The sequence below is a fragment of the Microbacterium sp. NPDC055683 genome (assembly GCF_053617895.1).
This window is the reverse complement of the sequence record NZ_JBSHGQ010000001.1, coordinates 32,257-89,927: the sequence shown is the minus strand read 5'-3', so window position 1 is coordinate 89,927 and position 57,671 is coordinate 32,257. Positions and strand designations below refer to the sequence as shown.

At 71.1% G+C, this 57,671-nt stretch carries 44 protein-coding genes (1 of these 44 running past the window's edge); 11 read left to right on the top strand and 33 right to left on the bottom strand.

Annotated elements, in window-relative coordinates:
- Positions 1-1,158, bottom strand: partial view of an ABC transporter substrate-binding protein gene (locus ACWGPF_RS00370; RefSeq protein WP_452330921.1) — the 5' portion only. It extends 147 nt beyond the left edge of the window; 1,158 of the gene's 1,305 nt are visible here — the first part of the coding sequence; its start codon is at positions 1,156-1,158; its stop codon lies off the left edge, out of view.
- A gap of 222 nt (positions 1,159-1,380) precedes the next feature.
- On the opposite strand from ACWGPF_RS00370, the gene ACWGPF_RS00365 reads away from it, so the two are divergent.
- Positions 1,381-2,706 (top strand): Gfo/Idh/MocA family protein, encoded by a 1,326-nt coding sequence (locus tag ACWGPF_RS00365; protein ID WP_452330920.1) that lies wholly within the window; start codon positions 1,381-1,383, stop codon positions 2,704-2,706.
- A 10-nt stretch (positions 2,707-2,716) separates the two neighbouring features.
- Here the strand turns inward: ACWGPF_RS00365 and ACWGPF_RS00360 are convergent, their stop codons facing one another.
- Positions 2,717-4,522 (bottom strand): substrate-binding domain-containing protein, encoded by a 1,806-nt coding sequence (locus ACWGPF_RS00360; RefSeq protein ID WP_452330919.1) that lies wholly within the window; start codon positions 4,520-4,522, stop codon positions 2,717-2,719.
- Positions 4,523-4,653: 131 nt separating this feature from the next.
- Here ACWGPF_RS00360 and ACWGPF_RS00355 point away from each other — a divergent pair, with 131 nt between their 5' ends.
- Positions 4,654-5,652, top strand: coding sequence for a LacI family DNA-binding transcriptional regulator (locus ACWGPF_RS00355; protein ID WP_452330918.1), 999 nt, complete (start codon positions 4,654-4,656; stop codon positions 5,650-5,652).
- A 53-nt stretch (positions 5,653-5,705) separates the two neighbouring features.
- Here the strand turns inward: ACWGPF_RS00355 and ACWGPF_RS00350 are convergent, their stop codons facing one another.
- From ACWGPF_RS00350 to ACWGPF_RS00340, 3 genes are all read right to left on the bottom strand, one after another.
- Entirely contained in the window at positions 5,706-8,225 is a 2,520-nt protein-coding gene (locus ACWGPF_RS00350) for a rhamnogalacturonan lyase (RefSeq protein ID WP_452331042.1), read from the bottom strand.
- Positions 8,226-8,290: 65 nt separating this feature from the next.
- Positions 8,291-9,439 carry a Gfo/Idh/MocA family protein gene (locus tag ACWGPF_RS00345; protein WP_452330917.1) on the bottom strand — a complete coding sequence of 383 codons (1,149 nt, stop codon included), beginning with the start codon at positions 9,437-9,439 and terminating at the stop codon, positions 8,291-8,293.
- Positions 9,436-13,176, bottom strand: coding sequence for a rhamnogalacturonan lyase family protein (locus ACWGPF_RS00340; protein WP_452330916.1), 3,741 nt, complete (start codon positions 13,174-13,176; stop codon positions 9,436-9,438). Before ACWGPF_RS00340 ends, ACWGPF_RS00345 begins: the two co-directional genes overlap by 4 nt.
- Before the next feature lie 234 nt (positions 13,177-13,410).
- Here ACWGPF_RS00340 and ACWGPF_RS00335 point away from each other — a divergent pair, with 234 nt between their 5' ends.
- Positions 13,411-15,429, top strand: coding sequence for a beta-galactosidase (locus tag ACWGPF_RS00335; RefSeq protein ID WP_452330915.1), 2,019 nt, complete (start codon positions 13,411-13,413; stop codon positions 15,427-15,429).
- Positions 15,430-15,482: 53 nt separating this feature from the next.
- Here ACWGPF_RS00335 and ACWGPF_RS00330 read toward each other — a convergent pair whose 3' ends face one another.
- The 6 genes from ACWGPF_RS00330 to ACWGPF_RS00305 all read right to left on the bottom strand — a co-directional run bounded on the left by ACWGPF_RS00330 (position 15,483) and on the right by ACWGPF_RS00305 (position 25,200).
- Entirely contained in the window at positions 15,483-18,710 is a 3,228-nt protein-coding gene (locus ACWGPF_RS00330) for a polysaccharide lyase family protein (protein ID WP_452330914.1), read from the bottom strand.
- 686 nt (positions 18,711-19,396) lie between these two features.
- Positions 19,397-20,086, bottom strand: coding sequence for a hypothetical protein (locus ACWGPF_RS00325; RefSeq protein ID WP_452331045.1), 690 nt, complete (start codon positions 20,084-20,086; stop codon positions 19,397-19,399).
- 109 nt (positions 20,087-20,195) lie between these two features.
- Entirely contained in the window at positions 20,196-20,633 is a 438-nt protein-coding gene (locus ACWGPF_RS00320) for a cupin domain-containing protein (RefSeq protein WP_452330913.1), read from the bottom strand.
- A gap of 3 nt (positions 20,634-20,636) precedes the next feature.
- A complete protein-coding gene (locus ACWGPF_RS00315; protein WP_452330912.1) occupies positions 20,637-21,023 on the bottom strand; it encodes a carboxymuconolactone decarboxylase family protein in 387 nt (128 codons plus the stop codon).
- A gap of 127 nt (positions 21,024-21,150) precedes the next feature.
- On the bottom strand, positions 21,151-24,240 hold the full coding sequence (locus tag ACWGPF_RS00310) for a prealbumin-like fold domain-containing protein (RefSeq protein WP_452330911.1): 3,090 nt from the start codon (positions 24,238-24,240) through the stop codon (positions 21,151-21,153).
- A 117-nt stretch (positions 24,241-24,357) separates the two neighbouring features.
- Positions 24,358-25,200: an alpha/beta fold hydrolase gene (locus ACWGPF_RS00305; RefSeq protein ID WP_452330910.1), complete on the bottom strand. Its 843-nt coding sequence runs from the start codon at positions 25,198-25,200 to the stop codon at positions 24,358-24,360.
- A 94-nt stretch (positions 25,201-25,294) separates the two neighbouring features.
- Here ACWGPF_RS00305 and ACWGPF_RS00300 point away from each other — a divergent pair, with 94 nt between their 5' ends.
- Positions 25,295-25,861 carry a TetR/AcrR family transcriptional regulator gene (locus ACWGPF_RS00300; protein ID WP_452330909.1) on the top strand — a complete coding sequence of 189 codons (567 nt, stop codon included), beginning with the start codon at positions 25,295-25,297 and terminating at the stop codon, positions 25,859-25,861.
- 3 nt (positions 25,862-25,864) lie between these two features.
- Here ACWGPF_RS00300 and ACWGPF_RS00295 read toward each other — a convergent pair whose 3' ends face one another.
- Positions 25,865-26,356, bottom strand: a complete 492-nt coding sequence (locus ACWGPF_RS00295; protein ID WP_452330908.1) for an FBP domain-containing protein — start codon at positions 26,354-26,356, stop codon at positions 25,865-25,867.
- 81 nt (positions 26,357-26,437) lie between these two features.
- Here ACWGPF_RS00295 and ACWGPF_RS00290 point away from each other — a divergent pair, with 81 nt between their 5' ends.
- Positions 26,438-26,926 (top strand): YajQ family cyclic di-GMP-binding protein, encoded by a 489-nt coding sequence (locus ACWGPF_RS00290; RefSeq protein WP_452330907.1) that lies wholly within the window; start codon positions 26,438-26,440, stop codon positions 26,924-26,926.
- 210 nt (positions 26,927-27,136) lie between these two features.
- A complete protein-coding gene (locus ACWGPF_RS00285) occupies positions 27,137-28,756 on the top strand; it encodes a DEAD/DEAH box helicase (protein ID WP_452330906.1) in 1,620 nt (539 codons plus the stop codon).
- Positions 28,757-29,165: 409 nt separating this feature from the next.
- On the opposite strand, the gene ACWGPF_RS00280 is transcribed toward ACWGPF_RS00285, so the two are convergent.
- The 3 genes from ACWGPF_RS00280 to ACWGPF_RS00270 all read right to left on the bottom strand — a co-directional run bounded on the left by ACWGPF_RS00280 (position 29,166) and on the right by ACWGPF_RS00270 (position 33,021).
- Entirely contained in the window at positions 29,166-30,083 is a 918-nt protein-coding gene (locus tag ACWGPF_RS00280; RefSeq protein WP_345440080.1) for a sugar ABC transporter permease, read from the bottom strand.
- Entirely contained in the window at positions 30,080-31,672 is a 1,593-nt protein-coding gene (locus tag ACWGPF_RS00275; protein ID WP_452330905.1) for an ABC transporter permease subunit, read from the bottom strand. Before ACWGPF_RS00275 ends, ACWGPF_RS00280 begins: the two co-directional genes overlap by 4 nt.
- Positions 31,673-31,776: 104 nt before the next feature.
- The gene (locus ACWGPF_RS00270) at positions 31,777-33,021 is read right to left on the bottom strand and encodes a sugar ABC transporter substrate-binding protein (protein WP_452330904.1); all 1,245 of its coding nucleotides are present in this window, start codon (positions 33,019-33,021) and stop codon (positions 31,777-31,779) included.
- A 177-nt stretch (positions 33,022-33,198) separates the two neighbouring features.
- Here ACWGPF_RS00270 and ACWGPF_RS00265 point away from each other — a divergent pair, with 177 nt between their 5' ends.
- Both ACWGPF_RS00265 and ACWGPF_RS00260 read left to right on the top strand, forming a co-directional pair.
- Entirely contained in the window at positions 33,199-34,836 is a 1,638-nt protein-coding gene (locus tag ACWGPF_RS00265) for a glycoside hydrolase family 13 protein (RefSeq protein WP_452330903.1), read from the top strand.
- A gap of 21 nt (positions 34,837-34,857) precedes the next feature.
- Positions 34,858-35,883, top strand: coding sequence for a LacI family DNA-binding transcriptional regulator (locus tag ACWGPF_RS00260; protein WP_452330902.1), 1,026 nt, complete (start codon positions 34,858-34,860; stop codon positions 35,881-35,883).
- Between the two features lie 45 nt (positions 35,884-35,928).
- Here the strand turns inward: ACWGPF_RS00260 and ACWGPF_RS00255 are convergent, their stop codons facing one another.
- The 3 genes from ACWGPF_RS00255 to ACWGPF_RS00245 form a co-directional block, all read right to left on the bottom strand.
- Entirely contained in the window at positions 35,929-37,299 is a 1,371-nt protein-coding gene (locus tag ACWGPF_RS00255) for an FAD-dependent oxidoreductase (protein WP_452330901.1), read from the bottom strand.
- 88 nt (positions 37,300-37,387) lie between these two features.
- Complete coding sequence (locus ACWGPF_RS00250; RefSeq protein ID WP_452330900.1) at positions 37,388-38,449, bottom strand: polyprenyl synthetase family protein; 1,062 nt, start codon at positions 38,447-38,449, stop codon at positions 37,388-37,390.
- Positions 38,450-38,516: 67 nt separating this feature from the next.
- A complete protein-coding gene (locus ACWGPF_RS00245) occupies positions 38,517-39,245 on the bottom strand; it encodes a demethylmenaquinone methyltransferase (RefSeq protein ID WP_452330899.1) in 729 nt (242 codons plus the stop codon).
- A 111-nt stretch (positions 39,246-39,356) separates the two neighbouring features.
- Here ACWGPF_RS00245 and ACWGPF_RS00240 point away from each other — a divergent pair, with 111 nt between their 5' ends.
- A complete protein-coding gene (locus tag ACWGPF_RS00240) occupies positions 39,357-39,788 on the top strand; it encodes a DUF1761 domain-containing protein (RefSeq protein WP_452330898.1) in 432 nt (143 codons plus the stop codon).
- 20 nt (positions 39,789-39,808) lie between these two features.
- On the opposite strand, the gene ACWGPF_RS00235 is transcribed toward ACWGPF_RS00240, so the two are convergent.
- Positions 39,809-40,351: a DUF402 domain-containing protein gene (locus tag ACWGPF_RS00235; protein WP_452330897.1), complete on the bottom strand. Its 543-nt coding sequence runs from the start codon at positions 40,349-40,351 to the stop codon at positions 39,809-39,811.
- 150 nt (positions 40,352-40,501) lie between these two features.
- Between ACWGPF_RS00235 and ACWGPF_RS00230 the strand changes: the two genes are divergently transcribed.
- Positions 40,502-41,758, top strand: a complete 1,257-nt coding sequence (locus tag ACWGPF_RS00230; protein WP_452330896.1) for an isochorismate synthase — start codon at positions 40,502-40,504, stop codon at positions 41,756-41,758.
- Positions 41,759-41,903: 145 nt separating this feature from the next.
- Here ACWGPF_RS00230 and ACWGPF_RS00225 read toward each other — a convergent pair whose 3' ends face one another.
- From ACWGPF_RS00225 to ACWGPF_RS00175, 11 genes are all read right to left on the bottom strand, one after another.
- Positions 41,904-43,148, bottom strand: a complete 1,245-nt coding sequence (locus tag ACWGPF_RS00225; RefSeq protein WP_452330895.1) for an FAD-binding protein — start codon at positions 43,146-43,148, stop codon at positions 41,904-41,906.
- Between the two features lie 76 nt (positions 43,149-43,224).
- Positions 43,225-44,718 carry an arabinosylfuranosidase ArfA gene (gene arfA, locus ACWGPF_RS00220; protein ID WP_452331041.1) on the bottom strand — a complete coding sequence of 498 codons (1,494 nt, stop codon included), beginning with the start codon at positions 44,716-44,718 and terminating at the stop codon, positions 43,225-43,227.
- Positions 44,719-44,788: 70 nt separating this feature from the next.
- Positions 44,789-45,391: a DUF624 domain-containing protein gene (locus ACWGPF_RS00215; protein ID WP_452330894.1), complete on the bottom strand. Its 603-nt coding sequence runs from the start codon at positions 45,389-45,391 to the stop codon at positions 44,789-44,791.
- Between the two features lie 2 nt (positions 45,392-45,393).
- A complete protein-coding gene (locus tag ACWGPF_RS00210; RefSeq protein WP_452330893.1) occupies positions 45,394-46,317 on the bottom strand; it encodes a carbohydrate ABC transporter permease in 924 nt (307 codons plus the stop codon).
- A gap of 8 nt (positions 46,318-46,325) precedes the next feature.
- On the bottom strand, positions 46,326-47,234 hold the full coding sequence (locus ACWGPF_RS00205) for a carbohydrate ABC transporter permease (protein WP_452330892.1): 909 nt from the start codon (positions 47,232-47,234) through the stop codon (positions 46,326-46,328).
- A gap of 50 nt (positions 47,235-47,284) precedes the next feature.
- Complete coding sequence (locus ACWGPF_RS00200) at positions 47,285-48,643, bottom strand: ABC transporter substrate-binding protein (protein WP_452330891.1); 1,359 nt, start codon at positions 48,641-48,643, stop codon at positions 47,285-47,287.
- A gap of 145 nt (positions 48,644-48,788) precedes the next feature.
- Positions 48,789-49,817: a LacI family DNA-binding transcriptional regulator gene (locus ACWGPF_RS00195; protein WP_452330890.1), complete on the bottom strand. Its 1,029-nt coding sequence runs from the start codon at positions 49,815-49,817 to the stop codon at positions 48,789-48,791.
- A 20-nt stretch (positions 49,818-49,837) separates the two neighbouring features.
- A complete protein-coding gene (locus ACWGPF_RS00190; RefSeq protein ID WP_452330889.1) occupies positions 49,838-50,998 on the bottom strand; it encodes a glycerate kinase in 1,161 nt (386 codons plus the stop codon).
- A 28-nt stretch (positions 50,999-51,026) separates the two neighbouring features.
- A complete protein-coding gene (locus ACWGPF_RS00185; RefSeq protein WP_452330888.1) occupies positions 51,027-51,896 on the bottom strand; it encodes a polyphosphate kinase 2 family protein in 870 nt (289 codons plus the stop codon).
- A 39-nt stretch (positions 51,897-51,935) separates the two neighbouring features.
- A complete protein-coding gene (gene menD, locus ACWGPF_RS00180; protein ID WP_452330887.1) occupies positions 51,936-53,624 on the bottom strand; it encodes a 2-succinyl-5-enolpyruvyl-6-hydroxy-3-cyclohexene-1-carboxylic-acid synthase in 1,689 nt (562 codons plus the stop codon).
- Between the two features lies 1 nt (position 53,625).
- Complete coding sequence (locus tag ACWGPF_RS00175; RefSeq protein ID WP_452330886.1) at positions 53,626-54,012, bottom strand: PLD nuclease N-terminal domain-containing protein; 387 nt, start codon at positions 54,010-54,012, stop codon at positions 53,626-53,628.
- A 78-nt stretch (positions 54,013-54,090) separates the two neighbouring features.
- On the opposite strand from ACWGPF_RS00175, the gene ACWGPF_RS00170 reads away from it, so the two are divergent.
- Positions 54,091-54,366, top strand: coding sequence for a DUF4229 domain-containing protein (locus ACWGPF_RS00170; RefSeq protein ID WP_452330885.1), 276 nt, complete (start codon positions 54,091-54,093; stop codon positions 54,364-54,366).
- Positions 54,367-54,384: 18 nt separating this feature from the next.
- Here ACWGPF_RS00170 and ACWGPF_RS00165 read toward each other — a convergent pair whose 3' ends face one another.
- From ACWGPF_RS00165 to ACWGPF_RS00155, 3 genes are read right to left on the bottom strand one after another with little or no spacing between them, the layout of a single operon-like run.
- Entirely contained in the window at positions 54,385-55,338 is a 954-nt protein-coding gene (locus ACWGPF_RS00165) for a 1,4-dihydroxy-2-naphthoate polyprenyltransferase (protein WP_452330884.1), read from the bottom strand.
- 37 nt (positions 55,339-55,375) lie between these two features.
- Positions 55,376-56,494 carry an AMP-binding protein gene (locus ACWGPF_RS00160; protein WP_452330883.1) on the bottom strand — a complete coding sequence of 373 codons (1,119 nt, stop codon included), beginning with the start codon at positions 56,492-56,494 and terminating at the stop codon, positions 55,376-55,378.
- Between the two features lie 4 nt (positions 56,495-56,498).
- A complete protein-coding gene (locus ACWGPF_RS00155; RefSeq protein WP_452330882.1) occupies positions 56,499-57,410 on the bottom strand; it encodes a 1,4-dihydroxy-2-naphthoyl-CoA synthase in 912 nt (303 codons plus the stop codon).
- Between the last annotated feature and the right edge of the window lie 261 nt (positions 57,411-57,671).

Genomic DNA, 57,671 nt, shown 5'->3' with positions numbered 1-57,671 from the left:
TCCCAGGCGGTCGGCGATCGACTCCTCGTACTCGGCGATCTGCGCGTCCACGCCCTCGAGCGATGCGCCTTCGAGAGCTGTCGACGAGGCAGGCAGACCGCGGTTCGTGCCGAAGATCTCACCCGACTCAGGGCTGTTGATGAGGAAGTCGACGAGCGTCGCGGCCGCCTCCGGGTGCTCGGTGTTCGCCGAGATGGCGTGCAGCATCGAGGGCTTGAGGTAGAGGTCCTTCGCCCCCTCGACGAGCACGGGCGGCTCGGTGAGCCCGAGCTCGGTGTATCCCTCACCCAGATTCGCGAGATAGCCCGTGCCGAAGTTGTCCCAGGACAGCTCGCTCGCCGTCAGCGCCGTGTCGAAGCCTCCCAGGGGGAAGATCTCCTCGAGCTGCTGCGCGCTGATGACGGAGCCCTCCTCGCGGAGCGCGGAGCCCTGCTCCCAGAAGGCGGCGAGGTCCTCCTCCGTGAAGTTCGGCTCACCGTCCTCCGTGAACAGGTCCTCCCCCTGGGCACGCTGCTGCACCTCGAAGTTCTGGATGCGCCCCGTCCAATCGGTTCCGCCGAAGACATCGACGCCGGCGGTCTGGGCCACGTCGGTGACCTCGGCGATCCAGGCGTTGTAGTCCTCCCACGAGCCGCCCGCGAACGCGTCGACGCCGACCTCCTCGAGCAGCGCGGTGTTCGAGTAGAGGCTCCACGAGTTGGTCGACGTCGCGAGGGCGTAGGTGCCGTCGGCGACCTCGCCGATCGACAGGATCTCGTCGGAGAGCGGCTCGTCGTCGATGATCTCGCCCAGGTACGGTGCCAGGTCGAGGAGGAGGCCGTTCTCGGCGTACTGGCGCAGGTACGAGTAGTCGAACTGCATCACGTCGGGCAGGCCGCCCCCCGCCGCTTCGGTCTGGCGCTTCTCCCAGAACGACGGGAAGTCGAGGAACGAGCTCTGGATCGTGATGTTCGGATACTCCTCGTTGAAGGCCGCGAACGCCTCCTCGTAGAGCGCCGCACGCACATCGTTGCCCCAGAACGCGAAGGTCAGCGTGACCTCCTCCTCGGGATCGATCGTCTCGACGGCTTCGGTGGTGCCGCCGGAGCAACCGGCGAGCATCACGCCGCCGATCGCGACAAGGGCTACCGCGGCGGCCCGTCTCTTGCTGCTGAACATCGTTGTCCTCTCAGAACGTCAGCGTCCGCGTCCACACAGGTGGACGGCACTTCGGGTGGAAAGCGCTTGCCCTTCAAGGTACTCCGCCGTCGTATGCAAATCAAGCACGTGATGAAAACGTTGTCCGCGCGCTCCAGTCATATCGTGAAGACGGCGATCTCGCTTGTGCTACCGTGCTCAATCAGATTCAGGGAAGCGCTGTCCCATTACGGAGGAGCCACCATGTCCATCCGCCGCTACGCCATCGTCGGCGCGGGATCGCGATCGCAGATGTACGTCGACGCGATCACGGGCCCTTATCGCGACATCGCGACGCTCGTCGCCGTCTGCGAACCGAATCCGGTGCGCGCCGGTCACGCCGTCGTGCGCGCGACAGAGGCGGGGGCTCCGCCGCCGACGACCTGGCACCCCGACAACCTCGAGACGATGATCGACATCCTCGAGATCGACAGGGTCGTGATCACGGCGCGCGACGACGCCCACGCGCCTCTCATCGTGCGCGCACTCGATGCGGGTGCCGACGTCGTCGTCGAGAAGCCCCTGACCATCGACGCGGCGGGTGCCGCCGCCATCGAGGAGGCGGTCGACCGTACGGGGCGCGAAGTCGTCCTCACGTTCAACTACCGCTACTCGCCTCGCAACAGCGAGCTTCGGCGGGTGATCCAGGAGGGACGCATCGGCTCCGTCACCTCCGTCGATTTCCAATGGATGCTGGACACGAAGCACGGCGCCGACTACTTCCGCCGCTGGCATCGCGAGAAGGCGCACTCGGGCGGGCTCCTCGTCCACAAGTCGTCGCACCACTTCGACCTCGTGAACTGGTGGATCGACGCCGCCCCTCGACGCGTCTTCGCGTCGGGAGGGCTGCGCTTCTACGGACAGCGGGCCGCAGCGGCGCGCGGCATCGGGCCGCGCCCGGCCCGCGGCACGCATGACGGCGCGCACGGCGACTTCGAGCTCGACCTCCGCGAGCACCCCCTGCTCACGAGCCTCTATCTCGATGCAGAGCGGCATGACGGGTACATCCGCGATCTCGACGTCTTCGGCGACGGCATCACGATCGAAGACAATCTCGCGCTCATCGTCGACTACGACTCCGGCGCGACCCTGAGCTACTCGCTCAACGCGCATTCGCCCTGGGAGGGATACCGCGTGGCCGTCAACGGCACAGAAGGTCGCGTCGAGCTCGACGTCGTCGAGCGCGGAGCCGTCCGGCGCGGGTCGGGCCTGCTCGACCCGAGCGCCGTGGCCGAGGCGGGCTCATCCGGGCTCCGGCCGGAGGGAGAGCGTCTCGTGCTGCAACGGCACTGGGAAGCGCCCGAGGAGATCACGATCGTCGGCGGGCGCGGCGGGCACGGCGGCGGCGACAGCATCCTGCTCTCCGACGTCTTCAGCGGGCCGGGGGACGACCCGCTCGGGCGGCCGGCGGACTGGCGCGACGGCGTGCGCTCGATCGCCGTCGGCATCGCGGGCAACCGCTCCCTCGACACCGGTGCGCCCGTCGCAGTGGCCGACCTCGGCGTCCGCGTGCTCGCGTCGCCGCGCTGACGCGCGGAGGTCAGCCGCGGGGAGCGGGTCCGGTCGACTCCCTCACGAGGAGCCGGGCCCTCAGCGACCGCGGCTCGGCATCACCCTCCCCCGCCCGGAGGAGCAGGCGCCAGGCGCTGCGGGCCGCCTCGGCGACATCGATCCGCACGCTCGTGATGGCGGGCGTCGCCACCTCGCCGATCCCGCCGCCCCCGAACCCCGCCACGCTGACGCGACCGGGCACCGGGGTACCCGCGTGCGCGAGGGCGCGTGCGATCTGCGCAGCCACCGCGTCATCGTAGGCGACGACGGCCGTCGCACCGTCGTCGATCACGCGTTCGAGGGGCATCGCAGGCAGGTCGGCCGCGGCGAGCGACCGCACTCTGACCTCACGATGGGTCGCCGCGAACAGCTCGATCCCCGCCGCGCGCTCACGCTCGGCGGGTTCGTCGCGACTACCCGAGAGGTACACGACCGATTCATGCCCGAGGGAGAAGAGGTGCTCGAGGAGCGCCTGCATGCCCTCTGCCACCTCGACGGACAACTCGGGTGCCCCGAGCGCCGTCGGATGGTCGACGACGACGAATGGCAGGCCGCGATCGCGCGCGGTCGCGAGGACGTTCACCGGTGCAGACGTCCAGACCAGGAGCGCATCGTAGTCGGCGACGGACAGCGGCCGGCCGTCGGTCGTCGGCAGCGGGAGGAACGTGCAGCGCACGCCGTCGGCCCGCGCCAGTTCGGCGACGGTGCGCATGATCGCACCGGTCTGCTCGTCGGGGAGCGGGGGCAGCACGACGCCCACCGATGTCGCCGAGGCCCCGCTCGCCTCCACGGCGGGACCCCCGGGCGTCGCGTCGCGCGGCGGCCGTCGCGGGGTGCTCGCACGGACGCGCAGGTTGCACGGGAGCGACAGGTGCGTTGCATCGGTGTCGACGAGCGCGTGTTCGAGCGCCAGCTCGCCTGCGCGCCGCAGCGGGATCATCACGGTCGTCAGGTGCGGGCGCAGGGCGTCGGCGATGCTGTACTGGCCGAAAGCGGTGACCCCGACGTCGATGCCGACGCGGAGCCCGCGTGAGCGGATGTGCCGGTAGATGCCGGGGAGCACCGCGCCTTCGACGCACAGGACCACGTCGGCGTCTCCGAGTTCGACGAGCTCGTCGTCGGAGGCGGCGCCGGAGGATGCCGTCGCGGTCTCGGCGAGGCGTACCACCCCGTCAGGCAGACCCGCCCTTCGGAAGCCGTCGACGAGCGCCTCCGTACGGCCGACGAGATCTCTGCGCTCTGCGGAGCTGTTGAACACGAGCGGGCGACGGTATCCGAGGTCGACGAGCGAACGGCAGAGCGCGTGGGCTGCCGTCTCCTCGTCGAATGCGCAGCTCGCGAACGGGAGGTCGAGTCCGTCGACGATCGAGACCCTGCCGCCGGCCGCCTGGTACGACTCGAGCGCCCGGACGAGGTCGTCGCGGATGGCCGGATCCTGTACCCGCCCCGTGGCGAGCACGATCGCCTCGGGACGCAGCGCCCTGGCGCTGGCGATCATCTCGAGAAGGTCGCCGGGGTGGGTCTCGGCGCCGGTCACGTTGACGACGAGGCCGTGCCGCGACGCCGCGTCGACGACCCCGCGCGTGATCTCCACCCCGAACGAGCTTCGGAGGTAGTCGACGATGAGCGCGACTGTCTTCGTGGCGCCCCGTGCGACGGCTTGCGCGGCCAGATCAGGGCGGTATCCCAGGCGCTCCGCCGCGTCCTCGACCCGCGCCCGCAGATGCGGGCGGACGCTGTGCCCGCTGAGCACCCGCGATGCCGTGGCGAGGCTGACGTCGGCCTCGCGGGCCACGGCCTCGAGGCTCGGCCTCCGCGACTCGGGGGGCGGAGGGAGCGCATCGGCGGACGTCACTCTTGTATCCTGGCACGCGAGCCCATCGGCCGGAGGAGGCCACCCTGAAGGCGCGTGCGCAGAGAGCAACCGTGACCCTGAGCGACGTCGCCGCGGCAGCCGGCGTCTCGCCGTCGACGGCCTCGCGCGTCCTCAACGGCGGCAAGCCCGTCAGCGCCGATCTCGAACACCGTGTCCGCTCCGCCGCCGCGCAGATCGGCTACGTGTCGAACGCCGCGGCGAGCGCGATGCGCGGACGGAGCGGGCTCCTCGCGATCCTCACCGACGAGCTCGGTGCGGAGGCGCTCGCCGAACTGGCGATCGCGGCGGGAGCCGTCGCGACGGCGGCCGGGCTGACGACGAGCGTATCGTCCGCGGGAGCGCGACCGTCGCAGCAGATCCTCGCGATCCGCGTGCTGCGGTCGTTGCGGCCACGGGCGGTCGTCCTGACCGGCGGGTGGATCTCCGACCCGGCGATCCGCCCCGCACTCGAGCAGGAGCTCGCCGAGTACGTCGACCGCGACGAGGGCGTCGTCGTCGTGATGGGGCCCGACGTCCTCCCCTACCCGACGGTCGGCTTCGACGACTTCGGCGACGGAGCCGCCGTCGCGCGGCATCTCGCCGCGGGCGGCGGTCGCCGGGCCCTGGTCCTCGCCGGGCCCCGCACCCACGGCGGCTATCGCGCCCGCGCCGAGGGCATGCTGACGGCCCTCCGCGAGGCCGGGGTCGACGACGTCCGGGTGGTGCACACGGCGAACGAAAGCGATCACGCCGAGGCCGGCGTGCTCGAGCACGCCGTCGATGCGGCACCCGACCTGCTGCTGTGCGTCAGCGATCGGCTCGCGCTTGGCGCGTATGCCGCCCTCGACGGGCTCGGTCTCCGCATCCCCGAGGACGTCGCGATCTGCGGGATCGACGACATCCCCGTCGCCAGCCAGCTGACGCCGGGACTCACGACCGTCGCGCACCCGCTCCTCGAGGCCGGCGAGCTCGTCGTGTCGATGGCGACGTCGGGAGAGGCGGACGCTGCGGAGCGCCGTGTCCTCCCGGGGTCTCTCGTGGTGAGGGAGAGCAGTCGACGCGTGCGGTGAGCGCACGATGACGCGTCCCCGGAATCCTCCGGGGACGCGTCGTCGTCGCCGTATCAGCCGGTGAACGTGTGCGACCAGGTCGCCTCGGCTCCGTCCGCGGTCGATCGGTACGGCAAGGCCACGGCCGTGATCGTCACGTCGCCGTCGAGCCCGCGATGGACGCCCGGGGAGACGAGCTCCCCGTCGAGGTAGTACGCGAAGTCCGTGCTGCGCGGGATCCGAATCTGATCGGCGCGGCTCCCTCGCCGGTCGGAGATGACCGGTGCGGCGGGCGTCGCGGGCGTCGTGAGCACGGGCAGAGTGGACCAGTCCGTGTCGCTCGCGAGATAGAAGCCGGGCTGCGTCGGATAGTTGTAGACCGTGTTCTGCCGCGCGATCTCGGCTCGGTACTGCTTGTCGTGCATGAGCGTCGTCAGCTTGTGGGTCGTGACCTCGGTGCTCAGGTAGACCTGCAGCCTCGTGGAGTCAGCGGACCGGACGACGAGCTCCTCGCGCCAGTCGCCCAGGATGTCGGCGACGAGCGGGGGATTGCCCGCAGTGTCCTCGATGTGGAGCAGAGGCCCCTGTTCCCAGTCCTCGATCGTCTTCGCGCCGTCGCGGTCGCCCGAGACGGTCTGCGTGGTCGGCTCGGCTGCGAAGTGGATGGTCGCGTCGACGAGATCGGGCTTCTCCGCCGAGAGGATGTCGCCCTGCGCGCTGAGGAGACCCGAGGCGGATGTGCCCGCCGGCATCGACGCCCAGACCTCCAGCCCCGGCACGTCGGTGCGCACGTCGCCCACGAGCCCGTTGCCGGTGTCCTTGCCCGAGTATGCACCGAACAGCACCTCCCCCGTCGCGGCATCGCGCATCGCGGTGCCGTATGGGGCGTTCCGCGCACTCTCGTGCACCGTGAAGATCTCGAGCCCGGGGCGTGCGGGATCGATGTCGGTCACGTACATCCCATCGCCGTGCCCGAGCTTCGCCCGTGTGCCGGGCGCCGCACTGCCCTCCGGAAGGGTGCCGTAGGAGCTGTACAGAACGCTCCCGTCGTCGTCGAGCGTCGCCGAGCCGTAGACGATCTCGTGACGGCCGTCGCCATCGACATCGGCCGCGCTCAGCGAGTGGAAGCCCTGGGACGACAGGGTCCCCCACGTGGGATCGCTGCCCTCGCGGCCGTGGGGCGTGTCGTCGAAGGGGTTGGCCAGGGGCACGTGACCGCTGTCGACGAACCAGCGCTCCCGCAGCGCCTCGCCATCCCAGTCGTAGGCGACCATGGTCATCCGCGTGTAGTAGCCGCGTGCGAAGACCGCGGACGGATGCGCGCCGTCGAGGTACGCGACGCCGGCGATGAAGCGGTCGACCCGGTTGCCGGGCTCGATGACGGCGTACGCGTAATCGCCCCACATCAGACCGTCGTCGCCGCGTCCGGGCTTGTAGCGGATCGTCTGAAGCTCCTCACCCGTCGTGCTGTCGAACACCGAGAGGTACTCGGGCCCGTCGAGCACGAACCCCTCGAACCGCCGCAGGTCGTTCCGCGTGCTGCGCGAGGGCGCGTAGACGTCGATGAAGTAGTCCGCGAGTTCGCCCGCGGACTCCTCCGAGAGCGGATACTCTTGCGCGACCGGGATGTCGAGGGCCTCCTCGATCGTCGTCGGCCACGCACCGGAGACGACCTCCGGGTGCTCGCTCCACCCCGCGAACACCTCGGCCAGGTGATCGCGATAGCCCTCGGCACTCAGCCGGTAGTCGTCGGAGTGGGTGTAGCCCGCGTCGACGTCGGCCTGCGGCATCGTCACATACGACTCGCCCACGACCTGCCCGTCTGCTCCGTACGAGATCGATTTCGTGCCGGGCGCGGTCTTGAGCATGGTCTCCGCGCGGCCGTCGCCGTCGAAGTCGTAGACCATGAACTGCGTGTAGTGCTGCCCTGCGCGGATGTTGACGCCCAAGTCGATGCGGTTGAGCAGCGTCCCGTCGAGCTCGTACGTGTCGACGTAGACGGCGCCCGTGTACCCCTTCTGCGAGACATCCTTCTGGTTCGACGGGTTCCAGAGGACGACGAGCTCGTAGGCGCCGTCTCCGTCGACATCGGCGGCCGAGGCGTCGTAGGCGTGGTAGCTGTACGCCTCCCCCGCGGGAGTCACGCCGTCGGAGGGCTTCTGCAAGGGGATGTCCAGGTGCCCGCTCTCCCATGCGGTGACCGGTTCGCTGGCCTCGAGCTCGATGCCGTTCACCACCGGGACGACGACGTAGCTCGATGCGGCGGTGCCGTCGACATCGGCGAAGTTCGTGCTGTCGGTCACTGTCGCGACCCTCTCGCCGTCGCGGTACACCGCGAAATCGGGGCCTGCCAGCCCCGTCTCGGTGGCCCCGGTCGCCTCGGAGGCGAGCAGCCGCCAGCTGAGGAAGACCCCCTCGTCGGTGTCGACCGCCACGAGGCCGCGGTCGAGATCCTCGACCTGGTACGGCGGCGACGGCGGACTCGCCGCCGGGCGCCCCGCTTCCGCCGCGTGCGCGACGGGAGCCGCGACGGCGGCGCCCCCGATCAGACTGCCCGCCGTGACCAGCGCGGCAGCAATGCGATGACGTTTCATCATCGTCTCCTTCTCTCTCGGTCGTGACGCACGGTCCTTTTGTGGGCCGCGCGCCGGGATGGACGTCAGACGACCTGCGGATGCCCCCTCGACGCTCCGCCCGCACCCGGACGGCGGAGGTCGAAGACCGGGCCGGCGAATCGGCGCCGGTGCGTGGGATGCTCGGCGAGGGATCGCGGCGTGATGAGCACGCCGCCTGCGGCCGCGGATGCGTAGATGGCGGCGACGATCTCGAGGGAGCGAGCGGGCTCATCCGCCGTCGACGGCAGGGCCTGCCCTGCGAGCAAGGCATCGAACACGTCGTGCAGGAGCGGCTCGTGATCGCTGCGCACCTCCGTGCCCGTCATCTCCCATCCGGCGACCTCGGCGGGGGCGACGCCCGGCGCCGGGGTCACCCGCCACTCCGCGTGGCCGTGACCGTTCAGGTGTTCCAGCGTGATGGTGGCTTTCTCGGTGTCGATTCGGATCGCGCTGACCTCTCTGGGAGAGACGGCGCTCGTGACGATGGACGCCACGGCGCCGTTCGCGAACGTGACGACGGCCGTCGAGACGTCCTCCGTCTCGATCTCGTGCACGGTGCGCCAGGTCCGCCCCTGCACACCTGTCCAGTCGCCGAGCAGGTACGCGAGCAGGTCGATCTGGTGGATGCCGTGCCCGAGGGTCGTCCCCCCGCCTTCCGTCTCCCAGCGCCCTCGCCACGGCGCCGCGAAGTATGTCTCGTCGCGATACCAGTGCGTCTGGCACACCGCCACAAGCGGGCGCCCCAGGGCGCCGGAGAGCAGCAGTCGGCGGACATGCGCTGCAGCGGTTCCCGTGCGTTGCTGGAACACCACGGCGAGCTCTCTGCCGGATGCGCGAGCCGCCGCACGCATGTCGTCGAGTTCGGCGAGCGACACCGCGGCCGGCTTCTCCACGATCACGTGCGCCCCGGCAGCGAAGGCGGCGAGAGTCTGCTCCCGATGCGCTCCCGGCGGTGTGCACACGATCAGCACATCCAGCGCCTCACCCGCGAGCAGGTCGTCCAGCGAGTCGTGGACGCGAGGTCGCCCCCAGCGGGCGGCGAAGTCCTCGGCACGCTCGCGGCTGAGATCGGCGACCGCGACGAGACGCGAACGCGGGTGGTGCTCGATGGCTCCAGCGTGGAGTGCGGCGACCCCGCCGGTGCCGACGAGTCCGCACCGGAGCACAGGCTCGTCGGCGCGGTCGCCCGTCACGAGCGCACCTCCACCGTCACAGGCGCGCTCGCGGTCTCGCCGAAGGCGTTGAAGAAGATCGCGCGGGCGCTGTGCACCCCGGCGGGGATGCCGGTGAGCGAGACGGACGCGTGCTGCGCGGCGGGCGTCGCCGCCGTGAGCGCGCCGCTCCCCACGATCTGGCCGTCGAGCTCGAAGCGGTACTCCGTCGCGTTGACGCCCCACCACATGTTGGCAGTCAGGGTGAATGCGCCGTCGCGATCGCCGTTGTCGTGGCTGACCACGGGCTTGCCCGGCAGAGCGGACGTCACCTTGACCGTCGTCGATGTCGTCTCCGTGGCGCCCCGCAGGTTGATCAGCTCGGCGGTGTAGACGTAGGTGCCGTTCGGCTTCCCCTCGAATCGGAATCCGGCCGCCTGGGGTGCCTTCTCCGCGAACGGAAGCGCCTTCGTCTCGATCAGCTCGCCGTTCTCGTACAGACGCAGCACGCTTCCGGGAGTTCCCCGCCACAGGTTCATCACCACGTCGTAGTTGCCGTCGTGCAGGCCGTAGGCGCGACCGCTCGTGTGGGACAGGACGCCCCGCCCCGGTGCGGCGGTCGCGCCGTCGTCTCGCACGACGAGGAAGCGGCCTTCCTGGGATGCCGTGAGTCCGGCATGGTTCGTCGCCGTCACGATGATCACGTGCTCGCCGATCCGCTCCTCGAGGTCGAAGAGCGCATCCGGATCGATCTGCTCGCCGTCGACCTCGACGATCAGCGAACGGATCCCGGATTCCTCGTCCACGGCGTACGACGACGGATCGAGCGTCTGCGAGTCGGCGAGCGTGCCGGTCGGGACGGCCGAGATGGCCGGCGGCGTCGTGTCCGCTTCCGGTGCCGCGACGTAGGCGATGCTCGCCGTGGGCGGCTCTGACATGCCCTCGCCGATGAAGAACCCGGGACGAGGAGGCTGGTTGTAGGCGGTGTTCTGCCACGCGACCGACTGGCGGTACTGCGGATCGTGCATGAGAGTGGGGATCCGCAGATCGGTCGCGGCGACGGTCGTCAGCAGGCGCAGCGCCGTGCCGTCCTCGTGCCGGAGGAGGAGCTCCTCATGCCAGTCGCCGAGCAGATCCGCTTGCAGAAGCGGCTGGGCCTGCGTGCCGTTTGTCAGCGTGCCGTCGGCTCGGTAGAGGATGTCCTGGGTGTCCGTCGCCGGATCCCACTTCGACACGAGCGCCGGCCCCGCGCGCCGCACCGGGTCGTACTCATGCGCGACCAGTTCCCGGAGCGGATCGCCGTCCCAGTAGATGGTGTAGGTGGCATCGGGGATGACCGTCGAGACCACGTCGCCGTGTGCCGTCCTCAGCAGGCCCTGGATGGTCTGGATCGCCCCTGTCGAAGGATGCCAGGCCTCTGCCCCGGCATGACGGGGATCGATGTCCGCGACCCCGCCTCGTCCGGTGTCGTAGGGCCCTTCGCTCTTCCAGAGGATGTCGCCGGTCTCGGCATCGCGCATCGCGGCCATGACGCCGCCGTTGTCGGCCTGGTTCTCGAACGTGCTGAAGATCTCGAGCCCGGGCCGGTCGGTCACGTGGTCGCCGACGTTGAGGGTGTCGCCATGGAGCAGCCGTGTGTTGTAGAGCGGCGAGCCGTCGTCGTCGATTGTCATGGCGCCGTACACCACCTCGTCCAGGCCGTCGCGATCGACGTCCGCGGTCGTGAGGTTGTGGTTGCCCTGCTCCTCGTACTGGTCTCCCCACTCGTCCGAATCGAACGTCCACCGCTCGACGAGCTCACCGTCGCGGAAGTCCCACGCGACGAGAACTGCCCGCGTGTAGTACCCGCGGCTGAAGAGGAGGCTGGGGTGCTCGCCGTCGAAGTACCCCACTCCGGCGAGGAACCGGTCGACGCGGTTGCCGTAGGTGTCGCCCCAAGCGGCGACCTCGCCGCGCTCCGGTGCGAACTCGACGGTGTCGAGGGCCGCTCCGGTCTGCCCGTCGAACACCGTGAGGTACTCGGGTCCGCTGAGGATGTATCCGCTCGTGTTCCGGTGATCGGCGGCGGCGTCGCCGATGACGGCGCCCGCGCCGTCCACGGTGCCGTCGGCGGTGCGGAAAGAGACCTCGGCTCGACCGTCGCCGTCGAGGTCGTACACCTGGAATTGCGTGTAGTGCGCCCCGGCGCGGATGTTCACGCCGAGATCCATCCGCCACAGGCGCGTGCCGTCGATCTCGTAGGCGTCCATCAGCACGTTGCCGGTGTACCCGCTCTGGGAGTTGTCCTTCGAGTTGCTCGGGTTCCAGAGGAGGACGATCTCGTACGCGCCGTCGCCGTCGACATCGCCGACGCTCGCGTCGCCCGGATAGTACGTGTAGCTCTCGCCTGCCGGGGTGACCCCGCCCTCGGGCTTCTCGAGCGGGATGTCCGTGTACTGGTCGCCCCACGCGCCGAACGCGTCGGTGACGGACACCTCGCGCCCGTCGACGAGTGCGGTGATCCGGTACTCCGAATCGGGGGCGCCGGCAGGGTCGACGAAGTTGGTCGCGCCGACGAGCGGCGCCTCGTTGATCCGGACGTCGTCGCGATAGACGTTGAAGGGGAGCTCCCGGTCGTCGAGACCGAGCAGGCGCCAGCCGATGTAGACGCCGTCTTCAAGAGCGACGGCGACAGGCGCCCTGTCGAGGTACTCCATGTCGCGGACGAGGGTGGTCGTGATCTCGGTGGCGATCGTCTCCGACGTCTCGGAGGCCCCGCCATCGCCGACAGCAGCGACCCGGTAGAGGTACGGACGGGTCGTGAGAACGTCCGCATCCGTCCACGTCGGGTCGGTCGTCGACCCGACGAGCTCGAACGGGATGTCCTCCCGTGTCGTCCGGTACACCTTCCATCTGCGGACGCCGGCAGCGCCATCCCATGAGAGCGCGACCTCGCGCTCCGCGATGGAGGCGACCGTGAGCCCGGTCGGCGCGACGGGAGCGGCGACGCTCTCGTCGACGACGCGCACCGCCAGCGTCGCACTCGGCTCGGACTCCCGATCCTCGCTGAACGCGCGGATCGAGTAGTCGTACTCGTCGCCGATCAGCACATCGTCGTCGACGAACCGGGGCTCCGAGGTCTCGGCGACGCGTTCGAGCACGCCGCCCTCGCTCGAGCGGCTGATCTCGTACCGCGTAGCCTCCGCCACGGCATCCCACGACACCGACACCGACGGCTCGTCCGACACGTCGACGTCCGCGGCGAGGGCGGCGGGGGCGGCGAGGGGCGATCTGACGAGGACGCCGTTGATGCGCCCGTCTCGGCCGCCGACGATGTTGAGCCGGCCATCCAGGACCTCGACCGTCGAGATCCGCTCGTCGACGGAGCCGGCGGATGTGCGGCTGTTGTACACCGTCCCTTCCACGGTGAGGTCGGTGGTGTTGCCCGCGGTGAGGTCGCCGCTCCAGGTGGTGACCTCGTACGTGCCCGATGGCAGGTCGACGACGAACTCCCACGCTCCGTTGACGAAGTCGCGCAGCATCGGATCGCCGGCAGCGCGGTCGCGGAACGTCGTGCCCCCCGACACGAACCCGTAGCCTGCTGCCGCCGAGTACGTCGTCCCGGCCGCGATCTGGGTCCAGCCATCGGCGACGGGCGATGCGGGCCCCCCGAAGTCGAACCGGAACTCGGCGGTGGTCGCGCTCGCGCCCGTCGCGCTGACGGCCGATGTGACGAGGGCGGCGATGCCGATGACTCCTGTCGCCGTCGTCCTCAGACGCCGCTGTGCTCTGACAGTCATGGGATCTTCCTCGATCTCTGTGGGGCTTCGACGCCGCCGACGATCTTCTCCGAGGGACAACGCTTCACGCAATATGGGATAACGCTTCCCTGGAGTTGACAATGCCCACCTTTTAAACGCCTGTCAATGGGGACATCGCTTCCTCATGGGCTACGCTCATGGTCGTCAGCGGTGACGCCGCCGGTCGGAGCCCGCTGTTCTCCTCACCCCGCGCACCGAAAGCGACCTCGCCTCATGACGTCGACCGTCCCTCTTCCGCCCCCGCCCATCGGCGCGCTCGCCGTGGGAGCGAACTACCACCCGCACGACTCGGATCGCGGCACCTGGATCCGCGATCTCGACCTCATGGCGGAGGCGGGATTCCGCGTGCTCCGCGCAGGCCATCTCGCCTGGGACAGCTACGAGCCCCGAGACGGCGAGTTCGACTTCGCGTGGTTCGACGAGTTCCTCGATCTCGCGCGTGAGCGCGGCAACGCCGTGATCCTCGACATCGCCGCGCGCCCCGCCCCCGCCTGGCTCCATCGCAAGCACCCCTCGATCGACATCGTGAACGTGCACGGCAAGCGCGAGCATGCGAACCACCGCTACATGGAAGACGTCGGCGATCCCGCATACGTCACGCACGCTGTCCGATTCGCCGAGGCGATGACCGCGCACTTCGCCCCGCATCCCGCCGTCGTCGCCTTCGGAATCGACAACGAGCCGGGCTCGGGCCCGTACTCCTACTCCGAGTCCGTGCGTGCGCGCTTCATCACCTGGCTGCAGCACAGGTACACGACCGTCGAGACGCTCGACCGTGCATGGGGCGGTCAGCGGTGGTCGCGTCGGCTGAGCGACTTCGACGAGATCGATCTGCCCCGCTCGGGCTTCCACGAGGGCCCGCTCGAGCGCCTCATCGACTTCCGCACCTTCGTGTCGGACGAGATCGTCGCGAGTCACACCGCTCTCATCGACGCCGTGCAGCGGCACGCCCGCGGCAAGATCCTCACGGGCAACCAGTGGTACTTCGTCGAAGGCGACGACGGACGCTACTTCGACTACGCCCCTATCGCCGCCTCGGGGCGGATCACGCGCGGCGGCGGCGGGCTCTACCCGCACAACTCGCAGGCCGATAAGCGCACGCTCTACCACGCGCTGTCTGTGATCGCCCGCGTCCAGTTCGAGAGCACGACGCCGTACTGGGCGACGGAGTCGACGACCGAGACCGCGGTGACGGGGGCCGTGCGGAAGGCCGCCTACGCGTCGCTGCTCCTGGGAAACCAGCTGATGTGCGCATGGACATGGCAGAGCCACCATGCCGGCGAGGAGCGCTTCTTGCAGGGGCTCGTCGACTGGGACGGGCAGCCGAACGGCAAGTACGAGGAGTACCGCCGGATCGCCGAGGAGTTCCGTGCGATCGAGGCCTTCGGCTTTCCCTACATCCCGCGAGCGGATGTCGCGCTCGGGTTCTCCTTCGCCAGCCAGCTGTCGAGCGCGGCGCTTCCCGAGCTGCACGACCGTCAGCTCGACGCGGCGTTCAACACCGTCCTCGAGCTCAACGTCGATGCGCGGATCGTCGACATCGCGACGAGCGCCCTCGATACGCGGGTGCTCGTCCTGCCCGGCATGGCGACGATCGATGCGCGGACGGCGGAACGCGTGCGCGCGTTCGTCGAAGCCGGCGGCACGGCCGTGATGACCTCCGGCTCCGGGTGGTTCGACGCGAACGGCAAGATCCTGTCGTCGACGCGACCGGGGCTGCTGGACGATGTCTTCGGCATCCGCCTCGGTTCGTACCGCGAGACGCACATCCTCAACGAGGCGACGGAGGGCGCGCGCTCCGGCACCGAGTTGCGGATCGACCTCTGCGGGCGCACCATCGCGACGACCGCCACGCGGTTCGACGACGTTCATCTGCGCGGCGCCGACGTCGCCGCCACGATCGTCGGGCTCGACCGCGAGTATCCCGCCGTCACCGTGAACCGCTTCGGCAGCGGGCGGGCCGTGTATCTGGCGCTGCCCGCCCGCGAGGAGCTGCTCGACGCCGTGCTCGCCCGCGAGCTCGACCTGCAGGGCATCGCACCGGCACTCGCGGTTCCGCGCGGCGTGATCGCCCGGCGCACCGACGATCGTCACGCTCTGCTCGTCAACCTCGCGCCCGAGCCGCGCGACATCGTGCTGCCGTCCCCCGGGACGAGCGTCTTCTCCGGGCGCGCGCTCGGGGACGAGTTCACGTTGTCCCCGCACGACGCCGAGTTCATCACCCTCTCCTGAATGCGCACGGTGCAGGCCCCGGGAGCATCCCGGGGCCTGCACCGTGTCAGGAGTCAGCGGGTCACGCGCACCGTCATCGGCGAGCTCGCCGTCTCCCCGGCGGCGTTGACGAAGACGACGCGCGCCACATGATCGCCCTGCGCGATCCCCTGCAGCGACAGCGACGCCTGCTGCGCACCCGTACCGCGCGCCGTCAGGCCCCCCTGCCCGACGACCACGCCGTCGAGTTCGAAGCGGTAGGAGGTCGCGTTGGTACCCCACCAGAGGTTCGCCGTGAGCGCGAACGAGCCGTCGCCATCCCAGTTGTCGTGGCTGAGAACGGGCTGAGCGGGCTTCGCCGCGTTCACCGTGACGGTGGTCGAGCTCGTCGATGTCGCCCCCTGCAGATTGATGAGCTCGGCGGTGTAGACGTAGGTGCCGTCGACCCGCCCCGAGATCGGGATGCGGGAGGTCTGCGACGACCCGGTCGTCGCCGCCAGCGCCTGCGTCGCGATCGGGACACCGTTCTCGAGCACCCGCAGGACGCTGCCGGGCGTCCCCCACCAGAGATTCATCACGACGTCGAAGGTGCCGTCGTGCAGCCCCGACGCGTATCCGCTCGTGTTCGAGAGGACGGCCGCCCCCGGGGCCCGCGTCGCACCGTCGTCGCGGACGACGAGGAACACGCTCTCGGCCGATTCAGACAGCCCCGCGTTGTTCACGGCGACCACCGAGATGCGATGCTCTCCGATCCGACCCGCCAGATCGATCGCCGCACCCGGCTCCACGGGCTCGCCGTCGAGCTCGACGGCGACGCTGGCCACGCCCGACTCGGCGTCTGACGCGAGAGCCGCCGTGTCGATGACGGAGGTGTCGGCGATCGTCCCGCTGGGCAGGCCGGAGACGACCGGCACAGTGGTGTCCGGCGGCGTATCCCAGGCGAGCTGGACGAAGTCGTACATGACGTTCGCGTAGACGGAGGTCCATGTCCCCGATGCCGGCCCCGCCATGGGCGTGAGGGTGATGGTGTTCGAACCGGATCGGAGTGCCGCGGCGGGAATGTCGACGTCGAGCTCGCGGGCCTGGCCGCGATCGGAGTGGCGATAGAGCGCGTTGTCTCCCGACGGCCCAGGGATCGTCGCCCACTCGGCGAGGCGCTCGCCGTTGACCTCGACGGCGAGGTTGGCGAAGACCGCGCTGGCGATGCCGAGCGTGAGCGTCGCATCGCGCGGCGCGCCATCGACGTCGAAGACGATGTCGCGCTCGGTCAGCGACGAGTCGTACGGGACGAGCAGCTCATCGGGATTGCCCGGTGTCTTGATCATCGGCTGGAAGTATGCCCAGTCGACGGCGGGATCGTCGACGCCCACCTCGAACTCCACATCGTGGGGGAAGTCCACGGCGTACTGCAGCCAGGTGCCGTACTCGCGCCAGGGCTCCAGCCCCTGCACAGGCGAATCGACACCCTCGGGCACGGCGAACTCGGCGGCCGACCGGTCGGGGACGCCGATCCGCCACGCGAGCAGCTCGGTCGGCGCTGTCTCCCAGACGACGGTTCCGAGCGCTGTCGTCTGCGCGGCCGCGACATCGACGCCCTCGTGCGTCAACTCGCCCGGCACACCGTCGACGAACGCATGGAGGGTGTAGCTGCCAGGACGTACCGCGGGCACGGTGAACGTACCGTCCGCCGCGGCCTGTGCCGTGTACACGTACGAGCCATTGCCGCTCTGCCAGTCCGCACCGGGGTCGGCGAGGATGACCCACGCGTCCTCCGCGCTCGCGTCGCCCGTGATCTGCAACCGGCCCGTCACATCGGAGCGCGTCTCGGCCGCATACAGCGGATCGGAAACCCAGGAATACGGCCAGGCGTCAACCTCCTGCGACAGCCGGGCCTGCGCATCGGCCCACATGCTGTCCAACGAGTCGCCCTCCTGGACGTAGAGGAAGAACGGCCCGAAGACCTTCTCCCATCCGACCTCGGGAACGAGGTCGGTGGCGCCGTAGTGGCGGGAGTTCTCGTGCCAGAGCAAGATCTGACCGCCGGCGACCGTGTGCGTCGTGAGCTCCTGCCGTGTAGGGCCGCCGGGCATCCAGTCCTTGTTGGGCTGGATCAGCGAGAGGCCGACGCCGTCGCCGTAGACGCCGAAGACGCTCTGCGATCCCTCGTCGTCGCTGATCTGCTGATACTTGGAGTAGATCGACCCGTCCGGCATCCGGTACGTCGCATCCTGCACCTCCTCGTCGGCGAAGTCAGATTCCCGCGGCGCCGTGCCCTGTCGCTCGTCATCGATGGCGTACTCGGTGAAGAGCGTGCCGTCTGTCTTGAAGGCGTAACGGAGTTGCTGGATCGTCAGCCCGGACGGCATGCCCTCGGGGTACCGGTACACCGTGTAGTAGTAGAGCCCTTGCGAGTCTGCGTCGAGTGCGATGTGCACCTCGACCTCGAAGGGCAGCACCGCAGGATCGCTCTGCGTCAACACGATCTCGACTCGCTCGTCGTCGTCCTGCACGACCTCGTACGTCGCCGATTTGATCGTCTGCTGCTTCGCGACGCCGTCGATGCTCCAGTTCGCGAGGTACGACCCGCTGCCGTTGCGAAGGTAGTTGAGGATGGGGTTGGAGCCGTTGAGACGAAGGGTCGTGATCTCGGCGGTGCTCTTCGTGACGCGCAGTGAGACGTGGTCGTTCTGGAGGACCACGGATCCGCTGCCGTCGTCGACGATGCTCAGCCCCGGCTCCCAGACGAACGGCGTGACGATGATCGCGTTGACGCGCGCCGGCGACGCCGTGAACCGCAGGTTGAGCTGCCCGTCTGCGACGTGGGTGTCGAAGGAGCGGTCGACGTACGAGCCGGCGGCGGCTCCGATGCCGGCGACGACCGTCTCGCCCTCGGAGGTGACGGTCATGCGCCCCTGGGTCGCCGAGGCGTCGCCCGAGACCACTCGGACGGAGTAGTCGCCGTCCGGCAGATCGACGGCGAAGTCGAGAGCGCTGCCGAAGCAGAAATCTGCGAGAAGGGGGTCGCCGCTGGCGCGGTTCTTGCCGTCGACCCCCGTCGTCGTGGTGAACCCGTATCCGGTGCTCGGCGAGTAGGCCGTCGAGCAGGCGACGCCGGTGTACCCGTCTGCCACCGCTCCCGGGCCGAAGTCGAATGAGAAGCTCGGCGCACCCGCGGCCTCGGCGGCGGGCGCGGGTGCGGTCGCAGAGAGGAGCCCGATCAGGACGGCGAGAACGGCGAGGAGCCCCGCACCTGCTCTCCTTCTCGATCCGCGTGGTGCGGACGGCGGGACCAGGACGTTCATCGTGCCTCCTTTGGCGCGATCGCGACGCCGTCCACGCGTGACGAGACCATCCTCGTCGGCCGGGTCGTCCGATCTGCAGAACAGGCCGCCCGCATCCGTGCGAGGTCGGCATCTGCCGCGATCGTACACGCGCGGAGGATCCCCCCGCAAGCAGGTCCTGAAAGCGTGATCCTCACCGACAGGTACGCTAATCAGACTTTCCTCATCTGCACCTGCGCATCTAGAGACACGTTCCTCGAAGCCTTGTCCAGCGCGCCTCATGCAGCGTCGACGAGATCGCCGATGAGGTCGTCTCGATCGACTCGACTCACGCTGATCCTGCTCGGATCAGACTCGATCCGCACGACCCGGGGAGGATTATCGGCGCACCGCCAGAGGATCAGCCCGCTGAGGACGACTCCTGCACCCCGGAATCATCCGCCAGGGCGAGATATCCGAACACCCCACCCAGGGTTGTCCAAGGTTCTCCCTCAAGGAGTCCAGGAAACCGACCCACAAACGAAACCCCCAGGGAGACCTGGGGGTTTCGTCGTCTCGTGGAGCGCCGCTGGCGGGCGGGCGAGGTGCGCATACCGCTGGCCTGGAGACCGGCGAGTCGCGTGGGCGCTTGGTGTCCATGCCGAGTAGCCCTCCGTCCAGAGGACGAGGGCTGCTGCGGGGTGTTCAGTTCGGGAGCGGAACGCGAGCTACGTCCGTAGCGGGCTCCGACTTTGCGCGCGGTTCATGCGCTGGCCCTTCCGGGCGCGGTAGACGAGGTTCTGACTTGCGGGGCCCTTGCGATGCCGGCGCGTCCCTGCGGTCGGTGCGGTGATGCCTTCCGCGGCGTCGAGTTCCTCGACCGCGCGTTCCGCGAGGAACTCGCGGACCTTGCGGATGTTGGCGGCGGCGACGGTGATGACGACGAGAATCGACTGGGCGGTGAAGCCACGCATGCGACGGCGCCCGGGGGACGCGAGGTCGAACGTTGCTGCGTCCTTGATGTACGCATTGAAGCTTTCTACGTTGTTTCGGCCGTAGTGGTAGTGCGACTCCCACTCCTTGCTGCCGAACTCGTAGGACTGGCCGTAGCTGCCGCCATCGGTCAAGTTGAAGGTCGTGGACGTCTTGTTGGTGCAGACGACTCCCGGCGACTTCATGGCACTCGTGGGAATGACGGGCATAAGGGTCGGTGCGCTGACACGGGTGTCGATGAGCTCTTTGAGTGGGCAGGTCAACAGCGGATTGGGTCCCGCGGCGGGGCACACCATCGGAACCCGACCCTTCGCGTCCGGCTTCTCCTTCTCGCGAAGACGGTACTGGCTGCGCTGCCCTAGGAGGCGCCGCCAGGTCTTCTCGTGCGCTATGGCACGCTCGCGACGAGCGGTCTGCAGCGCCACCTCGTTGCCGGGCCCGCGCCCGCTGAGGTTGCGCCCGCCGAGGCCGGCGTACTCGCCCTCGCTGTTCTCGCGGGGCCTGGACGTGGCTGCCGGGGCGGCGGTGGATCGCTTACGCTGTCGTCGTGCCCGCCCCCGGCAGCGCGCCGTACGCCTCGTCGGCGACGGGCTCGAGCCATTCGTTCCGCACGCCCTCGCCCGGGGTGATGAAGGCGACGTGGCTGAACCACGAGTCGGCCTTCGCCCCGTGCCAGTGCTTCGTCCCGGCGGGCACACGGACGATCGTGCCCGGCTCGAGGCTGATCGGCGCCTCGCCCTCCGCCTGGTACCAGCCCGAGCCGGCGGTGCAGAGCAGGATCTGATCGCCGCCGCCCGCCGCCCCGTGATGGATGTGCCAGTTGTTGCGGCACCCCGGCTCGAACGACACGTTGCTCACCGGCACGCTCCCGCCGGCGAGCGGGGCGAGGTAGCTCTGCCCCGTGAAGTACTCGGCGTAGGCGTCGTTCGGCGCACCGAGCGGGAACATCTGATCGAAATCGGCCGTGGTCACGGGTCACTCCTCGTCAGCGGGTCGCGAAGGCTCGACGACGTCCTTCAGCACGGTCATCGCGCTCATCGCATTCGGCCATCCGGCATAGAACGCGAGATGCAGGATCGCCTCCTTCAGCTCCTCGTCGGAGACCCCGTTCCGCCGCGCGAAGCCGAGGTGGAATCCGAGCTGCTCGGTCTTGCCCATCGCAGTGAGCGCCGCGACGGTGATGAGCGAGCGGTCGCGAGGGGAGAGATCGGCGCGCTCCCAGACCTCGTCGAAGAGGACGCGATCCGTGTAGTGCACGAGCCCCGGAGCGAAGTCCCCGAAAGCCCGCTGTCCGCCGGTCCACCCGGTTGGCGCGTCCTCTCCCCCTGCCGAGCCGTCTTCTCCGTGAGTGCGAGTGGTCATGCTCCGACGCTATGCGGCGGCTCGGATGGCAGGGAGGCCCCGTCAGGACACCCCTCGACCGCGTCCGTCGCGGCCCACGACGCGAGCAGGCGGGGACGGCGCTGTCGGCCATCCCCACCCGGCGAGGTCAGCGCGCGGTGCGGCCGCGGAGCCGCGCGAGCACGAACCCTCCGCCGGCCAGCGCGAGGAGTGCTCCGAGGAGGAGCACGACGGTCAGCGAACCTCCCGTGGGTGCGAGGGGTCCTGGCTCCCCACCACCCGGCGCGCCGGGGGTGGGTCCGGAGCCCCCTGGAACGTCCGGCGCGGGAGCGGGGGACGCCGTCTCGCCCGGAACGGGCGGCACACCGGGAGTCTCCGTCGGGGCAGGCGTCACCGTGGGGGCAGGCGTCGGGCCCGGCGTCACCGTGGGCTCGGGCGTGACCGTCGGACCGGGCGTCACCGTGGGCCCGGGCGTCACCGTGGGCCCCGGCGTCGCCGTGGGCTCGGGCGTCACCGTGGGACCGGGCGTCACCGTGGGACCGGGCGTGGTCGTCGGACCGGGCGTCTCGATCGGGTCGGCCTCGTTCACGAAGGTGCAGCGGATGTCGCTGCCGGGAGCGATATCCGCGAGCACGACGGGGGCGATCCCCGTCGTCTCCACATCGTCGCCGTCGACCGTGCACGAGACGCTCCGCAGCGTCCATCCGTCTTCCTGCCGCTCGCCGATCTCGAGGTCGAACGGGGCGTCGGCCGTGGTGATCGTCGTCGAGGCCGTGCCGTCGTCGTCCGTCGTGAGCGGCGAGATCGGCGCGAACACCGCGTCGTCTGCGCTGTCGGCGAGGTCGAACACCCATCCCGCGCCGGGGCGCTCGCCGTCGGCCGTGTCCTCGATCTTCTCGATCGCGAGCGTCGACTCGACGGGGTCGGCGACGTTGACGAACACGCACGACACATCAGAGCCCGGCGCGATGTCGACCACGGTCGTCGCGTCTCCCTGCGCGACGTCCACCGGCTGGCCGTCGACCGCGCACGACACCTCGGAGAACGACCAGCCCTCCTGGGCCACCTCCGCCACGTCGAGATCGAACGGCGCGTTCGGCGTCGTCACCGTCGTCGCGAAGGTCCCGTCCTCCCCCGTCGCGAACGGGCCGGATGGCGAGAACACGGCGTCGTCGGCGGAGGCGCCGAGCGTGAACTCCCATCCCTCCCCGGGCGTGCGCACGCCGGCGAGCGACTCGATCTTCTCGATCTCGATCGTGGTCGCGACCGGATCCTCGCTGTTGACGAAGGTGCAGTCCACGGCCGACCCGGCGGCGACGCCCGTCACCTCGATCGCCTCGTCCTGCACGACGTCCACAGGGATGCCGTCGACCGTGCAGTTCGCCGACGCGAACGACCATCCCTCGCGGGGCCATTCGGCGAGGGAGACGTCGAACTCGCCGCTCCCCGTCGTGACGGTCGTCGTCGCGACGCCGTCCGCATCGGTGGCCAGAGGCCCTTCGGTGGTGAACGTCGGGGAGTCGGCCGTCACGCCCGCGTCGAAGAGCCATCCCCACCCCGGCCGCTGTCCGCCTGCGGCGTCCTCGATCTTGCGGACCGTGATCGTCGAGTCGACCGGGTCGTCGCGGTTCACGAAGAAGCACTCGACCGTCGACCCCGGCGCGACACCCTCGACGGCCACCTCCGTGGACGCGGCCACCTCGACCGGCGCGCCGTCGACCGTGCAGGAGACGTCGTCGAGCTGCCAGCCGTCCCGCTGCGCCTCCGAGATCGAGACGTCGATGGGCGACGGTCCGTTCGTCGTGATCTCCGCCGTCGCCGTCCCGGTCTCGTCGGTGACGATGGTCGGATCGGGGCTGATCGCGCCGTCGGCCGACGCGCCGATCTCGAACGGCCATCCCTCACCGGGCGAACTCTCGCCGGTGTGGGCGATCTCCTCCTTGTGGACGATCACCTCGGTGCGGCAGATCATGGCGTCGACGAGCTCGGAGGTGAGCGACACGAGATTGTCCCAATCGGCGCTCGCGTAGTCGGCCTCCTCCGCGGCGACCTCCGGGTACTCGCTCAGCCCGCTGATGGCCTGGATGGACGACTCCGGCTGGGCGGGCACGGAGGTCGCCCCGTCGAGGTTGATGCCGATCCCGAAGACGCGGGTGCCCTCGGCCTTCAGCTGGTTCGCCGAATAGCGCCCCTGGTCGAGCTCGGCGAAGCGCTGCGGGAACGTCGACGACGCCGGCATGTAGGGGAAGCCGGACTTGTCGGGAAGGCCGTCGGTGAGCACGAAGGCGATGTCGTAGTCGACGTCGTCCTCGGCGACGGCCGCGAGGCCCCTGTCCCAGTTCGTCCCGCTCGAGGTGACGTACGAGTCGATGTCCGCGACGAGCTCGTCGCGACCGCCGTCGACGGGGGTGAGCGGATGGTGCGACGTGTTGCTCGACGGCGCGTAGCGCGAGAAGGTGAACAGCCCCACCGACGAGCCGGAGCCCACGAGCCCGTCGACGAGCACCCGTCCGGCCTCTTTCACGAGCGGCAGGTTCGCCTCGCCGATCGACGAGGACAGGTCGAACACGATGGCCACGTTGAGCGCGCGGCACTCCTGCGTGAGCGCGGGGTTCGCGACCGAGAGTCCGAGCGTTCCGAAGGTGTCGCGCTGCGTGAGCCCCGTGTCGCCCGCGGGGTCGACCGCCGCCGGTAGCTGCACGAGCGCGCCGCCGACGATCTGCTCGGACGGGAGCTGCACGCTGTAGGGGATCTGCCCGCGCTGTCCCGCGCGGTTGGAGGTGTAGAACGAGTCGACGACGTACGTGTTCTCCGCGGCAGGGCTGCCGGCGACGGGCTCTCCGAAGACGACCCAGTAGTCCGCTCCGGAGTTCGCTCCGCCCGGCTGGGTGTCGGGGATGACGAACTCGCACTGGCCGGCGTCGTCGGCACCGACCGTGCAGGTCGCCCAGTCGGCGGCGACGGGCTGGGCTCCCTCCGCGTCCTCCGCGAGGCGCATCGTCTGCCCCTCGGCGTAGCGGTGGTCGACGTCGGCCGGCTCGAGGCCCGCGGCGAGCCGGACGTCGGCCAGCTGCACGCGCACGACGGCGGTCGACGCCGTCGGCTCCGTGAGCGCGACCGCGGGGCCCGCCGCGATCGGGACGAGGCCCATCCCCGCGAGTGCCGTGACGAGGAGGGCCGCGATGCGCGACCTGCGCGACCTCCGTCGGCCGTTCGAGTCCGATCGCGCAGGTGTCATGGCATCTCCCCCGAGGATGGTCCCTTGCAGACTACGCAGGTGGAACGCCTGGATGGAAGTACGGAATACCGGCAGACGGGCTCCGGCGCCTCGCGCCGGAGCCCGTCTGCCCTGCGTTCAGCGCGCGAGGAAGCCCTTCAGGGCGGCGTTCACTTCGTCGGCGTGCGTCCACAGCAGGCCGTGCGGCGCGCCGTCGACCTCGACGTACTCCGCCTCGGGCACGGCCTGGTGGAAGCGTCGCGCGGTCGCGTCGATCGGGAGGATGTTGTCCTTCGTGCCGTGCAGGATGAGCGTGGGCTTGCCCGCGGCGCGGACCGCCTCGACGTCGGCGCGGAAGTCCTCGATCCAGGCGGGCACGACGGCGTAGGCGGCGACGGGCGCGCTGCCGACGGCGACGTTCCAGCTGCCCGTGACGGCCTCCTGGCTGATGCGGGAGCCCAGGTTCTCGTCGAGGTTGTAGAAGTCGTTGTAGAACTGCGTGAACCACGCGAACCGGTCGCCCCTGGCCGCCTCGGCGATGCCGTCGAAGACGCTCTGCGGAACGCCGTCGGGGTTGTCGTCGCGCTGCACGAGGAAGGGCTCGAGCGAGGCGAGGAAGGCGAGCTTCGCGACTCGCTCGTGGCCGTAGCGCGAGACGTAGCGCGCGAGCTCGCCCGTGCCCATCGAGAAGCCGACGAGCACGACGTCACGCAGGTCGAGGGTCTCGAGCACGGTGTTCAGGTCGGCGGCGAAGGTGTCGTAGTCGTAGCCTGAGCCGACCTTGGACGACTGCCCGAATCCGCGGCGGTCGTAGGTGATCACGCGGTAGCCCTGCGCGAGCAGCTCACGCGTCTGGCGCTCCCAGCTGTGGCCGTCGAGCGGATAGCCGTGGATGAGCACGACCGGCTGGCCCGCACCCTGGTCTTCGTAGTACAGCTCGATGTCGGTGCTGTTCTCCTGGCCGACGGTGATGAAGCCCATGATCTCTTCCCTTCCGATGAGGTGAGAACGATCGTTCTCGCCGATGGACACCACGATAGAGAACGCTCGTTCTCATGTCAAGTAGGATGATTGCATGAGCGAGGACGAGGCCAGGGAGCGCATCCTCCGCGCGGCGGAGGGCCTCTATTACGAGAAGGGGTACGCGGCCGTCGGGATGGACGAGCTGCGGACGGCGGCCGGCGTGTCGCTGCGACGGCTCTACGCGCTGTTCCCCGCCAAGAGCGACATCGTCGCTGCCGTGCTGGCCCGCAAGCACGACGAGTGGGAGCGTGCGCTGACGGGAGCCGTCGCGCTCGCCGGATCGCCGCGCGAGCGGCTGCTCGCCGTCTACGGCTATCTCGAGGACTGGTTCTGCACCGACGGCTTCCGCGGCTGCGCCTTCATCAACGCCTTCGGCGAGCTCGGCGGCACCAACCCCGAGGTCGCGCGCATCGTGCGCGCGCACAAGGCCTCGTTCCAGGCGTACATGGCCGAGCTCGTCACCGGCATCGGCGCCCCCGCGTCGCTCGGCGCGCAGCTCGCCATCCTCGCCGAGGGCGCGCAGAGCACGGCCGCCATCTCGGCCGACCCGGAGGCGGCCATCCAGGCGCGCGGTGCCGCCGAGGTGCTGATCGACGCGGCCATGAGCCGGGCCGCGTAGCCGTCAGGCGGCGTCTTCGATGACGCGCTCGACGAACGCGCGCGATCGCCGCGCGGTGCCGTCGATCTTCATGTCGACGTTCGCGCGGTACTCGCTCGGAGCGAGCGGGAGGGCGAGGCGCACGTTCTCGTGGCACGACAGGTCGGCGCAGATGTAGGTGCCGACGCTGTCGCCCTTCTCTCCGGCCGGGCCCGCCTTGCGCGCCGTGAACATCGTCACCTGGTTGCCCGGCTGCATCGTGCGGCAGATGTTGCAGATGCTCTGTCGCGCACTCGACGATCCCGACGCGGCGCGCAGCACGATGCCGGTGGGCTCGCCCTCGATCTCGGCGACGATGTAGCCGCGGCTGCGCGTGTGCGGGTCGCGCCAGGCGAGGAAGTCGAGGTGGTCCCACTCCGTGAGGGGGAAGTCGTGCGGGAGCTCGACGAGCTCGAGTTCGCGGTCGTCCGCGTTCACGAACGATCCGAGGACATCCTGTTCGGTCAGCGGTCGCATGCGGTCCTCCTCCGTCAGCCGGCTCGCGGGACATTCTACGAACCGACGGCGCCCTCAGGGGCCGCTCGGTAGGCTTCTCCCATGGCAGACTCCAGCTTCGACATCGTCTCCAAGATCGACCGCCAGGAGGCGGACAACGCGCTCAACCAGGCGCGCAAGGAGGTCGAGCAGCGCTACGACTTCAAGGGCACCGGCGCCTCCATCGAGTGGAGCGGCGAGGCCGTGCTCATCAAGGCGAGCAGCGAGGACCGCGCGAACGCCGTGCTCGACGTCTTCCAGTCCAAGCTCATCAAGCGCGGCATCTCGCTCAAGAGCCTGGAGTCGGGCGAGCCCGTCGCCTCCGGCAAGGAGTACCGCATCACCTCCACGCTCAAGGAGGGGATCACGCAGGAGAACGCGAAGAAGATCGGCAAGATCATCCGCGACGAGGCGCCCAAGGGCGTGAAGTCGCAGATCCAGGGCGACGAACTGCGCGTGTCGTCGAAGAGCCGCGACGACCTGCAGGAGGTCATCCGCCTGCTCAAGGCCGCCGACCTCGACATCGACCTGCAGTTCATCAACTACCGCTGAGGCGGAGTCCCTCACAGGCCCGGATGCTACGCTCGAGGTCTGCGCGACCCGTGTCGCGCGTCGTCGTGTCCTGATCGCGCGGACTCCCATCCCGATCGCGAACATCCTGCCGCGGCGAACGGATCCGGCACCCGCCGAGTTCGCCATCCTCCGCCGCGCTGCGCGACCCGCGCCATCCTGCACGGCGGACCCCCTTCGAAAGAAGTCTCCGTGACCTCTGCTCCCACGTTCGCCGATCTCGGCGTCCCCGCCCACCTCGTCGACGTCCTCGTCGCCGAGGAGCGCCCCACCCCGTTCCCCATCCAGCGCGAGACGCTGCCGTCGACCCTCGCCGGGCGCGACGTGCTCGGCCGCGGCAAGACCGGCTCGGGCAAGACCCTGGCCTTCTCCATCCCGCTCGTCGCGCGCCTCGCGCAGGCGAAGCCGACGCGCACGGCGGGACGGCCATCCGCCCTCGTGCTCGCCCCCACGCGCGAGCTCGCGACGCAGATCGCCCGCGTCGTGACCCCCCTCGCCGAGGCCTCCGGCCTCAAGGTGACGACCGTCTTCGGCGGTGTCTCGCAGAAGCCCCAGGAGACGGCGTTCCGCAGCGGCGTCGACATCGTCGTGGCCTGCCCCGGCCGCCTCGAGGACCTCATGAGCCAGGGCGTCGTGAACCTCGACCGCATCGCCGTGACCGTGCTCGACGAGGCCGACCACATGGCCGACCTCGGCTTCCTCCCCGGCGTGACGCGCATCCTTGCGAAGACCCCGGCGAACGGCCAGCGGATGTTCTTCTCCGCGACGCTCGACAACGGCGTCGACAAGCTCGTGTCGCGCTTCCTCAAGGACCCGGTGCGCCACTCCATCGACCCGGCGGAGTCGCCCGTCCCGGCCATGACGCACCACGTGTTCGAGGTCGACGACGAGGAGAAGAACGACCTCGTGCGCACGCTCGCGTCCGGCGTCGCGCGCCGCATCCTCTTCACCCGTACGAAGCACCAGGCGAAGAAGCTCGCCAAGCAGCTGACGGCGCGCGGCATCCCCGCCGTCGACCTGCACGGCAACCTGTCGCAGAACGCCCGCGACCGCAACCTCGCCGACTTCTCGTCGGGGCGCGTGCGCGTGCTCGTCGCGACGGACGTCGCCGCCCGCGGCGTGCACGTCGACGGCGTCGACCTCGTCGTCCACGTCGACCCGCCCGCCGAGCACAAGGCGTACGTCCACCGCTCCGGCCGCACGGCCCGTGCGGGCTCGGCCGGCGACGTCGTGACCGTCATGCTCGCCTCGCAGCGGCAGGACACGAAGCTGCTGCTGCGCAAGGCCGGCATCGCGGCGCAGCCGCAGCGCGTCACCCCGACGAGCGCCGCCGTCACGGCACTCGTCGGCGAGGTCGCCGAGCGCGTCGCCCCCGTTCCCGGCGGCCCCGGCTCGGGCAACGCCCCCGCCCCCGCCGCTGCGGGCACGTCGCAGGGCGCCAACGCGCGCCGCAAGCGCGCCGCACGCGAGGGCGCCGCGACGGCGACCGCAGGGTCGGCCGCAGGGTCGAGCCGTGGCGGTCGTGGCGGACGCGGCGGGCAGGCCTCCGGGGCGTCCCGCGATGGCCAGGTGCGCGACGGCGCCCGCGACGGCCAGGCCCGCGACGGCCAGGGTTCGCGGCGTTCGCGCGGCGGCAACGGCGGCGGTCGAGGCGGACAGGGCGGTCGCGGCGGCAACGGCGGTCGCGCCCAGTCCGCGCCGCGCGTGTACTCGACGTCGACGGGCGACCCGGCTCCCCGCACGGACGCGGCGGCTCCGCGTCGCCGCGAGCCGCGCCGCGTCTCGGCTCCCGGCCAGACGACCCAGCGCTGATCCGCGTCGAAGCGCCCCGTCCATCCGAGTGATGGCCGGGGCGCTTCGCGTTGGAGGCGGGGCGGTTCGCGGTGTGCGGGCGGGGTCGGTGGTCAGTGCGGACACAACGCAGGAGATCGGCTGCTCCCGTCCGCCGCTCAGCGCGGCTTCACGCGGCGCGGGCGCCCCTCGCGGCGCGGATCTCCTGCGTTGTGTCCGGCTCCGCCAGCGATCGACTGCCCAGGTCGCAGTTCCCGGCCCCAACCGGCCCCGGAAGGACGGAAACTGCAACCCCGGCGAGGGGTCGGCGACCAGCCACCGGCCAGCCGGCGGTCACCCCTCTCGCCCAGGTCGCAGTTCCCGGCCCCAACCGGCCCCGGAACGACGGAAACTGCAACCCCGGCGAGGGGTCGGCGACCTCCGGCGCGGCTTACTTCACGGCGCCGGCGGTGAGACCGCCGACGATGTACTTCTGCAGGAAAAGGAACAGTGCGACGACGGGCAGCGCCGCGATGACGGCGCCGGCCGAGAACGCACTCCAGTCGGCGTAGCGGGGGTTAGACACGAGCTTCGTCAGCCCCACCGCGAGCGTCTGCACGTCGGTGTCGATGAGCAGCACCGACGCCACGACGTATTCGTTCACCGAGGAGATGAACGACAGCAGCGCGACGACCGCGAGGATGGGCGCGACGAGCGGCAGCACGATCGTGAAGAACACGCGCGCGTGACCCGCGCCATCGATCTTCGCCGCCTCGTCGATCGACTGCGGGATCGTGTTGAAGAACCCGTACATGAGGTACGTGTTCACGCCCAGCGCGCCGCCGAGGTACACGAGGATGAGGCCGATGCGGGTGTTGAGCCCCAGCGCGGGGAACCACTCCCCGATCGCGCTCATGAGCAGGAAGATCGCCACGACGGCGAGCAGCTGCGGGAACATCTGCACGACGACGATGCCGATGAGGCCGAACCGCCGCCCCGCGAACCGCATGCGCGAGAACGCGTAGGCCGCCAGCCCGCCGAGGAACACCGTCGCGATCGCCGTGATGCCGGCGATGATGAGCGTGTTCGCGAACCACGCGAGGAACGGCGTCTTCGGGTCGTTCAGGATGCGCGCGTAGCTGTCGAAGCCGATCTGCGAGAACAGCGCGTTCGATCCGGTCAGCGTGCCGTTCGGGTTGAGCGAGCTCGAGATGACGAACACGATCGGCAGCAGCGAGAACGCGACCATGACGACGCCCACGAGGTGGCGCCATCCGGTGTCGGCGAACCAGCGGCCAGCCGAACGGCGGCGCGGGGCGGGGCCGCGGCGCCCGCCCGTGATGGCGACGGTGTCGAGCGAGGCGGTCATCCGTTCAGCTCCTCGAGGGACTTGGTGCGGCGGAACGCGATGATCGAGATGACCGCCACGACGATGAAGATGATGATCGAGTACGCGCTCGCGAGGCCGTAGTCGCGGGTCTGCCCGGTGAACGCGACCTTGTAGACGAGCGAGATGAGCAGATCGGTATGGCCCACGGGGATGGGCGCATCCCCGTCGCGCGGCCCGCCGTTCGTGAGCATGTAAACGATGTTGAAGTTGTTGAAGTTGAACGCGAACGACGCGATGAGCAGCGGCGCGACGCTCACGAGCAGCAGCGGCAGCTTGATGAGGCGGAAGATCGCCCACGGCCTCGCGCCGTCGACGGTCGCCGCTTCCTGCAGCTCGTCGGGGATGGCCTGGAGCGCGCCCGTGCAGACGAGGAACATGTACGGGAACCCGAGCCACAGGTTCACGATGAGCACGGACACCTTCGCGAGCACGGGGTCGGTGAGCCACGGGATGTCGGCGCCGCCGAAGATCACCTGGTTCAGGAATCCGAAGCTCTGGTTCATCATGCCCGCCCACACGAGCGCCGACAGGAACGACGGCACGGCGTACGGGAGGATCATGAGCACGCGGTAGGTCCGCCGGAACCGCATGCGGGCGTGGTTGAACGCGATCGCGAGGAACAGGCCGAGGAAGAACGTCGACGCCACCGAGATCAGGGCGAAGGCGAAGGTCCACAGCGTGACGTAGAGCAGCGGGCCGGCGAGCCGCGCGTCCGTGACGGCGCGCACGAAGTTGTCGAACCCGACCGTGACCTGCCATCCCGGCAGGATCTCCGCCCCGTCGGGCGCCGTGAAGGCCCCGGTTCCGAGGTCCGAGTACACCGTGCCCGTGTCGAGGTCGGTGAGCGTGCCGGCGGCCTCGTCGTACTCGAGCGACGACGTGTACAGGTAGCCGCTCGAGCCGTCGGGCGTGCGGATGGCCCCGTCGTTGGGGTCGTCGGAGAACGCCACCGACAGCTCGGTGATCTGGTCGGTGCGGGCGAGCACGTCGGCGAACCGGAGGGTCGTCCATCCGTCGACCTCGACCGCCTTGCCGCCGTCGAACGACGCGTCGGCGGGCGCGAGCGGCTCGTCGGCCGTGCCGATGAGCGCCTCTCCGTCCGGCGTCGTCACGAGCAGGCCGATCGTGCCGCCCTGCTCGACGACGGTCACGGGATAGCTCGGCGAATCGGGCACGCGCTCGAGCGCCGACGCCATGAGCGCCGACACGGCCTGCTCCTTGGTGCCGTTGTGTCCTGTCCCGTAGTTCGTGAAGGCGACGTAGCCCGTGTAGACGAGCACGAACACCTGGAACAGGCACAGGAAGATGACGCCGGGCGTGAGGTACTTCGACGCGAGAGCGCGCCGCGAGAAGTACACCCAGTTGACGATCGCCGTCACGATGACGACGGCGCCGATGACGAGCCACTGCCCGTACCCGAGCAGCACGAGCACGGCGTAGACCGCGATGGCGTCGACGATGGCGAGGGCCGCGATCTTGATGACGACGGAGCGCAGCCCGCCTCCCGCCTGGTCGGCGATCGATCGCGCGCGGCGCTGACGCGCCGTGGGCGTGGTGGTGTCGGTCATGGCTTCCTGTCGCTGTGTCGGGGCTCGGATGCAGGGCGTTCGCCAGTGCGGATGTCGCCGTCCCGCACGCGGGAGGCGGACATCCGCACTGGCGAGGCGGGTTGTCAGCCGATCGCGGCCTGCACGTCGGACGCGAGCTTCTGCCACGTCGCGACGGGGTCGGCGCCGTTCACGATCTCGGCCTCGGCGATGCCCCAGTACTGCCACACGGCGCCCATCGCGGGGATGGCCGGCATGGGCACGGCCTGCTCGCCGACGGCGGCGAAGCCCGCGATGATGGGGTCGCTCGAGGCCGTCTCCGCGGCGGCGGAGAGGGCCGGCAGGATGTTGCCCGCCTCGAAGAGCGCGAGCTGCGCCTCCTCGCTGCCGAGGTAGTTCACCAGGAAGTCGTTCGCGGCCACCTGGTTGGCCGACTCCGACGACACGAAGAAGCCCTTCACACCGGCGAACGGCGCGGCCTCCTGGTCGGTCGGGCTCGGCACGGGGTCGATCGCGACGTCGATGCCGGCGTCGACCGCCGTGCCGACGTTCCACGGACCCGTGAGCCAGAACGCCGCCGTGCCGTCGAGGAACGCCTGCTTGGCGATCTCGCCGTCGATGTCGGTGTTGAACACGCCCGTGCCGTTCTTGCCCTGCGCCGAGAGCCACGCGGCGAACTCCTCGCCGCCCGCGTTGCCGAGCTGCAGGTCGGTCGGGTCGTAGCCGGCGTCGTTCGTGCCGAAGACGGGGGCTCCGAACGCGGTCTGGAACGGGTAGAGGTGGTACGGGTTGCCCTCCGCACCCTGCTCGACGACGAACGGCTGGTCGAGGCCGGCGGCCTGGCCCTTCGCGATCATGTCGTCGAAGCTCGTCGCCGCTTCCGGGACGAGCGCGGCGTTGCGGAGCACCGCGATGTTCTCCACCGCGTAGGGGAGCATGTACACGGTGCCCTCGTAGGTCGAGGCCTCGACGGCGACGTCGAGGTAGCCCTCCGCCGAGTCGCCGAGCTCCAGCGGGGCGACGACGCCGTTCGTGGCGAGCTCGCCGAGCCAGTCGTGCGCGCCCATCGTGATGTCGGGGCCCTCGCCCGTCGGCACCTGCTGGATGAAGTCGTCCTTGATGTCGTCGACGCTCTTGCCCACGAGCTCGATCTCGACGCCCGTCTTCTCCGTGTAGGCGTCGGCGACGGCCTGCAGCGCGTCGACGCGCTCGGCGTCGACCCACACCGTGAGCGTCGAGGTCGCGGTGTCGCCGCCGTCGGCCGTGTCATCCTCAGCCGCGGTCCCGCCGGCGCATCCTGCGAGACCGATCGCGGTCGCGGCCGACACCGCGACGAGCGCCGCGAGACGTCCCCTGCTGTTCACCTTCATTGGTGTGTCCTCCTGGTTGTCGTGCTCGCCGCTGTGCAAGCGCTTACAGGTATACACGCTCTGCGTTAAGAATGGAAACCGCACCAGCACCGCCGTGACGGAATCGAGACCATCCTGAACGGCAGGTGAAGTGCAAACGCTTACAGGATGCGTCGAGATCCTCTAGAGTTCTGATCCATGACAGCTGAATGGTGGCGCACCGCCGCGATCTACCAGATCTACCCGCGCTCGTTCGCGGACGCGTCGGGCGACGGGGTCGGCGACCTCCGCGGCGTGACCGCCCGCATCGACGCCCTCTCGGATCTCGGCGTCGACGCCATCTGGCTGTCGCCGTTCATGACGTCGCCGCAGAAGGACGCCGGCTACGACGTCGCCGACTACCGCGACGTCGATCCGCTCTTCGGCTCGCTCGCCGACTTCGACGACATGCTCGCGGCGGCGCACGGGCGCGGCATCCGCGTCATCGTCGACCTCGTGCCCAACCACTCCTCCGACCAGCACGTGTGGTTCCAGGCCGCTCTCGCCGCGGCCCCCGGGAGCCCGGAGCGCGCCCGCTACCTCTTCCGCGACGGCAAGGGACCCGACGGCTCGGAGCCGCCCAACAACTGGCAGTCGGTGTTCGGCGGGCCGGCGTGGACGCGCGTGGTCGAGGCCGACGGCACCCCCGGGCAGTGGTACCTGCATCTCTTCGACTCGAGCCAGCCCGACTTCGACTGGTCGCAGCGCGAGGTGCGCGACGAGTTCCTCGACATCCTGCGGTTCTGGCTCGACCGCGGCGTCGACGGCTTCCGCGTCGACGTCGCCCATGGGCTCGTGAAGCAGGATGGCCTCCCCGACTTCGTGCCGCCGGCCGACGCCGATTCGATGGGCGGCGACTCCGAGGACGTCCCCTACTGGGGGCGCCCCGGCGTGCACGAGATCTACCGCGAGTGGCACGACCTCCTCGCCGGATACGACGGCGACCGGGCGCTCTGCGCCGAGGCGTGGCGTCCGACCGCGCAGGAGACGGCACTCTGGGTGCGCCCCGACGAGATGCACCAGGCCTTCAACTTCCCGTACATGATGACCGACTGGGCGGCCGCGCCGCTGCGCGAGGTCATCGCCGAGTCGCTCGAGGTCTTCCCCGCCGTCGGCGCACCCGCGACGTGGGTGCTGTCGAACCACGACGTCATCCGCCATGCCTCGCGTCTCGCCCTCGGCGACGACAGCCCGCAGGGCCACGGCATCGGCCCCCTCTCCCCCGGGAAGCCCGACCCCGTCGTGGGTCTGCGCCGCGCACGCGCCGCGACGACGGTCATGCTCGCGCTGCCGGGCAGCGCCTACCTCTACCAGGGCGAGGAGCTCGGCCTCCCGGAGGCGATCGAGCTCCCCGACGAGGCCCGCCAGGATCCGACCTGGTTCCGCACGAACGGCGAGCGCTACGGGCGCGACGGCTGCCGCGTGCCCATCCCGTGGGAGGCCGACGCCCCCGCGTTCGGCTTCAGCGCGACGGGGGCGTCGTGGCTGCCGCAGCCGGCGGAGTGGGATGTGCTCGCGCGCGATCGGCAGGACGGCGTCGCCGGCTCCACGCTCGAGCTCTATAAGGAGCTGCTGCGCCGCCGCCGCGAGCTCGCGCTGCCGTCGGGCGACCTGGAGTGGCTCGAGGGATGGCCGGAGGCGGCACTCGCGTTCCGCAACGGACCCGTCACGGTCGTGGCGAACACGGGCGCCGGAGACGTGCCCGTGCCCGACGGGCTGCGCGTGCTGCTCGCGAGCGGTCCGCTCGGCGACGGCGTGCTGCCCGCCGACACCGCCGCCTGGTTCGTCGCCGCCTGACGGCCGCCCTACGATGAACCCGTGCAGACCGTGAGCATCGCCGAGGTCGCCCAGCGTGCGGGCGTCTCGACGGCCACGGTCTCACGGGCCCTCTCGGGCCGCGGGCACGTGTCGGCCGCGGCGAAGGACGCCGTGCTCCGCGCGGCCCACGACCTCGGCTACGTCGTCTCGTCGAACGCGTCGAGCCTCGCGAGCGGCCGCACCCGCAACGTCGGGGTCGTCCTGCCGTTCCTCGACCGGTGGTACTTCACGTCGGTGCTCGAGGGCGCGCAGCAGGCGCTCATGCGCGCGGGCTACGACGTCACGCTCTACAACGTGTCGGGCGGCCCCGAGCTGCGCCACCGCGTGTTCGAGGAGTTCCTCCTCCGTCAGCGCGTCGACGCCGTGATCGCCGTCTCGCTCGAGCTGACGCCGCACGAGGTGTCGCGGCTGCTCGCCCTCGGCAAGCCCCTCGTGGGGGTGGGCGGGCCCATCCCCGACGTGCGCACGCTCGCGATCGACGATGTCGCCGTCGCCCATCTCGCCACGGAGCACCTCATCGGCCTCGGGCACACGCGCATCGGGCATCTCGGCGGGCGCCCCGAGTTCGACTCCGACTTCCACCTCCCCGTCCAGCGCCGGCAGGGGTACGAGGCGGCGCTCGCCGAGGCCGGCATCCCCCTCGATCCCGACCTCGTCGCGAACGCCGACTTCACGGTGCAGGGCGGCTACCACGCCGCGAAGCAGCTGCTCGGCGCCCACCCTCGGTCGCGCCCGACGGCGATCTTCGCGGCGTCCGACGAGATGGCGATGGGCGCCATCCTCGCCGCCCGCGACCTGGGCCTCTCGGTGCCGCACGACGTCTCCGTGGCGGGCATCGACGACCACGACCAGGCCGACTTCTTCGGTCTCACGACGGTCGCGCAGTTCCCCCGCGAGCAGGGCGCGCGCGCCGTCGACATCCTGCTCGAGCAGCTGGAGCCGCAGCTCGACCACGCCGTCGCCGCCGACATCCCGCTGCCGTTCGCGCTCGTCGTGCGGTCGTCGACGGCGCGCCCGCGCGACTGACGGAGCGGATGGCCGTGCCCGGCCATCCGCTCCCTCGCGAGACGCTCAGTCGCGCGAGATGCGCACCATCTCGTCGCGCGGCACGACCTTGACGCGGGCGCGCCCCTGCGGCGCGCCGAGCTCGATCTCGTGCGCGTCGAGCCGGTGCCAGCCCTCGAGGTCGGTCCACGCGACTCCACGTGCGGCGAGGAGGGCGGGGATGGCGTCCTCCGACGGGTCCTCCGGCTGCCACCACGACCCCTGGTCGTTGACGAGGTGCTGGATGGTCTCCATGGCGTCCGACTTCGTGTGGCCGATGAGCCCCACGGGTCCGCGCTTGATCCATCCCGTCGCGTAGACGCCGGGCATCCGCTCGTTCGAGTCGGCGCGCAGCACCTGCCCCTCGTGATTGGGGATGACGCCGTGCCGGTCGTCGAAAGGCACGCCGGGAAGCGGCGATCCGAAGTAGCCGACGGCACGGTACAGCTGCCCCATGGGCACCTCGCGCAGCTCGCCCGTGCCCACGACGCCGCCCGAGCCGTCAGGCCGTGTGCGCTCGTACACGAGCGCCGCGACGCGGCCGTCCGCATCGGCGCGCACCTCGACGGGGCGCGCCCAGAAGTGCAGGTGCAGTCGACGCGACGCCGATCCCCCCGACCCGTTCGCGCCCGGGCGCGTGCGCCACTCCTGCAGCACGCGGTCGATGACCTTCACCTGCTTGTTCGATGCGACGGCGGCCCTCGACGCCTCGTCGTAGTCGAAGTCCTCGTCGTACACGACCATGTCGACGTCGCGCAGCTCGCCGAGCTCGCGCAGCTCGAGCGGCGTGAACTTCACCTGCGCGGGGCCGCGACGGCCGAACACGTGCACGTCCGTCACGGGCGACGACGCAAGCACGTCGTAGACGTTGTCGGGCACCTCGGTGGGGAGCAGGTCGACGGTGTGCTTGGCGAGGATGCGCGCGATGTCGAGCGCGACGTTGCCGTTGCCGATGACGCCGACCGACGCGCTGTCGAGCGTCCACGAGCGGGGCACGTCGGGGTGCCCGTCGAACCAGCTCACGAAGTCGGCGGCGCCGAACGACCCCGCCGCCTCGATGCCGGGGATGTCGAGGTCGGCGTCGCGCACCGCGCCCGTCGCGAAGATCACGGCGTTGTAGTGGCGTTTGAGGTCGTCGAGCGTGATGTGCTCACCGAAGCGCACGTTCCCGAACAGCCGGATGTCGCCGCGATCGAGCACCTCGCGCAGGGCCCCGATGACGCCCTTGATGCGCGGATGGTCGGGGGCGACCCCGTAGCGCACGAGCCCGTAGGGTGCCGGCAGGTGCTCGAAGAGGTCGATCGACACCTCGAACGAGCGCTCGACCTTGAGGAGGATGTCGGCGGCGTAGATGCCGGCGGGGCCGGCGCCGACGATGGCGAGACGCAGCTTCGTCATGCCGGCAACCCTACCGGCGGCGGCCGGTCGTCGGTGCGCCGCCGCGGTGCGCCCGCTGGGGTCAGCGGGAGCGGTGCGCCCGCCGGGGTCAGCTGGAGCGGATGGCGAGGCTCTCGGCGAACCGCGTCAGCGCCTCGCGCACCGTGCCGCGCGGGAGCGCGTCGAGCGCTGCGATGGCGTCGCGCGTCCAGTCGAGCGACAGCTGCCGCGTCGCCTCCGTGACGTCGTGGTCGCGCAGCTCGGCGAGCGGCCCGTCGAGGATGGCCGGGTCGGCCCCGTCGGCGATCCGCGCGACGCCCTCGTCGATGCGCGCGAGCAGGTCGCGGGAGGCGTCGTCGTCGCGCCGTCCCAGCAGGAGGTACGGCATGGTCGGGACGCCGGCGCGCAGGTCGGTTCCTGGCACCTTGCCGGTGTCCTCGGGGCTCGCGGACAGGTCGATGACGTCGTCGGCCAGCTGGAAGGCGACGCCGACCTTCTCTCCGTACACGCGCAGCGGCTCGCCGTAGCGCTCGTCGGCGCCCGAGAAGAACGCCCCCGCGCGCGCCGCGGCGGCGATGAGCGACCCCGTCTTGTCGGCGAGCACCTGGATGTAGAAGTCGATCGGGTCGTCGCCCGGCTGCGCCCCCACGGTCTCGTGCATCTGGCCGAGCACCAGGCGCTCGAACGTCTCGGACTGCAGGCGCATGGCCTCCTCGCCGTTGCGCGACATGATGACGCTCGCGCGCGACAGGAGCAGATCCCCCGTGAGGATGGCGATGCTGTTGCCCCACACCTGGTGGGCCGCCTCCACGCCGCGGCGGCGGTCGGCGCCGTCCATGACGTCGTCGTGGTACAGCGAGCCGAGGTGCATGAGCTCGAGCGCCTTGGCCGCGTCGACCACCGCCTGCGTCGCACCGGCGCCGAGCTGGGCGGTGAGGAGCACGAGCATGGGGCGCACGCGCTTGCCGCCGGCCTCGTAGAGGTAGCGGCTCGTCGCGTCCACGAGCGGGTCTGCGGCCTTCAGCTCCTCGGCGAGCTCGCTCTCGACGCGCTCGAGGCCCTCCTCGATCTTCGCCGCGAGGCGCCGTGCGACGGGTCCGACGAACACGCGGTCGCTCAGACCGAATCGGCTCGCCAGCTGCGAACCCGGCGCGGAGGGGCTCGGAGTCACGCCCCCAGCCTACCGTCCGCCGCGGGGGCGCCGTCCGCGGTCTCTTCAGCCCGAGACAACGGCGGTCTCAGAGCCCGGGCTTCACCGCGCGATGGAGCGCGACGATGCCGAAGCTGAGGTTTCGCCACGCGACGTCCTGCCATCCGGCCTCGCGGATCCATCCCGCGAGCGTGGCCTGGTCGGGCCAGTCGCGGATCGACTCGTTGAGATAGTCGTAGGCCTCGCCGTTCGAGCCGAACACGCGGGCGACCCGCGGCAGCACCGTGCCGTTGTAGAAGCGGTAGAAGCCGCGGAAGAGGGGGCTCGGCGGCGTCGAGAACTCGTTGATGACGAGACGCCCTCCGGGCTTCGTCACGCGGAGGAGCTCGCGCAGCGCCTTCTTCGGATCGTTGACGTTGCGCAGCCCGTACGACATCGTCACGGCGTCGAAGGAGTCGTCCTCGAACGGCAGCTCGGTGGCATCCGCCTCCACGAAGCGGAGGTTGCGGAGGGCTCCGTGGCGACGGCGGCCCTCGGCCAGCATGCCCGGCGAGAAGTCGGCGGCGACGACCTCCGCTCCGCTGCGAGCGAGCGAGGCCGACGAGGCGGCCGTGCCCGCGGCGAGGTCGAGGATGCGCTCACCCGGCCGGGGCGCCACGGCCCGCGTCGTCGCGGCGCGCCACAGGGCGTCGTTGCCGACCGTCATGGCGACGTTCGTGAGGTCGTAGCGGGCGGCGACCTGGTCGAACATCCCCGAGACCCTGGCGGGGTCCTTCCCCAGGTCGGCGCGGTTCGGCTCGTTGTTCTCGGCGCTCATCACGTCGAGTGTAGATCGCCCGGATCCGCGCCCGCACAGGGGGCGGTCGGCGATATGCTCGCGGCACATGGCGACCCGCGCGACGGCCGCCCCGTCGCCGAGGAGGCGCTGATGGTCCCCGAGATCAACTACTGGGCGGTCGTGCTGGCGACGCTGTCGAGCATGGTCGTCGGCTCGGTCTGGTACACGCCGAAGGTCTTCGGAACGCGCTGGGCGCAGCTCGCGAAGGTCGACATGGACCGGCCGGGTGCGACCGCGATCGTCCCCATCGCGGTGACGCTCGTCGTGAGCTTCGTCACGGCGTGGGTGCTCGCTGGCGCGGCATCGATCGCCTGGCACTTCTACGCCGGTTCGTACCTCGTCTCCGCCGTCGGCACGGCGGTCGTGCTCTGGGCGGGGCTCACGGCGGCCCGGTTCATCACCCATGACGCGTTCGAGGGCCGCCCGTCGGCGCTCACGACGATGAACATCGCGCATGAGCTCGTCACGGTCGTCGTGATGGCTCTGATCATCGGCGTGTGGCCGCCCGCGGGAACCGTCTGACTCCGTCCGTGGCGAGCCGGTCAGTCGAGGCCGAGCCCTCGCAGTACGGCGAACCAGTGGTCGGCGGTCGCATCGTCGAACGGGGCGACGTCCGCGCGGACGGCGCGCTCCAGCGCGGCGGTGCGCGCCTCGAGGCGCTCCTGGACGCCGGCCGGATAGCCGAATGCCGCGCGATGCTCGTCCCACTCGTCGCGGTCGTCGACGTACACGCCCCGCTCGTCGAGCGCGTGCACGACGTCGAGGTCCATGTCGATCGCGGTGGGCTCGCCGCCCTCCCACCGCGCGTCCCAGGCGAGGTCGATGTAGACGCGCGTGGTCGACGGCGGGGCGTTGCGCGTGAGCACCCACTCCCCCGACCCGGCGGGGAGCAGTTCGACGCAGGCAGCGCGGAGCACCATGTCGCGCCCGGGGCGCGAGCTGCGCCATCCCGGGAGCTGTCCGAACCAGTCTCCCCACTCGTCCGATCCGAGGTACACGCACTCGTGGACCCAGTGCGGCGAGCCGTCCCATTTGCTCCAGCGGAACAGCAGGCGGGTCCCCACGGCGGGTCGTTCGACGGTCACCCGCCGAGTCTAGGGGCGCGGGGCGGGTCTGGGCTGGCCGGGACGGGGCGGGGGCGCTCCCCGGGCCGGGCGCGGCGGGTGCTCCCCGGGACGGCGGCGCGGGCGGGCGCGCTCGCCGGGCGCCCAGCGTCGCGGCCTAGGCTGAAGGCCGTGTCCGACCCGCTCTCCCTGCCCCGCCTGCGCGCGGTCACGCGCCCTATCGACGCCGTGGAGGACCTCCTCCTCCTCGCCGCGCCCGACGACCCGCTCGTCTGGCTGCGCCGCGGCGACGGGTTCGTCGGCATCGGGCCGGAGGTGCTGCGCATCGACGTGGGCGAGCACGACCGGCTCGAGGCGATCGCGGATGTCTGGCGCGGGATCTCGGCGGCCACAGACGTGCTCGACGGCGTGCGGCTGCCGGGCACGGGGCTCATCGGCTTCGGCGCCTTCGCCTTCGACGACGCCTCCGCCGCGCCCAGCACGCTCGTCGTGCCGAGCGTCGTCGTGGGACGCCGCGGAGGGCGCGGATGGATCACCGTCATCGGCCCCGTCGACGCCCCCGATCCGGCCGAGCCGACGGCCATCCCGTACGGAACGCACTGGTCGGCGACGCTCGGCCCCGGGCTCCTCGACCCCGCGGCGCACACCGATGCCGTGACCGCCGCGCTCGCACTCATCGCCGACGGCGAGCTCGAGAAGGTCGTCGTCGCGCGCGACGTCGTCGGGACGCTGCCCGCCCACGCCGACCTGCGCCGCCTCGTGCGCGCCCTCGCGGAGGGCTACCCCGACACGTGGACCTATTCCGTCGACGGCATCATCGGCGCGAGCCCCGAGACCCTCGTGACGGTGTCGGGCGGGACCGTGACGGCGAGGGTGCTCGCGGGAACCCGACCGCGCGGCGCCACCGCCGACGAGGACACGGCGCTCACGGCCGAGCTCGCGACGACCGCGAAGGACCTCGACGAGCACCGCTACGCCGTCGAGAGCGTTCTCGCCGCCCTGCGACCCCACACCTCGGAGCTCGTCGCGGCCGAGCAGCCGTTCACCCTCAAGCTGCCGAACGTCTGGCACCTCGCGACGGATGTCGAGGGCACGCTCGAGAACGGTGGCTCGGCACTCGACATGGTGCGCGCGCTCCATCCCACGGCGGCAGTGGCCGGAACCCCGACGGCGCCTGCCGTCGAAGCCATCCGCCGCCTCGAGCCCTTCGACCGAGGCCGCTACGCGGGCCCGGTCGGGTGGGTGGACGGCACCGGCGACGGCGAGTGGGCGATCGCGCTGCGCTGCGCGCAGATCGGCGCGGCCGACGGCGACGTGCGCCCCGTCACGGCGCATGCCGGAGGCGGCATCGTCGCGGGGAGCCGCCCGGAGGCGGAGCTCCTCGAGACGCGCGTGAAGTTCCGCCCCATCATCGACGCCCTCGCGTAGCCCGCACATCCCCCTCGCCCAACGGATATCCCTTTGACGAGAGCCCACGCGATAAGCCGGAATCAGGTGTGCTTACGGCAAACGGATATCCGTTGGGCGAGAGAGGGGGAAGAGGGGGAAGGGGAAGAGGAAGGCGAGGTAGGGGTCAGGGTGTGCCGAGCACGCGATCGAGGAAGGGGTTGCGCAGCTTCCCCTCGGGGTCGTAGCGCTCCGCGAGGGCGGCGAAGTCGTCGAAGCGCGGCCACGCGGCGGCGATCGCGTCGCGGTCGAGCCGCGTGAGCTTGCCCCAGTGCGGGCGGGCGCCGAGAGGCGCGAGCGCCTCCTCGAGCGTCGCGACGACGGCCTCGACCTCGGGCTGGCGCTGCTGCCACGTGAAGTGGATGCCCACCGCGTCCGTCCCGTACGCGGGGCTCAGCCAGAGATCGTCGGCCTTCATCGAGCGCACCTCGGTGACCTGGATGAGCGGGGCGATCACCTCGGCGTATCCGCGCAGGATGCGCAGCGCCTCGACGGCGTGCGCGCGCGGCACCAACAGCTCGGACTGCAGCTCGGCACCGTTCGACGGCGTGTGGCTGAGCCGGAAGTGGGCGAGACGGTCGAGCCACGGACCCGGCACGCCGCGCTGCGCCGTCGTCGCCGCCGGCGAGACGCCCGCGAGCATGTGCACCTGCTCGGCCGCCTCGGCGACCCCGCCGGGCAGCCGGGGCGAGGCGTCGCCGCGCGCCTTCGTCCACACCTGGTCGACGACGTCGGGCTCGGTCCAGCGCAGGAACATGCTCACGCTGTAGGCCGCGCCCATGACGGCATCGAACTCGGCGAGCGCCACGTCGAGCGGCAGCCGCTCGTACACGCGCTGGCTGACGGCGAAGGTCGGCTCGATGTCGAGGACGACCTCGGTCACGATGCCGAGCGCGCCGAGCGAGACGACGGCGCCGGCGAAGTCGGCGTCGCCGCGCGAGAGCCGCACGACGTCGCCCGCCGGCGTGACGATCTCGAGTGCGGCGACCGCCGACGAGAGCGTGCCCACGCCATCCCCCGACCCGTGCGTACCGGTCGCGACCGCCCCCGCGATCGAGATGTGCGGAAGCGACGCGAGGTTGGCGAGCGCCCATCCCTCGGCCTCGAGCAGAGGCGCGAGATCGCCGTAGCGCGTTCCCGCGCCGACCGAGACCGTGCGGGCGTCGGCGTCGATGCGCGGCGGTGCGGCGAGCCGCGCCGTGGAGAGCAGCGTGCCGTCGGTGTCGGCGATGAGGTTGAAGGAGTGGCCCGACCCGAGTGCGCGGACCCGCCGCGACGCGGCGAGCACGGCGCGCACCTCGTCGACGGTCGCAGGGGTCTCGACGCGCTCCGCGCCGAAGCGCACATTGCCCGCCCAGTTCGTCAGCGTCATCCGCGTCTCCTTCGTCACCCGCATTTGTTGTGAGTATAGCGTTATCGACCGCTCACCCGACCGCACCTCCCGACGCTCAGCCCAGCGCGACCGCCGACCACGACACGGGCTCGAGGCGCACCGTGAGCACGCCGTCGGAGAGCGACGCCGCAAGCGGCTTCAACCCGACGCGCTCCTGGTCGTCGATCGTGTTCTTCGCGTACACGTCGTCGTCCCACAGCGTCACGGCCTCGGTCACCGCGCCGCGGCCGAGGCCCGACACGTCGATCGTCACGTCGACGGCCTCGCGCGAGCGGTTCACGAGGAACACCGCGGAGCCCTCGTCGCCGTGGGTCGCGACGGCCTCGACCGCGGGCGCCTCGCCGAACTTCCGCGACGACACGGTGTGCGTCTCGACGCGCGGCCGCAGCACGGCGCCCTGGGCGAGCCGCGACGTCACCGAGAACGGGAAGAACGTCGTCTGCCGCCATGCGTCGCCGCCGGGCTCGGTCATGATCGGCGCGATGACGTTGACGAGCTGCGCGAGCGATGCCGAGCGGACCCGGTCGTGGTGCGCGAGCAGCGTCATGAGAAGGCTGCCGAAGACGACGGCGTCGGCGACGGAGTACACGTCCTCGAGCTGGCGCGGTGCGATCGGCCACGTCTCGTTCACCTCGTCGGACTCCTGGTGCTCCGTGAGGTACCAGATGTTCCACTCGTCGAACGACAGCATGATCTTCTTGTCGGTCTTGCGGCGGTGGCCCACGGCGTCGGCGGTCGTCACAACGGTCTCGATGAAGTAGGTCATGTCGAGCGACGACGCGAGGAAGGAGTCGAGGTCGCCGTCGTGCTCCTGGTAGTACGCGTGGCACGACACGTAGTCGACGTGGTCGTACGCGTGCTCGAGCACGGTCCGCTCCCAGTCGCCGAACGTGGGCATCGACGAGCTGGACGAGCCGCACACGACGAGCTCGAGGTCCTTCTGCGCCGCCTTCATCGCCTGAGCCGTGCGGGCGGCGAGCTTTCCGTAGTCGTCGGCGGTCATGTAGCCCGTCTGCCAGGGCCCGTCCATCTCGTTCCCGAGGCACCACATCCGGATGCCCCACGGTTCGGGGTAGCCGTGCTGCGCGCGGAGGTCGCTCAGCGCCGTGCCGGAGGGATGGTTGGCGTACTCGAGCAGATCGAGCGCCTCGAGGATGCCGCGCGTGCCGAGGTTGACGGCGAGCATGAGCTCGCTGCCCGTCTCCTTCAGCCAGCCCGCGAACTCGTTGAGGCCGATCTGGTTCGTCTCGAGAGCGTGCCACGCGAGGTCGCGACGCACCGGACGCTCGTCGCGAGGCCCGACACCGTCCTCCCAGCGGTACCCGGAGACGAAGTTGCCGCCGGGGTATCGGATGGTCGTGGATCCGAGCTCCTTGACGAGCGCCGTCACGTCGGTGCGGAAGCCGTTCGCGTCGGCCTTGGGATGGCCGGGCTCGTAGATGCCGTCGTACACGCAGCGGCCCAGGTGCTCGACGAAGGAGCCGAAGATCCTGCGGTCGATGGGCGCGACCACGGCGTCGGGGTCGATGCGGATGCGGGCGGAGGTCATGGTGTCCCTTCGGGTCATTTCAACGATGTAAAGAGTGGCAGGACGCCGCCGCCGCGTCAAGCCGGACGGCTCAGCAGGCGGCGCGCGCGACGACGGGGTCGATGAACGCCGATGCGACGAGCAGCGGCGCCGACGCGCCGAACAGCAGTGCGACGGCCGGTGCCGTCGCGACCGCGAGCGCGAGCGCGGCGAGCACGGAGAGCACGCCGACGGCGCGCCACGGAGACGTCCACGGCGCGAGGAGCGCGAAGCGCAGGATGGCACGGGCTGTCGCCGCCGGCACGCGCGCCTGCGCGACGACGGCGTAGCCGGCGGCCACGAGGGCGCCGGCGCCCGCGACCGTCACGGCCGCGAGCACGACGGCGGGCATCGGCACGAGGAGCACCTCGAGCATGACGAGCGCCGTCGCGAGGGTGAACCACGCGCCGACGAGGTTCGCGCGGACGAGGGCACCGCGGTACGCCGTCCAGAACGCGCGGAGCAGGCCCGACGGCGCCTCGAGCGCGCGGACGGCGGCGACGGAGGCGGGGTGCACGCCCAGCACGACGAGCCCCGCGAGCGCCCCGAGCGCCCACAGCCCCTGCACGGCGAGCAGCCTCGACACGTGCGCGAGCACCTGCATGACGCGCCCGGTCCATCCGAGCGCCTCGCCCCCGCCATCCGCCATCACCATGATCAGCCCTTCGAGCCCGTGAGCGCGATGGACTCGATGATCTGCTTCTGGAAGATCACGAAGACCGCGAGCACGGGGACGAGCGCGATGCACGACGCCGCCATGATGAGCGGGTAGTCGGTCTGGCTCGCGTAGGTCGCGTTGAAGCGCGCGATGACCAGCTGCAGCGTCTGCACTTCGGGCGAGTTCAGGTAGATGATGGGCGCGAGGTAGTCGTTCCACACTCCCATGAACCACAGGATGAACTGGGCCGCGATCGCGGGGCGGATGATCGGGAAGATGAGCCGCCAGAAGATCGAGAAGTGGCCAGCGCCGTCGATCGTGGCGGCCTCGATGATCGAGTCGGGCACAGTGTCGAGGTACTGGCGCAGGAAGAACACCATGACGATGTTCCCGAAGACGCCCGGCAGGATGAGCGGCCACAGGGTGTCGACGAGGCCCGCACGGGCGAACATCTGGAACTGCGGGATCATGAGCGTGGGGAACGGGATCATGATCGCCGCGAGCAGCGAGAGGAAGAGCGCGCCCTTGCCGGGCAGCCGCATCTTCGCGAAGGCGTACGCGGCGAGCGCCGACGCCGCTCCACCGACGAGCGTGACGCTCACGGCGACGATCGCGCTGTTGAGGATGCCCGTGAGGAGCGGTCCCGAGGTCCATACGCGCACGTACGTGTCCCACTGCACGGGATCGGGGATCCACTGCGGAGGGAGGGAGAACACCGCCTCGCGCGTCTTGAGTGAGGTGGCGAGCATCCACAGCAGCGGGGCGACCATCGTCACGCCGCCGAGCGACAGCACGATCGTCACGAGCACGTTGCCGAGCCGGTAGCGGCGCGACAGGCGCGGTCGCCGTCTCGTGCGCGAAGGCTGCACGATGGCGGCCGTCGCGACCGGCGACGTGGTGGGCGGAGTCTGGAGAGCGGTCATCGTCGGCCTCACTCGATCGAGAACTGGTTGCGCCGGTTGAGCGCGAACTGGATGGCCGTGACGGCGAACACGAGCAGGCCCAGGACGATCGACATCGCCGTGGCGTAGCCCATGTTGAGGTACTCGAACGCCTGGCGCCAGATGTACCAGACGATCGTCGCGGTGGAGAACTCCGGGCCGCCCGTCGGCGTCATGATGTTGATCTCGACGAAGATCTGGGCGCCGCCGATGATGTTCGTCACGACGAGGAAGAACGTCACGGGCCGCAGCATCGGCACCGTCACGGAGCGGAACTGCTGGAGGGCCGACGCGCCGTCGAGGCTCGCCGCCTCGTAGAGCTGCCGGGGCACCGACTGCAGGGCGGCGAGATAGAGCAGCATCGAGTAGCCGAGCCCCTTCCACACGGCCATGATGATGATCGCGGGCTTCGCCGTGGCGGCGTTCTGCAGCCAGTTCGGGCCGTCGATCCCGACGTATGCGAGCGCCTGGTTGACGAGCCCGAAGTCGCCGTTGTAGGCCCACTGCCACAGGATGGCGATGGCCGCGATCGACGAGATCACCGGGATGTAGTAGATCGTGCGGAAGAACGTCGTCCCGCGCATCCGGCGGTTCATGGCGAGCGCGAGGAGCAGCGCGAGAACGAGGCCGATCGGGATGCCGATCATGAGGAAGACGGTGTTGCCGAGCGACTTCCAGAAGTACTCGTCGCCGAGCATGCGCGCGTAGTTCGCGACGCCGTTCGCGCGCGGCGCGGTGATGCCGTTCCAGTTCGTGAACGAGGTGACGAGCGCGAACACGAGCGGATAGGCGACGAAGGCGAGGAAGCCGATCACGGGCAGCGCGACGAACAGCGCGGCCTGCCGGTGCTCGCCGCGATGCAGCCGGCTCTTCCTGCGGACGGGTTCGGCCGTGGTCATGGTCGATCTCCTTCGTTCGACGCGGGGACGGGGCGGGACGGTCGTCGCGGTCATCCGCCCGTCCTCGACATCTCGGACTGGTCGTTGGCCATGTCGAGGAAGTCCTGCATGCGCGGCTGCGCCTGTGCGAGGTACTCCTCGGCCGAGACGGCGCCGTCGAGCACGGGCTGGATGTTCGTGAACAGCTCGTCGTACCACTGCGCGTTGTAGGTGTAGGTCGCCGGGAGCGCGCGGCCGTCCTCTTGCAGCACGTCGAGGAACTCGTGCTTGTTGGCGGGCATCGTGGAGTCGTCGGCGGCGTACTCCTCCGCCATGTCGATGAGATTGGGGATCTGCACGCCCGCATCGACGAGTGCCTGCTGCGTGTCGCGGTCGGCGGAGAGGTACGCGGCGAGGTCGACGGCGGCCGAGGTGTTCGCGGTCGAGGCCGACACGGCGATGCCGAGAGTGCCGATCCACGATGCGCTCTCGCCCGTGGCGCCCACGGGCCACGGGATGAGGTCCCACTCGAAGTCGAGCTGACTGTATGTGGGAACGTCCCACGGCCCGACGGGGAAGAACCCGATCTGGCCCTGCATCCAGCGCTGGTAGGTGTCGAGCGTCTGCGCCTCGGCGACCGACGGCGTCACCTGGTAGACGTTCTGGATGTCGGCGAAGAACTGCAGCGCCTCGGCGAACTCGGGGGTGTCGACTGTGACGGTCTCGGCATCCGCGTCGATCCAGTCGGCGCCGTTCGACCAGGCGAACGACTGCAGGTTCCACACGACGTTGAGCCCCGTGCCCCACTGGTCGAGCTCGCCGTCGCCGTCGACGTCCTTCGTGACGGCCTGCATGACCTCGATCCACTCGTCCCAGGTGTACGGCTCGTCGGGGTCCGGCCGCTCGATGCCCGCCTCGTCGAGCATGGTGGCGTTGTAGCCGAACGAGAACGGGCCGACGTCCTTCGGGAGCGCGTAGAGCGGCCCCTGCCCGAGCGAGTCGCCGTCGTATCGGTAGGAGTCGATGCCGTACGCCCACATGTTGTCGAGATCGACGACGTCGGACGCCTCGACCTCGTCGGTGATGTCCTGGATGACGCCCGCGTTGACGTAGGCCTCGACGCTGCCGGGGTCGACGTAGAACACGTCGGGCACCTGGCCGCCGACGATCGCGGCGCGCAGCTTCGTGGCGTACTCGTCGGCGGTCGTCATGATGATCTCGACGTCGACGCCCGTGTCGGCCTCGAACTGCTCGATGGCGGCCGTGTAGGCGGCTTCCTCCGCGGGGCCGCCGCGGAACATGAACGTCAGCGCGTCCGGGTCCTTCGTCGCGGCGCACGCGCCCAGGGCGGACGCTGCCGCCGTGAGCACGGCGATCACGGCGAGCGCCCGCGGCGCCCTCCTCCTGATCGCGATCGACGTCGTCGACATCGCGACCTCCTTCGTCTCTGGCGGCTGCCTCGCCGCTCCGTGCTCGACTGCGAGCATTTCCAACGTTGTAAATGTAGAGCCGTACTCGCCGTCCGTCAAGGGCGGCGGAACTGCCGATAGAGGGAAGGGTCGCGCGGTGGAGGGATCAGCGCGCGCGGGTGGACTCGCGCTCGACGATGCGGAAGCCCGTCGTGTACCGCTGCGGCGCCGAGGGCTCCCCGCCTGCCGCACGCTCCGCGATCCGCTCGAGGAGGACGCGGACGGCCGTGCGCGCGATCTCGAGGCGCCCGGGATCGACGGTCGACAGCGACGGGGCCGTGTAGCGGGTCTCGTCGAGGTCGTCGAAGCCGATCACGCGGACGTCCTCCGGCACGCGGCGCCCGGCGTCCTGCAGGGCACGCAGCGCGCCGAACGCGAGCGTGTCGTTCATGCCGAACACGCCGTCGATCTCGATGCCGCGCGCGAGCAGCGCCCGCATGGCCTCCGCGCCGTCGACACGGTGCCACATGCCCACGTAGCCGACGAGGTCCTCGTCGTCGGGCAGGCCGGCCTCCTCGAGCGCATCGCGGTAGCCGCGCAGTCGCAGCGCCGCCGACCCCTGCTCCTCGCCGACGTGCGCGCCGACGGCGGCGATCCGACGGCAGCCGGCCGCGACGAGGTGGGCCACGGCCGCCCGCGCGCCCTCCACGTTGTCCATGACGACGTGGTCGCAGGCGGGGTCGAAGATGCGCTCGCCGAGGATGACGAGCGGGTAGTCGACGTCGAGCCGGTCGGCGTCGTCCTGCCCCATCGCGAGCGGGCTGAAGACGAGCCCGTCGGTGAGCTGGCGGGTCGGGCTGCGCAGCACGCCGTGCTCCGCGTCGAGCTCGGCCCCCGTCTGCTCCACGAGCACCGTGACCCCGGCCGCCTTCGCCTCGTCGATGATGGCGCCCGCGAGCTCGGCGAAGTACGGCAGCGCGAGCTCGGGCAGCGCCAGTCCGATGACCCCGCTGCGGCCGATCCGCAGGCTGCGAGCCGACAGGTTCGGCTGGTATCCGGTCTCGGCGATCGCGGCCAGCACGGTCGCCCGCGTCGACTCGCGCACGTGCTGGTACCCGCGCACGACGTTCGACACGGTCTTGATCGAGACGCCGGCGAGCTCGGCGACGTCGCGCAGGGTGGCGGCCACGGGCATCCTCCTCGACGCGGCGGAGCTCAGCGCGCCTCGGGGAGGAGCGCGCCCGCGAGCGCGGCGCCCGCAGCGCGCAGGTGCACGGCGGGCTCGGCGATCGCCGCCTGCGACGACCCGGCGAGCTCCGTGAGCGAGACCGCGTGCGCGAGATCCGACGTGTCGGCCGCGATGCGCCCCGCGACGACCGCGACACGCGCGCCGGCGGCATCGGCGAGCTGCGCCACATGGGCGGGGGCCTTGCCCGCCGCCGACTGCCCGTCGTACGACCCCTCGCCCGTGATGACGACATCGGCGCCCGCGATCGCGTCCTGGAGCCCCGTCAGGTCGGCCACGCGCACGGCGCCGGGCACGATCTCCGCTCCCCACGCGAGCAGGCCGTAGCCCGCCCCGCCGGCCGCTCCGGCACCCGGCGAGTCCGGGTCGGCCATCCGCGCCATCTCGACGGGGAGGCTGTCGCCCTCGAGCCCCTTCAGCACCTCCACGAGCCGAGCGAGACCCGCGTCGGCGCGCACCACGCCGTCGGGGTCGAGGCCCTTCTGGGGGCCGAAGACGGCCGCGGCCCCGCTCCCGCCGAGGAGCGGGTTGGTCACGTCGCACAGCACCTGCACGCCGTTCACGGGCAATGCCTTCAGCGCCGAGAGGTCGACGCGCGCGACGTCGTCGAGGCCCGAGGCGCCCGGGGCGATCGAGGTCTCGAAGGCGTCGACGAAGCGGGCGCCGAGCGCCGTCAGGATCCCCGTCCCGCCGTCCGTCGACGCGCTCGACCCGATGCCGAGGACGAGCTGGGAGACGCCTGCCGCGAGCGCGGCCGCGATCGCCTGGCCGAAGCCGATCGTGGACGCCTCCCAGGGCCGGCGGGCGTCGCCCAGGAGCTCGATGCCGGAGGTGGACGCGAGCTCGACGACGCCGACGCCTCCCGGCGCCTCGTCCGTCGGCGGCAGCCGCAGCCAGGCCGCGTCGACCGCGAAGCCCGTCGGCCCCGTGACGCGCACGGGCACGCGCACGGCGTCGGGGAAGGCGCCGGCGAACGCCTCCAGCGTGCCCTCGCCGCCGTCGGCCATGGGCCGCAGCACGATCTCGTCGTCGGGGCGCACCGACGCCCATCCCTCGGCGATCGCGGCGGCGACGTCGGCCGCCGCGATCGTGCCCTTGAAGCTGTCCGGTGCGATGACGATGCGAGCCATGCCCCCATCCTCGCGCATCCGGGAGGCCTCAGCGGATCGTCGCCCGCAGCCGGGCCTTCTCGGCCTCGACGTCGAAATCGGCGGCCGGCCACTGCGGGTCGATGTCCTCGAGCGTCTCGAGCAGGAGCGCCTGCACCGCGAGGCGCGCGTACCACTTGCGGTTCGCCGGCACGACGTGCCACGGCGCGACGTCGGTCGACGTGCGCTCGATGACCGTCTGGTAGGCCTCCTGGTAGGCGGGCCAGAGCGCGCGCTCGTCGACGTCGCCGGGGTTGTACTTCCAGTGCTTGTCCGCGCGGTCGAGCCGCTCCATGAGGCGCTCGCCCTGTTCGTCGTACGAGATGTGCAGCATCACCTTGACGATGCGGGTGCCGCCCTCGACGAGCCTCCGCTCGAAGTCGACGATGGCGCCGTAGCGCCGTTCGATCTCCTCCGGCGGGGCGAGCTCGCGCACGCGGCCGATGAGCACGTCCTCGTAGTGCGAGCGGTCGAAGACCCCGATGTACCCGGGACGGGGGATGCGCTGCTCGATGCGCCAGAGGAAGTCGTGCGCGCGCTCCTCCTCGGTCGGCGCCTTGAACGCGGCGAGCTCGACGCCCTGCGGGTCCACGCCGCCGACGACGTGGCGCACGATGCCGCCCTTGCCCGCGGAGTCCATCGCCTGCAGCACGAGGAGCACGGCGTCGCGCCCCGGACCGGCGTGGCTCGCGGCGAACAGCCGCTCCTGGAGGTCGGCGAGCTGGGCGAGCCCTGCCGCGAGATCGACGGCGCCGTCCTTCTTGTCGCCCGCGTAGCCGGGCGTCGACTCCGGGTCGAGGTCGGCGAGCCGGAAGCCCTCCCCCGCGCGGAGCGCCGTGCGCGCGTCGTCGGTCCACTTCACCTGGCTCTTCGCGGTCATGCCGTCCATCCTGCCCTCCGGCGGACGCCGCGGTCCAGGTCAGCGGGCGAGCGGCACCTCGATGAGGGTGCGGCGTCCTGCCGTCGAGGTGAGCGCCTGGTCGAGGGCCCCGCGCGTCGTCACCCTGCGGTGCTCCCACCCGTAGGCGGTGGCGAGCTGCTCCAGGCGCACGGCGTGCGGCGTGTACTGCACGCGCGTCATGTCCTCCTCCGACGCCGTCGCGGCGACCTCGAGCCCGTCGAAGATCGTGCCGCCGCGGTCGTTGCCGACGACGATCTGCATGCGCGGCTCGTCCTCGCCGTCGGGCAGCAGCAGGGCTCCCGCGTCGTGCAGCAGGGCGAGGTCGCCCAGCAGCACGCGCGTGACACCGGGCGTCCCTGGCAGCTGGCTCGCGAGCGCGACGCCCGTCGCCGTGGCGACCGTGCCGTCGATGCCCGCGAGGCCGCGGTTGGCGTGCACGCGCACCTTCTTGCCCGGGAGCACCTCGTCCGCGACCCGCACGAGGCGCGACGAGCCGAACACGAGCCGGTCGTGCGGCCACGTCGCCGCCCACACCGCGGCCACGAGCTGGGCGCGGTCGAGCGGCCGCCGCACGGCGTCCAACTCCGTGCGCACGGCGTCTGCGCGCACGTGCGGATCGGTCGACGAGAGGCCGTCGAGGTCGGGCGCCGACGCGTCGAGATCGGGCGCATGCGCGTGCGAGAACCGCATCCAGGCGCCGAGCCAGGCGCGGTCGGCGTCTCCCTCGCCGACCGCCACGGCGTCGACGGCGCGGGTGCGGCCGTTGAGGTCGAGCTCCTCGCCGCGGCCGCGCACGGCGATCACCTCGACATCGGCGCGCGACAGCAGGCGCGTCGCCTCGCGGCTGAGCGTCGGATGGCCGACCACGACGACGCGCTCCACGCGCCCTCCGAGGTCGGGGGCGGCGAGCGCCGCGCGGTAGCCGTGCACGACGTGGCGCCCGAAGCGGGCACCGCTCACGATCTCCGCGACGAGCGGCCATCCGCCGTCGTGGGCGAGCTGCTCGGCGGAGGGCCCCGCGCCCGCCCCCGCGAGCACGAGCGTGCGCGGTGCGCGGGCGAGCATCGTGACGGCGCGCTCGACGACCGGACGGTAGCGGCCGTCGTCGATGTGCGGATCGACGTCGCCTCGGGCCGCGCCGGGCAGGTCGCCCGCGAGCGGCTCGCGATACGGGAGATTGAGGTGGACGGGGCCGGGGGCGCCCTGGTCAGCGCCGGCCGCCGCATCGAACGCGCGCGTGGCGAGATCGCGCGCGGACCGGTCATCGCCATCCGCCCCCGTCGGCGTCTCGGCGTCGACGGACAGCCGCACGGCATCGCCGAAGATGCCGGGCTGCGTCGTGGTCTGGTTGGCGCCGATGCCGCGCAGCTCGGGCGGGCGGTCGGCCGTCAGGAGGAGGAGGGGCACGCCGGAGTGGTGGGCCTCGAGCACGGCGGGCAGCAGGTTTGCGACCGCCGTCCCCGACGTGCAGACGACGGCGGCGGGGGTGCCGGTCTCGCGTCCGATCCCGAGCGCCGTGAATCCGGCGACCCGCTCGTCGATGCGCACGTGCAGGCGGATGCGCCCCTGGCGCTCCAGCCGGGCGGCCGCGAGCGCGAGCGCCTGCGAGCGCGATCCTGGGCTCACGACGAGGTGGCGCACGCCCAGGCCGACGAGCTCCGACAGCAGCGCCCACGCGGAGCGCGACGCCGGCGAGTCGATGCCCATGTCAGCCGCGCCGGGAGTCGCGCGCGTCGCCGTCGTCCTTCTTCTCCTCGTCGCCCGTCGTGTCGGAGGGCTCCTCGGCGTCGAGCTTCGCGAGCTCCTCCTCGAGCTGGCGGATGCGCTCGTCCTGGTCGGAGATGCGCCCGATGCTGCCGAGGAACGTCGGGTCGTCGTCTGGCGCGACGGGGCCGGCGGATGCGCCGCCCGGCCGGCTGCGGCCGACGATGAACCACAGGACGCCGCCGAGCACGGGGATGAGGACGACGATGAGGATCCACGTGCTCTTCGCCACGCCGCGGTGGCGGGCGGCGGGCTGGACGGCGCAGTCGACGATGCTGAAGACCCAGAAGACGACGGCGGCGACCGCGAGGACGATGAGCAGGCGGGCCATCGCCCCAGTCTAGGCAACGCGCCTGCGGGGAGTCTGCGCGTGGCGGGGACGCACAGGGGCGGTTCGTAGGATGGCCCCGTGAAGATCCGGTCGGTCGTCGTCTACTCCGTGCTGCGCCTGCTGGCGTTCCTCGTGCCCTTCGGCATCATGATGATCTTCCCGGTGTTCCAGGACCTGTGGTGGCTCGCGGCGGTGTTCGCGGCCCTCATCGGCCTGAGCCTGTCGATCCTGCTGCTGCGTCGTCCGCTCGAGGACGTCTCGACCAGACTGTACGAGCGCGGCCAGCAGAAGCAGGCGAAGTCCCCGCGCGAGCTCGACGCCGACGCGGAGGACGCCGAGGCCGAGGGCCGCTGACCCTCCGGCTGCTCTCGATCAGCCGACGAACGCCCAGGCGAGGACGGCGCCGTAGGCGACCGACGTGAGCGAGGTCAGCTGCAGCACGAGGATGAGCTCGCGGGCCGTCTGGTACGTCCACACGATCACGATCGCGGGGCCGGCGGCGAGCAGCACGAGCAGCGTGAGCCACGCGATCGGGTAGAAGAACGCGAGGTACACCGCAACGGCCACGGCGAGCACGACGAACGCCGTGTAGAGGATCTGCGTCCCGCGCCGGCCGATGAGCACCGTGAGCGTGCGCTTGCCCGCGACGCGGTCCTGATCGATGTCGCGGAGGTTGTTCGCGAGCAGCACGGCGCATGCGAGGAGCCCCGCCCCCACCGCGCCGAACCACGCCTCCTGCGGAAGCGCGGTCGCCTGCACCCACGTCGTTCCGAGCGTCGCCACGAGCCCGAAGAAGACGAAGACGAAGACCTCCCCGAGCGCGTTGTACCCGTATGGCCGCCTGCCCCCGGTGTAGAACCACGCCGCGACGATGCACACGGCGCCGACGGCGATCATCCACCACTGCTGCGTGCGGATGACGATGGCGAGGCCCGCGAGGGCCGCGACGCCGAAGAAGGCGAGGGCGACGATGAGCACGGATCGCGGCGGCACCCGCCGCGAGGCGGTCAGGCGGGCGGGGCCGACGCGGTGGTCGTCGGTGCCGCGCACGCCGTCGGAGTAGTCGTTGGCGAAGTTCACGCCGATCTGCAGCGCGACCGCGACGACGAGGCAGGCGAGCGCGATGACCCAGTGGAAGAGGTCGCCGACGAGCACGGCCGCACCCGTGCCGATGAGCACGGGCGTGATCGCGAGCGGCAGGGTGCGCAGCCGTGCCGCGCCGATCCAGTCGCCGAGCGTGACGGGCTTCGGCGGCGGGGCGACGGTCGTGCCGCGCTTCGCCGGGTTGCCGCTGGTTCTCGCCGTGCGCTTTTTCGCCTGTGCCACGGCTCTCGATCCTAGAGCCGGGCGGCTATGGATCGGCTCAGCGTACGAGCGCGCGGATGGCCCGACGGTCGGGCTTGCCCGATGCGAGACGCGGCAGCGCGCCCACGACGACGACGCGGGACGGCCGTGCCGGCTTCCCGAGGGCTGCCTCGACGGCCGTGCGCACGGCCGCCAGCGACCGCTCGTCCCCGTTCTCGCAGACGACGACGGGCGTCTCGCCCCAGCGCTCGTGCGGAGCGGCGACCACGACGGCCTCTTCGAGGCCGGGCAGCTCCCGGACGACCCGCTCCACCCGGTCGAGCGAGACGTTGACGCCCCCTGAGACGAGGACGTTGTCGATGCGCCCCGTGACGGAGACGAAGCCGTCGTCGACCGCGCCGGCGTCTCCCGTGCGATACCAGCGCGCGCCGTCGCCATCCGTCGGGAACACCCGCGCTGTCAGCTCTTCGTCGAGGTAGCCGTCCGCGAGGGTCGGACCCGCGATGCGGAGCTCGCCGTCGACGGCCTCGACGCGCACGCCGTCGAGCGGCACCCCGTCGTAGACGCATCCCCCGCTCGTCTCGGTGGAGCCGTAGGTGCGCACGATGCGCGCTCCGAGGGCGGCGGCGCGCTCGCGCACCGCGACGGGGAGAGCCTGCCCGCCGACGAGGATCGCCTCGAACCCGGCGATGGCGCGCTGCACGGCGCGGTCGTGCTCCGCCGCCTCGAGGAGGGTCTGCAGCTGAGCCGGCACGAGCGACGTGAACCGCGGCACGGCGACGCCGCCGCGCGTCGAGTGCATTCCGTTCGCGGCATGCGCGAAGGCGGCCGCCGAGAAGCGTCCGGAGACGACGGCGGGCTCCTCGCCCTGCACGAGCCCGCGCACGAGCACCTGGACGCCCGCGATGTACGAGCCGGAGAGCGGCAGCAGCCAGCGGCCGGAGCCGATGCGGGCGGCCGTCGCGAGGGCGCTCGACGTGAGGGCGTGCCGCGACAGCACGACGCTCTTCGGGACGCCCGTCGATCCCGAGGTGGTGAGCACGACGGCGGTCCCGGCCGGAACCTCGTCCGGCACCTCCGCCCCGCCGAGCGCCACAGCGGGGCCCGCGCCGAGCGCCGCCCGCAGCGCCCGGAGGAGGTCGCGGGGGTCGTCAGCGTCGAGCCGCTCGAGCCTCATGCGCTCAGAAGTGCCAGGGGAACGACGACCAGTCGGGATCGCGCTTCTCGAGGAACGAGTCGCGCCCCTCGACGGCCTCGTCCGTCCCGTAGGCGAGGCGCGTGGCCTCGCCCGCGAACACCTGCTGGCCGACCATCCCGTCGTCGACGGCGTTGAACGCGTACTTGAGCATGCGGATGGCCGTGGGCGACTTCCCGAGGATCGTGCGCGCCATCGCGATCGCCTCGCGCTCGAGCTCGGCATGCGGCACGACGCGGTTCACGGCGCCCATCTCGTACGCGCGCCGCGCCGTGTACGTCTCGGCCAGGAAGAAGATCTCGCGCGCGAACTTCTGGCCGATCTGGCGCGCGAAGTACGCCGAGCCGTACCCCGCGTCGAACGAGCCCACGTCGGCGTCGGTCTGCTTGAAGAGCGCGTGCTCCTCCGACGCGATCGACAGGTCGCAGACGACGTTGAGCGAGTGCCCGCCGCCGGCCGCCCATCCCGGCACGACCGCGATGACGACTTTCGGCATGAAGCGGATGAGCCGCTGCACCTCGAGGATGTGCAGACGTCCGGCGCGTGCGGAGTCGGTCACCGAGGTCTCGTCGTCGGAGTACTTGTAGCCGTCGCGTCCGCGGATGCGCTGGTCGCCGCCGGAGCAGAAGGCCCATCCGCCGTCCTTCGGGCTCGGGCCGTTGCCGGTGAGCAGCACGACGCCGATGCGCGGGTCGGTGCGGGCGATGTCGAGCGCCCGGTACAGCTCGTCGACCGTCGCGGGGCGGAAGGCGTTGCGCACCTCGGGCCGGTCGAACGCGATACGGGCGATGCGGCCATCCGTCGAGACGTGCGCCGTGATGTCGCGGTAGTCATCCGCCCCGGGAGCCGCCCGCCACTCGGAGGGATCGAACAGGTCGGATACGAAGGCGTCGCTCACATGCTCCAGCCTATTCCCGCACTCGCGGAGGCGGTTCGCGGCGAGGCCTCGGGGCGGGGCGGGCCGGGGCGGGGCGGGGCGGGGCGGGGCGGGGCGGGGCGGGGCGGGGCGGGGCGGGGCCCACGGTCGCCGCGTTCCGCGGCGACCGGGTCGGGGGTGGGCGCGCGGGGGGGCGCCACACCCCCCCCACGTGTGGGCGGCGCCCCCCGCCCGCCCCCCCCCCCCCACCCCCCCCGCGAGCGCGCGGGCCCCGAGTGAGCG

Bases quoted from the DNA above. Each gene is read 5' to 3' on its own strand.
- ACWGPF_RS00280 (WP_345440080.1), bottom strand. From the start codon at position 30,083: ATGACCGCCTCGCTCGACACCGTCGCCATCACGGGCGGGCGCCGCGGC.
- ACWGPF_RS00310 (WP_452330911.1), bottom strand. From the start codon at position 24,240: ATGACACCTGCGCGATCGGACTCGAACGGCCGACGGAGGTCGCGCAGG.
- ACWGPF_RS00200 (WP_452330891.1), bottom strand. From the start codon at position 48,643: ATGTCGACGACGTCGATCGCGATCAGGAGGAGGGCGCCGCGGGCGCTC.
- ACWGPF_RS00365 (WP_452330920.1), top strand. From the start codon at position 1,381: ATGTCCATCCGCCGCTACGCCATCGTCGGCGCGGGATCGCGATCGCAG.
- ACWGPF_RS00330 (WP_452330914.1), bottom strand. From the start codon at position 18,710: ATGAACGTCCTGGTCCCGCCGTCCGCACCACGCGGATCGAGAAGGAGA.
- ACWGPF_RS00305 (WP_452330910.1), bottom strand. From the start codon at position 25,200: ATGGGCTTCATCACCGTCGGCCAGGAGAACAGCACCGACATCGAGCTG.
- menD (WP_452330887.1), bottom strand. From the start codon at position 53,624: ATGGGCATCGACTCGCCGGCGTCGCGCTCCGCGTGGGCGCTGCTGTCG.
- ACWGPF_RS00160 (WP_452330883.1), bottom strand. From the start codon at position 56,494: ATGAGGCTCGAGCGGCTCGACGCTGACGACCCCCGCGACCTCCTCCGG.
- ACWGPF_RS00205 (WP_452330892.1), bottom strand. From the start codon at position 47,234: ATGACCACGGCCGAACCCGTCCGCAGGAAGAGCCGGCTGCATCGCGGC.
- ACWGPF_RS00225 (WP_452330895.1), bottom strand. From the start codon at position 43,148: ATGACGCTGACGAACTGGGCGGGCAATGTGCGCTTCGGCGCGGAGCGC.
- ACWGPF_RS00315 (WP_452330912.1), bottom strand. From the start codon at position 21,023: ATGACCACTCGCACTCACGGAGAAGACGGCTCGGCAGGGGGAGAGGAC.
- ACWGPF_RS00175 (WP_452330886.1), bottom strand. From the start codon at position 54,012: ATGGCCCGCCTGCTCATCGTCCTCGCGGTCGCCGCCGTCGTCTTCTGG.
- ACWGPF_RS00340 (WP_452330916.1), bottom strand. From the start codon at position 13,176: ATGACTGTCAGAGCACAGCGGCGTCTGAGGACGACGGCGACAGGAGTC.
- ACWGPF_RS00295 (WP_452330908.1), bottom strand. From the start codon at position 26,356: ATGCGACCGCTGACCGAACAGGATGTCCTCGGATCGTTCGTGAACGCG.
- ACWGPF_RS00335 (WP_452330915.1), top strand. From the start codon at position 13,411: ATGACGTCGACCGTCCCTCTTCCGCCCCCGCCCATCGGCGCGCTCGCC.
- ACWGPF_RS00255 (WP_452330901.1), bottom strand. From the start codon at position 37,299: ATGACGAAGCTGCGTCTCGCCATCGTCGGCGCCGGCCCCGCCGGCATC.
- ACWGPF_RS00190 (WP_452330889.1), bottom strand. From the start codon at position 50,998: ATGGCTCGCATCGTCATCGCACCGGACAGCTTCAAGGGCACGATCGCG.
- ACWGPF_RS00290 (WP_452330907.1), top strand. From the start codon at position 26,438: ATGGCAGACTCCAGCTTCGACATCGTCTCCAAGATCGACCGCCAGGAG.
- ACWGPF_RS00245 (WP_452330899.1), bottom strand. From the start codon at position 39,245: ATGAGCGCCGAGAACAACGAGCCGAACCGCGCCGACCTGGGGAAGGAC.
- ACWGPF_RS00275 (WP_452330905.1), bottom strand. From the start codon at position 31,672: ATGACCGACACCACCACGCCCACGGCGCGTCAGCGCCGCGCGCGATCG.
- arfA (WP_452331041.1), bottom strand. From the start codon at position 44,718: ATGACCTCCGCCCGCATCCGCATCGACCCCGACGCCGTGGTCGCGCCC.
- ACWGPF_RS00350 (WP_452331042.1), bottom strand. From the start codon at position 8,225: ATGAAACGTCATCGCATTGCTGCCGCGCTGGTCACGGCGGGCAGTCTG.
- ACWGPF_RS00300 (WP_452330909.1), top strand. From the start codon at position 25,295: ATGAGCGAGGACGAGGCCAGGGAGCGCATCCTCCGCGCGGCGGAGGGC.
- ACWGPF_RS00210 (WP_452330893.1), bottom strand. From the start codon at position 46,317: ATGACCGCTCTCCAGACTCCGCCCACCACGTCGCCGGTCGCGACGGCC.
- ACWGPF_RS00240 (WP_452330898.1), top strand. From the start codon at position 39,357: ATGGTCCCCGAGATCAACTACTGGGCGGTCGTGCTGGCGACGCTGTCG.
- ACWGPF_RS00215 (WP_452330894.1), bottom strand. From the start codon at position 45,391: ATGGTGATGGCGGATGGCGGGGGCGAGGCGCTCGGATGGACCGGGCGC.
- ACWGPF_RS00185 (WP_452330888.1), bottom strand. From the start codon at position 51,896: ATGACCGCGAAGAGCCAGGTGAAGTGGACCGACGACGCGCGCACGGCG.
- ACWGPF_RS00195 (WP_452330890.1), bottom strand. From the start codon at position 49,817: ATGCCCGTGGCCGCCACCCTGCGCGACGTCGCCGAGCTCGCCGGCGTC.
- ACWGPF_RS00265 (WP_452330903.1), top strand. From the start codon at position 33,199: ATGACAGCTGAATGGTGGCGCACCGCCGCGATCTACCAGATCTACCCG.
- ACWGPF_RS00270 (WP_452330904.1), bottom strand. From the start codon at position 33,021: ATGAAGGTGAACAGCAGGGGACGTCTCGCGGCGCTCGTCGCGGTGTCG.